The organism is Streptomyces sp. NPDC020958, from assembly GCF_055562175.1.
This window is the reverse complement of record NZ_JBVHFU010000005.1, coordinates 430,256-486,609: the sequence shown is the minus strand read 5'-3', so window position 1 is coordinate 486,609 and position 56,354 is coordinate 430,256. Positions and strand designations below refer to the sequence as shown.

45 protein-coding genes, 9 tRNA genes, 1 pseudogene and 1 riboswitch (2 of these 56 running past the window's edge) are annotated in these 56,354 nt (G+C 71.6%); of the genes and pseudogenes, 29 read left to right on the top strand and 26 right to left on the bottom strand.

What is annotated here, in order from left to right; genetic code table 11:
* On the top strand, window positions 1–1,347 hold the 3' portion of the coding sequence (locus ACZ3KP_RS19205; protein ID WP_467500934.1) for a sigma-70 family RNA polymerase sigma factor. Its footprint begins 543 nt before the window's first position; only the last 1,347 of its 1,890 coding nucleotides appear in the window; the start codon falls outside the window, past its left edge; the stop codon is at window positions 1,345–1,347.
* On the opposite strand, the gene ACZ3KP_RS19200 is transcribed toward ACZ3KP_RS19205, so the two are convergent.
* The gene (locus ACZ3KP_RS19200; protein WP_467500932.1) at window positions 1,334–4,651 is read right to left on the bottom strand and encodes an AfsR/SARP family transcriptional regulator; all 3,318 of its coding nucleotides are present in this window, start codon (window positions 4,649–4,651) and stop codon (window positions 1,334–1,336) included. The genes ACZ3KP_RS19205 and ACZ3KP_RS19200 overlap by 14 nt on opposite strands.
* Window positions 4,652–5,042: 391 nt before the next feature.
* A complete protein-coding gene (locus tag ACZ3KP_RS19195) occupies window positions 5,043–7,121 on the bottom strand; it encodes an asparagine synthase-related protein (RefSeq protein ID WP_467500930.1) in 2,079 nt (692 codons plus the stop codon).
* A 726-nt stretch (window positions 7,122–7,847) separates the two neighbouring features.
* Between ACZ3KP_RS19195 and ACZ3KP_RS19190 the strand changes: the two genes are divergently transcribed.
* The 4 genes from ACZ3KP_RS19190 (at window position 7,848) to ACZ3KP_RS19175 (ending at window position 12,945) form a co-directional block, all read left to right on the top strand.
* Window positions 7,848–9,272: an MFS transporter gene (locus ACZ3KP_RS19190; RefSeq protein ID WP_467500928.1), complete on the top strand. Its 1,425-nt coding sequence runs from the start codon at window positions 7,848–7,850 to the stop codon at window positions 9,270–9,272.
* Between the two features lie 181 nt (window positions 9,273–9,453).
* Window positions 9,454–10,674, top strand: a complete 1,221-nt coding sequence (gene lhgO / locus ACZ3KP_RS19185; protein ID WP_467500925.1) for an L-2-hydroxyglutarate oxidase — start codon at window positions 9,454–9,456, stop codon at window positions 10,672–10,674.
* Window positions 10,675–10,727: 53 nt separating this feature from the next.
* On the top strand, window positions 10,728–11,609 hold the full coding sequence (gene trmB, locus ACZ3KP_RS19180; RefSeq protein ID WP_358985863.1) for a tRNA (guanosine(46)-N7)-methyltransferase TrmB: 882 nt from the start codon (window positions 10,728–10,730) through the stop codon (window positions 11,607–11,609).
* A gap of 10 nt (window positions 11,610–11,619) precedes the next feature.
* Window positions 11,620–12,945 carry a PrsW family intramembrane metalloprotease gene (locus ACZ3KP_RS19175; protein ID WP_467500923.1) on the top strand — a complete coding sequence of 442 codons (1,326 nt, stop codon included), beginning with the start codon at window positions 11,620–11,622 and terminating at the stop codon, window positions 12,943–12,945.
* A 155-nt stretch (window positions 12,946–13,100) separates the two neighbouring features.
* On the opposite strand, the gene ACZ3KP_RS19170 is transcribed toward ACZ3KP_RS19175, so the two are convergent.
* The 4 genes from ACZ3KP_RS19170 to ACZ3KP_RS19155 form a co-directional block, all read right to left on the bottom strand.
* Window positions 13,101–14,063, bottom strand: coding sequence for an aldo/keto reductase (locus ACZ3KP_RS19170; RefSeq protein ID WP_467500921.1), 963 nt, complete (start codon window positions 14,061–14,063; stop codon window positions 13,101–13,103).
* A 93-nt stretch (window positions 14,064–14,156) separates the two neighbouring features.
* Window positions 14,157–15,188, bottom strand: a complete 1,032-nt coding sequence (locus tag ACZ3KP_RS19165) for a M23 family metallopeptidase (RefSeq protein ID WP_467500919.1) — start codon at window positions 15,186–15,188, stop codon at window positions 14,157–14,159.
* A gap of 9 nt (window positions 15,189–15,197) precedes the next feature.
* Window positions 15,198–15,357, bottom strand: a riboswitch (cyclic di-AMP (ydaO/yuaA leader).
* A gap of 227 nt (window positions 15,358–15,584) precedes the next feature.
* Window positions 15,585–15,658, bottom strand: a tRNA-Met gene (locus ACZ3KP_RS19160).
* A 70-nt stretch (window positions 15,659–15,728) separates the two neighbouring features.
* A complete protein-coding gene (locus ACZ3KP_RS19155; protein WP_467500917.1) occupies window positions 15,729–16,868 on the bottom strand; it encodes a dihydrofolate reductase family protein in 1,140 nt (379 codons plus the stop codon).
* Between the two features lie 124 nt (window positions 16,869–16,992).
* Here ACZ3KP_RS19155 and ACZ3KP_RS19150 point away from each other — a divergent pair, with 124 nt between their 5' ends.
* Both ACZ3KP_RS19150 and ACZ3KP_RS19145 read left to right on the top strand, forming a co-directional pair.
* The gene (locus ACZ3KP_RS19150) at window positions 16,993–17,517 is read left to right on the top strand and encodes a MarR family winged helix-turn-helix transcriptional regulator (protein ID WP_358985878.1); all 525 of its coding nucleotides are present in this window, start codon (window positions 16,993–16,995) and stop codon (window positions 17,515–17,517) included.
* A 148-nt stretch (window positions 17,518–17,665) separates the two neighbouring features.
* Window positions 17,666–18,307 (top strand): GTP cyclohydrolase II, encoded by a 642-nt coding sequence (locus ACZ3KP_RS19145; RefSeq protein ID WP_467500915.1) that lies wholly within the window; start codon window positions 17,666–17,668, stop codon window positions 18,305–18,307.
* 39 nt (window positions 18,308–18,346) lie between these two features.
* Here the strand turns inward: ACZ3KP_RS19145 and ACZ3KP_RS19140 are convergent, their stop codons facing one another.
* Window positions 18,347–21,490, bottom strand: a complete 3,144-nt coding sequence (locus ACZ3KP_RS19140) for a caspase, EACC1-associated type (protein ID WP_467500913.1) — start codon at window positions 21,488–21,490, stop codon at window positions 18,347–18,349.
* Window positions 21,477–21,905 carry an effector-associated constant component EACC1 gene (locus ACZ3KP_RS19135; RefSeq protein WP_467500911.1) on the bottom strand — a complete coding sequence of 143 codons (429 nt, stop codon included), beginning with the start codon at window positions 21,903–21,905 and terminating at the stop codon, window positions 21,477–21,479. Before ACZ3KP_RS19135 ends, ACZ3KP_RS19140 begins: the two co-directional genes overlap by 14 nt.
* Before the next feature lie 125 nt (window positions 21,906–22,030).
* On the opposite strand from ACZ3KP_RS19135, the pseudogene ACZ3KP_RS19130 reads away from it, so the two are divergent.
* Window positions 22,031–22,329, top strand: a pseudogene (locus tag ACZ3KP_RS19130) (site-specific integrase); the annotation flags it as partial.
* 35 nt (window positions 22,330–22,364) lie between these two features.
* Here the strand turns inward: ACZ3KP_RS19130 and ACZ3KP_RS19125 are convergent.
* Both ACZ3KP_RS19125 and ACZ3KP_RS19120 read right to left on the bottom strand, forming a co-directional pair.
* On the bottom strand, window positions 22,365–22,796 hold the full coding sequence (locus ACZ3KP_RS19125; protein ID WP_467500972.1) for an arsenate reductase ArsC: 432 nt from the start codon (window positions 22,794–22,796) through the stop codon (window positions 22,365–22,367).
* Between the two features lie 35 nt (window positions 22,797–22,831).
* Complete coding sequence (locus ACZ3KP_RS19120; protein WP_467500909.1) at window positions 22,832–23,203, bottom strand: ArsR/SmtB family transcription factor; 372 nt, start codon at window positions 23,201–23,203, stop codon at window positions 22,832–22,834.
* 106 nt (window positions 23,204–23,309) lie between these two features.
* Between ACZ3KP_RS19120 and ACZ3KP_RS19115 the strand changes: the two genes are divergently transcribed.
* A complete protein-coding gene (locus ACZ3KP_RS19115; protein ID WP_467500907.1) occupies window positions 23,310–23,633 on the top strand; it encodes a hypothetical protein in 324 nt (107 codons plus the stop codon).
* Window positions 23,634–23,984: 351 nt separating this feature from the next.
* On the opposite strand, the gene ACZ3KP_RS19110 is transcribed toward ACZ3KP_RS19115, so the two are convergent.
* The 4 genes from ACZ3KP_RS19110 to ACZ3KP_RS19095 form a co-directional block, all read right to left on the bottom strand.
* A tRNA-Lys gene (locus tag ACZ3KP_RS19110) sits at window positions 23,985–24,057 on the bottom strand.
* A gap of 98 nt (window positions 24,058–24,155) precedes the next feature.
* Entirely contained in the window at window positions 24,156–25,682 is a 1,527-nt protein-coding gene (locus tag ACZ3KP_RS19105) for an amino acid permease (RefSeq protein WP_467500905.1), read from the bottom strand.
* A gap of 204 nt (window positions 25,683–25,886) precedes the next feature.
* The gene (locus ACZ3KP_RS19100) at window positions 25,887–28,112 is read right to left on the bottom strand and encodes a DEAD/DEAH box helicase (protein ID WP_467500903.1); all 2,226 of its coding nucleotides are present in this window, start codon (window positions 28,110–28,112) and stop codon (window positions 25,887–25,889) included.
* Between the two features lie 290 nt (window positions 28,113–28,402).
* Window positions 28,403–28,921 (bottom strand): hypothetical protein, encoded by a 519-nt coding sequence (locus ACZ3KP_RS19095; protein WP_467500901.1) that lies wholly within the window; start codon window positions 28,919–28,921, stop codon window positions 28,403–28,405.
* Between the two features lie 218 nt (window positions 28,922–29,139).
* On the opposite strand from ACZ3KP_RS19095, the gene ACZ3KP_RS19090 reads away from it, so the two are divergent.
* The 5 genes from ACZ3KP_RS19090 (at window position 29,140) to ACZ3KP_RS19070 (ending at window position 31,514) form a co-directional block, all read left to right on the top strand.
* The gene (locus ACZ3KP_RS19090) at window positions 29,140–29,490 is read left to right on the top strand and encodes a metallopeptidase family protein (protein ID WP_358971237.1); all 351 of its coding nucleotides are present in this window, start codon (window positions 29,140–29,142) and stop codon (window positions 29,488–29,490) included.
* Between the two features lie 69 nt (window positions 29,491–29,559).
* A complete protein-coding gene (locus tag ACZ3KP_RS19085) occupies window positions 29,560–31,020 on the top strand; it encodes a metallophosphoesterase family protein (RefSeq protein WP_467500898.1) in 1,461 nt (486 codons plus the stop codon).
* A 207-nt stretch (window positions 31,021–31,227) separates the two neighbouring features.
* A tRNA-Glu gene (locus ACZ3KP_RS19080) sits at window positions 31,228–31,300 on the top strand.
* 38 nt (window positions 31,301–31,338) lie between these two features.
* Window positions 31,339–31,413 (top strand) — tRNA-Asp (locus ACZ3KP_RS19075).
* A 24-nt stretch (window positions 31,414–31,437) separates the two neighbouring features.
* Window positions 31,438–31,514 (top strand) — tRNA-Phe (locus ACZ3KP_RS19070).
* A gap of 35 nt (window positions 31,515–31,549) precedes the next feature.
* Here ACZ3KP_RS19070 and ACZ3KP_RS19065 read toward each other — a convergent pair.
* Window positions 31,550–32,032 carry a PH domain-containing protein gene (locus ACZ3KP_RS19065; RefSeq protein WP_467500896.1) on the bottom strand — a complete coding sequence of 161 codons (483 nt, stop codon included), beginning with the start codon at window positions 32,030–32,032 and terminating at the stop codon, window positions 31,550–31,552.
* A 144-nt stretch (window positions 32,033–32,176) separates the two neighbouring features.
* Between ACZ3KP_RS19065 and ACZ3KP_RS19060 the strand changes: the two genes are divergently transcribed.
* The 4 genes from ACZ3KP_RS19060 to ACZ3KP_RS19045 all read left to right on the top strand — a co-directional run bounded on the left by ACZ3KP_RS19060 (window position 32,177) and on the right by ACZ3KP_RS19045 (window position 37,084).
* Window positions 32,177–32,536 carry a hypothetical protein gene (locus ACZ3KP_RS19060; RefSeq protein ID WP_467500894.1) on the top strand — a complete coding sequence of 120 codons (360 nt, stop codon included), beginning with the start codon at window positions 32,177–32,179 and terminating at the stop codon, window positions 32,534–32,536.
* 77 nt (window positions 32,537–32,613) lie between these two features.
* Window positions 32,614–36,582, top strand: a complete 3,969-nt coding sequence (gene hrpA, locus ACZ3KP_RS19055; RefSeq protein WP_467500892.1) for an ATP-dependent RNA helicase HrpA — start codon at window positions 32,614–32,616, stop codon at window positions 36,580–36,582.
* 93 nt (window positions 36,583–36,675) lie between these two features.
* Window positions 36,676–36,750 (top strand) — tRNA-Asp (locus ACZ3KP_RS19050).
* A gap of 130 nt (window positions 36,751–36,880) precedes the next feature.
* Window positions 36,881–37,084, top strand: a complete 204-nt coding sequence (locus tag ACZ3KP_RS19045; protein WP_467500890.1) for a DUF6274 family protein — start codon at window positions 36,881–36,883, stop codon at window positions 37,082–37,084.
* A gap of 437 nt (window positions 37,085–37,521) precedes the next feature.
* Here ACZ3KP_RS19045 and bldC read toward each other — a convergent pair whose 3' ends face one another.
* Window positions 37,522–37,728, bottom strand: coding sequence for a developmental transcriptional regulator BldC (gene bldC, locus ACZ3KP_RS19040; protein WP_003949541.1), 207 nt, complete (start codon window positions 37,726–37,728; stop codon window positions 37,522–37,524).
* Between the two features lie 579 nt (window positions 37,729–38,307).
* Window positions 38,308–39,150: a DUF8083 family protein gene (locus tag ACZ3KP_RS19035; RefSeq protein WP_360567754.1), complete on the bottom strand. Its 843-nt coding sequence runs from the start codon at window positions 39,148–39,150 to the stop codon at window positions 38,308–38,310.
* Window positions 39,151–39,350: 200 nt separating this feature from the next.
* Here ACZ3KP_RS19035 and ACZ3KP_RS19030 point away from each other — a divergent pair, with 200 nt between their 5' ends.
* Window positions 39,351–40,442, top strand: coding sequence for a Leu/Phe/Val dehydrogenase (locus ACZ3KP_RS19030; protein ID WP_467500888.1), 1,092 nt, complete (start codon window positions 39,351–39,353; stop codon window positions 40,440–40,442).
* A gap of 300 nt (window positions 40,443–40,742) precedes the next feature.
* Window positions 40,743–41,003, top strand: coding sequence for a DUF3073 domain-containing protein (locus tag ACZ3KP_RS19025; protein WP_132888208.1), 261 nt, complete (start codon window positions 40,743–40,745; stop codon window positions 41,001–41,003).
* 140 nt (window positions 41,004–41,143) lie between these two features.
* Here the strand turns inward: ACZ3KP_RS19025 and purM are convergent, their stop codons facing one another.
* The 4 genes from purM to ACZ3KP_RS19005 all read right to left on the bottom strand — a co-directional run bounded on the left by purM (window position 41,144) and on the right by ACZ3KP_RS19005 (window position 45,309).
* Entirely contained in the window at window positions 41,144–42,241 is a 1,098-nt protein-coding gene (purM, locus tag ACZ3KP_RS19020) for a phosphoribosylformylglycinamidine cyclo-ligase (RefSeq protein ID WP_467500886.1), read from the bottom strand.
* Between the two features lie 31 nt (window positions 42,242–42,272).
* Window positions 42,273–43,802, bottom strand: coding sequence for an amidophosphoribosyltransferase (gene purF / locus ACZ3KP_RS19015; RefSeq protein WP_132888210.1), 1,530 nt, complete (start codon window positions 43,800–43,802; stop codon window positions 42,273–42,275).
* Between the two features lie 220 nt (window positions 43,803–44,022).
* Window positions 44,023–44,433 carry an META domain-containing protein gene (locus ACZ3KP_RS19010; RefSeq protein ID WP_467500883.1) on the bottom strand — a complete coding sequence of 137 codons (411 nt, stop codon included), beginning with the start codon at window positions 44,431–44,433 and terminating at the stop codon, window positions 44,023–44,025.
* Window positions 44,434–44,511: 78 nt separating this feature from the next.
* Entirely contained in the window at window positions 44,512–45,309 is a 798-nt protein-coding gene (locus ACZ3KP_RS19005) for a maleylpyruvate isomerase family mycothiol-dependent enzyme (RefSeq protein ID WP_467500881.1), read from the bottom strand.
* Between the two features lie 127 nt (window positions 45,310–45,436).
* Between ACZ3KP_RS19005 and ACZ3KP_RS19000 the strand changes: the two genes are divergently transcribed.
* The gene (locus ACZ3KP_RS19000) at window positions 45,437–46,021 is read left to right on the top strand and encodes a Uma2 family endonuclease (protein WP_467500879.1); all 585 of its coding nucleotides are present in this window, start codon (window positions 45,437–45,439) and stop codon (window positions 46,019–46,021) included.
* A gap of 60 nt (window positions 46,022–46,081) precedes the next feature.
* Here ACZ3KP_RS19000 and purL read toward each other — a convergent pair whose 3' ends face one another.
* From purL to purS, 3 genes are read right to left on the bottom strand one after another with little or no spacing between them, the layout of a single operon-like run.
* Window positions 46,082–48,340: a phosphoribosylformylglycinamidine synthase subunit PurL gene (gene purL / locus ACZ3KP_RS18995; RefSeq protein WP_467500877.1), complete on the bottom strand. Its 2,259-nt coding sequence runs from the start codon at window positions 48,338–48,340 to the stop codon at window positions 46,082–46,084.
* Window positions 48,337–49,017, bottom strand: a complete 681-nt coding sequence (gene purQ / locus ACZ3KP_RS18990) for a phosphoribosylformylglycinamidine synthase subunit PurQ (RefSeq protein ID WP_358971277.1) — start codon at window positions 49,015–49,017, stop codon at window positions 48,337–48,339. The genes purL and purQ overlap by 4 nt, the downstream gene beginning before the upstream one ends.
* Window positions 49,014–49,277, bottom strand: coding sequence for a phosphoribosylformylglycinamidine synthase subunit PurS (purS, locus tag ACZ3KP_RS18985; RefSeq protein WP_007383088.1), 264 nt, complete (start codon window positions 49,275–49,277; stop codon window positions 49,014–49,016). Before purS ends, purQ begins: the two co-directional genes overlap by 4 nt.
* Before the next feature lie 328 nt (window positions 49,278–49,605).
* Here purS and ACZ3KP_RS18980 point away from each other — a divergent pair, with 328 nt between their 5' ends.
* From ACZ3KP_RS18980 to ACZ3KP_RS18945, 8 genes are all read left to right on the top strand, one after another.
* Window positions 49,606–49,923, top strand: a complete 318-nt coding sequence (locus tag ACZ3KP_RS18980) for a histone-like nucleoid-structuring protein Lsr2 (RefSeq protein WP_132888214.1) — start codon at window positions 49,606–49,608, stop codon at window positions 49,921–49,923.
* Window positions 49,924–50,058: 135 nt separating this feature from the next.
* Window positions 50,059–50,130, top strand: a tRNA-Gly gene (locus tag ACZ3KP_RS18975).
* A gap of 80 nt (window positions 50,131–50,210) precedes the next feature.
* Window positions 50,211–50,286: transfer RNA gene (locus tag ACZ3KP_RS18970), tRNA-Gly, on the top strand.
* Between the two features lie 137 nt (window positions 50,287–50,423).
* Window positions 50,424–51,362 (top strand): ABC transporter ATP-binding protein, encoded by a 939-nt coding sequence (locus tag ACZ3KP_RS18965; RefSeq protein ID WP_467500874.1) that lies wholly within the window; start codon window positions 50,424–50,426, stop codon window positions 51,360–51,362.
* Window positions 51,359–52,180: an ABC transporter permease gene (locus ACZ3KP_RS18960; RefSeq protein ID WP_467500872.1), complete on the top strand. Its 822-nt coding sequence runs from the start codon at window positions 51,359–51,361 to the stop codon at window positions 52,178–52,180. The genes ACZ3KP_RS18965 and ACZ3KP_RS18960 overlap by 4 nt, the downstream gene beginning before the upstream one ends.
* 17 nt (window positions 52,181–52,197) lie before the next feature.
* Entirely contained in the window at window positions 52,198–53,694 is a 1,497-nt protein-coding gene (locus ACZ3KP_RS18955) for a histidine kinase (protein WP_467500970.1), read from the top strand.
* Entirely contained in the window at window positions 53,691–54,305 is a 615-nt protein-coding gene (locus ACZ3KP_RS18950; protein ID WP_360567768.1) for a response regulator transcription factor, read from the top strand. The genes ACZ3KP_RS18955 and ACZ3KP_RS18950 overlap by 4 nt, the downstream gene beginning before the upstream one ends.
* Window positions 54,306–54,327: 22 nt before the next feature.
* Window positions 54,328–54,400, top strand: a tRNA-Gly gene (locus ACZ3KP_RS18945).
* Between the two features lie 65 nt (window positions 54,401–54,465).
* Here ACZ3KP_RS18945 and ACZ3KP_RS18940 read toward each other — a convergent pair.
* Both ACZ3KP_RS18940 and ACZ3KP_RS18935 read right to left on the bottom strand, forming a co-directional pair.
* Window positions 54,466–55,365 (bottom strand): phosphoribosylaminoimidazolesuccinocarboxamide synthase, encoded by a 900-nt coding sequence (locus ACZ3KP_RS18940; RefSeq protein WP_361333049.1) that lies wholly within the window; start codon window positions 55,363–55,365, stop codon window positions 54,466–54,468.
* A gap of 91 nt (window positions 55,366–55,456) precedes the next feature.
* A protein-coding gene (locus ACZ3KP_RS18935) for a N,N-dimethylformamidase beta subunit family domain-containing protein (protein ID WP_467500870.1) crosses the window boundary here: on the bottom strand, window positions 55,457–56,354 show its 3' portion. Its footprint extends 593 nt past the window's final position; 898 of the gene's 1,491 nt are visible here — the last part of the coding sequence; its start codon lies beyond the right edge, outside the window; the stop codon is at window positions 55,457–55,459.

Genomic DNA, 56,354 nt, shown 5'->3' with positions numbered 1-56,354 from the left:
GCCGAGCAGTCGATGGCCATGCAGGCCTTCCTTTCGCTGCCCGAGCGCTGGCAGGCCGTGCTGTGGCACACCGAGGTCGAGGACGAGTCGCCGAGCGAGGTGGCCACCCTCTTCGGACTCGACGCCAACGGCACCCGGGTGCTCGCCAGCCGGGCCCGCGAAGGGCTGAAGCAGGCCTACCTCCAGGCCCATGTCAGCGCCGCCCTAACCGACGACGAGGAGTGCGCCCGCTACGCCGACCAACTCGGCGGCTACGCCCGTGGAAAGCTGCGCATCCGCGCGGAGCGGGGGCTGCGCAAGCATCTGGAGGAGTGCGCCCGGTGCCGGCTGGCCGCCGTCCAGATCGAGGAGGTGGCCGCCGGTATCCCGGCTGTCGTGCCGGTCGCGGTCATCGGCTGGTTCGGGGCCGCCGGGTACGCCAAGGCGCTCGGGATCGTCGCCGGTGGCGCCGGAGCCGGGGCCGCTGGTGCGGCCGCCGCGGCGAGCGGCTCGTCCGGCGGCGGAGCGGGCGGCGGGGCCGCGGCCTCGGAGGGCCTGGGGGCGCCGGTGAAGGCCGGTGTCGCCGCCGGCGTGGTCGCCGCGGCGATCGCCGCGGTCGCCCTCGCCCTGACGAACGACGGCCACCCCGTGAAGGAGGTCGCCCGGCCCACCCCGTCCGCACCGGTCGTCCGGCCCGCTTCCCCGGCCCCCGCCCGGCCCAAGCAGAAGCCCTCCCCCGAGCCCGTGGTCCTCGCCCCCGAGCCGACTCCCATCTCCACCCCCACCTCGGCTCCCACACCGATCCCGCGCCCGAGCCCGAAGCCGAAACCGGCCCCCACGCCGACCCCCACCCCGACCCCCACCCCGGCGCCCACGCCCAGCCCGCGACCCACCCCCACGCCCACCCAGGCGCCCACGCCGCCGCCCGCCCCGGTCGTCTACCAGTGGAGCGAGTTGCGCTTCGACGTCACCGGCGACGGCACCCGGCCCGAGATGCGGCTCGGCGAGAGCAGCTGGGTGTGGCAGCGCCACGGCCTGACGGTCGCCGGCAAGGAGTACACGCACGGCGTCACCGTGCACGGCTCCTCCTCCGTCACCATCGACCTGAACCGGCAGTGCACCGCCTACGACGCGATGGCCGGCGTCGACGACCTGACCCTCGGCCTCGGCAAGGTCGTCTTCACCGTCTACGGCGACGGGGTGCGGCTGTGGCGGTCCGGAACGGTCGAGGGCGGCCGGCCGGCCGTCCCCGTCCACGTGAACCTCACGGGGCGCCGCACCGTGCGCCTGGTGGTGGAGCCGCGGAACGGCGCCTTCGACTCGCTCACGCTCGCCGACTGGGCCGAGTCGACGTTCAGCTGCCGCTAGGGGCTGCCGGGATCCCGTCCAGCTCGCGCAGGACGTCCTCCTCGGTCAGGGACGCGCCGCGTGAGCGCTCGGCCGCGTAGCGCTGCGGGGTCAGCGCCGTGCGGGCCGCCGCGTCGACCTCCTCGGCGCGGCTGCGCTCCGGTTCCGGCCGGGGGCCTCCGTCGCGCCACTGGTCGGCCGCCGCGAACAGCCGTACCGCGCGCGCCAGATCGCCGAGCCGGGCCAGCAGGTCGGCGGCGATGTCGGCGAGGGCGGCCGTGATGACCTCGGCGCACCGCTGTGCCGTCGCCTCGCGCAGCGCGTCGGCCACGATCGGCAGGCCCCGGGCCGGGCCGTGCTCCAGCGCCACGAGCAGGGCCTCCACCGCTCGGAACGCCGCTGCGAACTGCGGGGGCGGGGTGCCCTGCGCGGTGGCCGTGCGGGCGACCGCGTAGTGCTCGAGTGCCGTGGGCAGGTCCCCGTCGTGGTGAGCGAGCTGCGCCCGCAGCAGCGCCACGTACGCCTTCGTCTCCGCCACCCCGTACCGTTCGCAGGCCTCGGCCGCCCGGTCCAGGGCGGTGTGGGCACCGGCCAGGTCACCGGCCCGGAAGGCGATCTCGGCGAGCCGCGCCAGCAGAAACGGCGTCTCCGCGTACGCGCCCACCTCGTGGGCGAGCCGCAGCGCCTCCTCGTACTCGCCCGCCGCCTGGCCGAACCGGCCGCGCGCCATGTCGGCCTCGCCCGCCGCGCTGCACACCTGCGCCCGCATCCAGCGGTCCCCGACCCGCCGGCTGAGGATGCGCAACTCGGCCAGGTCCTCGTCGATGCCCCGCAGATTCCCCGGTGAGTCGACCCGGACATGGGCGCGGTACATCAGCATGACGCCGACCTCCCAGTCCCCGCCGTGGACCCGGCAGTTGGCGACGACGGCGGCCATGTCGGGGCCGACGTCCACCGGGCCGCCCAGGTACCAGGCCGTCAGCGGCCAGATGAGGCCGGGCAGCCGCGCGGCTGGGGGCCCGCCGCGCTCGTAGGCGGCCCGTACCCGGGCGAGGTACGGCCGCAGGCGCTTGTCCCTCGGGAAGTCCCTGGAATCGGACTCGGACATCAGGAAGAGGTGGAACAGCCGCAGGTCCATGCGCAGCTCGCGCAGCGGATGTCGGGACTCGGCGTCCTCGGTGGTGGCCAACAGGGCGCCGATCGGGTCGGCCGTGTCGGCGAACACCCGCAGTTCGTCCGGTCCCGCGTCCTTCGGCAGGGCGTCCCGGGCGACGCCGAGGCACAGCACCGCACGCACCGAGGCCACCGCCTCCTGACGGTAGTTGCACAGCCACCAGAACCAGCAGACGGCCAGGACGATCGCGCCCGCCTGCGCCTCGTCGCCCGCGCGCACCGCGCGGGCGAGTGCGGCACGGATGTTGTCCAGGTCGGTCTCCAGACGGCGGATCCACGGGAGTTGCTCCGCGGAGCGCAGTTTCGGCTCCGCCTCCGCCACCAGCGCGCGCACCCACGCCCGGTGCCGCCGCTCCGCCGCGGCGCGCAGTCCGGGCCTCTCCGCGGCCCGTTCGACGGCGTACTCGTGGATGGTCTCCAGCATGCGGTACCGCATGCCTCCGGGGGCGCTGCCGTCGACGGTGCCGTCGAGCACCCCCGGTACGTCCGGGGTGGCGACGATCAGGGACTTGTCGACGAGAGCCCCGATCAGGTCCGCCGCGGGGCCGGTGCACACGGCCTCCGCCGCCGCGAGGTCCCAGCCGCCCGCGAAGACGGACACCTCGCACAGGACCGTCCGCTCCCGTTCGTCGAGCAGGTCCCAGGACCAGTCGACGACCGCGCGCAGTGTCTGCTGGCGGGGCAGGACCGTGCGGCTGCCGGAGGTGAGCAGCCGGAAGCGGTCGTCGAGGCGGTCCGCTATCTGCCGGGGCGTCAGCAGCCGCAGCCGGGCCGCCGCCAGCTCGATGGCGAGCGGCAGTCCGTCCAGACGCCTGCAGATCTCGCCGACCGCCGCCGCGTACCCCGGCTCGGCGCCGGTGCCGGGGCGGACGGTGGCGGCGCGCTCCTCGAAGAGGCGGTGCGCCTGCTCGGGGGCGAGGGGCTCGACCGGGCGCACCCACTCACCCGGGACGCCCAGGGGTTCCCGGCTGGTGGCGAGGATCGTGAGCCCCGGGCAGTGGGTGAGCAGGGTCTCGGCGAGGGAGGCCGCCGCTTCGATGACATGTTCGCAGTTGTCAAGGATCAGGAGTTGGCTGCGCCGGGCGCAGTGCTCGACGAGCAGGGCTGTGGGGTCGGCCCCCGGGCTCGCCAGTTCGTTGGTCATGAGCACGGTCTCGCGCAGACCGAGCGCGCTGACCACCGCGCCTGGCACCGCCTCCGGCCGGTCGAGCGGGGCGAGCTCGACCAGCCAGGCCTGCGGGAGCCGGACGGCGGCCTCCTCGGCGAGACGGGTCTTTCCGGAGCCGCCCGGTCCGGTGAGGGTGACGAGACGGGCCCTGTGCAATTCGGAACGTATGGCTTCCAGCTCGGGTTCCCGGCCCACGAACGAGGTAAGGCGCGGACGGAGGTTGCCGGTGCGGGGCGGGGGCGCGGGCAGCAGGGTGGGCTCCTGTGTCAGCAACGACGCGTGCAGGTCCCGGAGTTCCTGTCCCGGGTCGGTGCCGAGGCCGTCGGCGAGGGTGCGGCGGGCGGTCTCGTAGGCGGCGAGGGCGTCCGCCGGGCGGCCGGTGTCGCGCAGCGCACGGATGAGGAGGGCGTGCAGCGGTTCGTCGTACGGGTGGGCCGCGGTCAGCTCCGTCAGCTCCGGTACGACGTCGAGGGCGCGTCCGAGGGCGAGGGCGGCGTCGGCGCGGGCCCTGGTGGCTTCCAGGCGGAGCGCCTCGGGCCGGGCGGCGGCCGTGGCACGGTCGGGGAGGTCGGCGAGGGCGGGCCCGTGCCACAGGGCGAGGGCCTCGGTGAGAACGCGGTGGGCCGTCGCGGGGTCGCCCGTGGCCAGGGCTTCCGTGCCTTCGCGTACCCGCCGCTCGAAGACGTGCAGGTCGATGTCGTCCTCGGTGGCGGCCAGCCGGTAGCCGCCGGGGGTGGATGCGACGCTGTCCCTGCCCAGCGCCCTGCGCAGGCGTCCGACGAGGGCCTGGAGGGCGGCGGGGGCGTCCTGGGGCGGGGTGTCGTCAGCCGCCCAGATCTCCCCGATGAGCGCTTCCGGGGTGAGGCTGCGGCCGGGATGCAGGGCGAGGGCGGTGAGCAGGGCCCGGACCCGGGGGCCGCCGACGGGTACGGGCTCCCCCTGGTCGTCGCTGGCTCGGGCCACGCCCAGGATTCGGTACCGCACCGGGTCATTGTCACCGGGGCGGGAAGCCGGGGCACGGGGTTTCGAACGCGGGGTGTCGAGAGGATCACCCGGGGGTGGGGGCGGGCGGGGGCGGGACGCTCGCCGGCGCCGACGGGGTGCCGTCGCGCCCACCCGCGCCGCCTGGGGACGCCTCCCAGGCCCTTTCGGCACTCGGGGCTTCGGGGCTTCGGGGCTTCGGGGCTTCGGGGCTTCGGGGCTTCGGGGAGGCACGACTGCCCGCGGCTCGACGGGACACGGCCGGACAGCGCCCCGTCGGGGCGCGGGGCCTATCCGACACACGGCAACCGCCGCGCGGTCGAGATCGCCCCCCACCGGCTCGCGGCCGGACAACCTCCATCCCCCCGCACCCCGCACCCCGCACCCCGCAGGGTCACGCCCCCGAGGCCAGTGCCCCCCGCATCGGCCGGATCCCCGCGGGCACCGCACGCGCGCGTGCCGGGGTGCCGGTCCAGCAGGTGCCCCGGCGGGAGAGGAGCCGGCGCAGCCACAGCTCCAGGGAGACCAGGTCGGCCAGCCCGTCCAGCGGCAGCGGCTCGCCCGCCGCCGCGGCGCGCAGCGCCTTGCGGACCACCCGTGCCTCCACCAGCCCGGCCTGCGCCAGCAACGGCGTGGAGAAGAGGGCGATCAGCTCGTCGGCCGCCACGCGCAGCCCGGTACGGGTGGCCGCCGCGGAGGACGCGTGCGAGGGTGCGCCCCAGCCCGGCGGGAGGTCGGTGACGCCGGCGCCCTCCAGGACCGTGCGGAGGATGGCCGCGCGGGCGCCCGGCTGGACGCGCAGCGCTTCGGGCAGGGCCCGGCAGGCGCGGACCACCTGGTTGTCGAGGAAGGGCGCGTGCAGTCGCTGGGAGCGGATCTCGGCGGCCTGTTCCAGCACCCGGATGTCGGCCGCGTGACGGGCCAGCACCGCCCGCGCGCGGTAGTCTCCGGGGCGTTGCCCGGGGCCGACGCCGGAGCGGTTCGCCGAGCCCTGGAGCAGAACCGATACTTCTGCCAGGGCCTCACCCGTCAGCCAGCGCGCCGCGGGGCCGGGTCTCGCCCAGGTGAGCGCCGCCAGGGACGCCCCGACGGCGCCCCCGGGGTCGTCGAAGCGGCGTCTGAGCAGGCGCTCGGCGAGGGACTCGACGCCCGCGCGGTACGGCGTGCGGGCGAGTTTGCGCGCCGCTCCGTACACGCGCGCGGGGACCATCACCGAGCCGTCGGCCTTGGCGAGCGCGGCCACCGGGCGGACCAGGTGGCGCCGCTTGCGGTCCATCAGCAGGTCGGCGAGGCGGGCGGGGTGCGCGTCCAGGACCTGGCGGGCGCCGTAGCCGGTGAAGTGGTCGGCGCTGCCCGCGGCGAGCCGGGCGCGGTGCCGGGCCGCGGAGACCAGGGACGGCCCGGGCTCGTCGGTCAGGGGGCCCTCCAGGTCGGCGTACGGGAGGATCTCCTCGCCGCCGGTCACCACCACGTGGTGCAGACGCGGGTTGGCCGCCAGGGTTCCGGCCCGTTCGACTTCCGACTCGCGGCCGACCACGGCGAGGTCGTTGAAGGTGACGGCGAGGAGGCGTTCGCCGGCGCCCGTGCCGTGGCCGAGAACGGTGCCGGGCATGCCGGGCAGCCCGGCGGCGAGCAGTGCGAGGGTTCCGGACGCCGGGCCGCCGGACAGGTCCGCGCCGATGCCGGGCACCGGCATCCCGCGGGCCGCCCGCCGCTCGGCGGGGCCCATTCCGGGGACCGGACCAGGGTCGATGTCCGGGACGTGCCGGGGCGCCGACAGCCGCGCGCGTACGGCTTCTACGAGCGCGTCCCGTACCGCGTCCACCGCGCTGTCGGGGTCGGCGGAGGGTGCCGCGACGGCCAGCGAGGTGACCTGCTCGTACCCCGCGACCTCGCGCGCCCCGGCGCGCAGGATCAGCGCATGCCCCGGCGGAATGCGCCGTACGCCCTCGTAGGGCGTGGAGTCGTGCAGCGCGGCCGGTACGTCGGGGGCGGCGAGCAGCGCGGCGAGGTGGCCGTAGTCGAGGTTGGCCTCGATGAGGTCGGCGAGCGGCAGCGCGGCCGTGGCGTAGGCCGTACCACCGGCCCAGGAGCTGTGGAAGACCGGGCGGGCGCCCGCGAGGTCGCCGCAGACGGTGATCCGGCGGCCGACCTGGACGACGGCCGTGTAGCTGCCGGGCCAGGCGGTCAGATGCCGGAGTGCGCCCCCGCGCGCCGTGAAGAGGCCGAGACGCAGCTCCTCGTCGGTGGCGCCGCAGGTGCCGAGGACGGCGATGCGGTTCGGCCCGTCGGCCTTGATCACCCGAACCTCGTCGGGGCGCCAGTCGCCGACCGCCCAGAGCGGGTCGGGGTCGCCCCACAGCAGCATGGAGCCGACCGGGTGGACGGTCTCGCCGTCGTATCCCAGGGCGCCGGCGGAGCCGATCGTGGCGGCACCGGAGGCGGTGCTGCTCCATCCCACCAACCACCGCATCGACGCCTCCACAGGCTGTGGACAACCATGCACGGTACGAACCGGGTCCCCATGCTGCCATGAACGGCGCGCTCCGTAGGGACGGCGGGGGCGCCTTTGATCCCCGGCGGGCGTCGCGGAGTTGTCGCAGGAGAGGGCGCACTCGGATGCCGCGGAAGAAGCGAACCGCCGTGGGGCGCAGGGAAACTGCGACGTGAATGCGCCCCCTGTACGCTCCCCCAGAACGCCCTTCGCGCCCTCAATTCCCATGGTAGGAGCGTTGATCACCCACGAAGGGCAGGGTCGATTTTCGGCCAAATCGACGAAGGCCGCGTGGGCTTGCGCACGCTCCGTACATGCTTTGCGCATCGCACGCTCGCGTGTCGGGACACGCACAGTCCGGGAGGCGGGCATCGCCTCCCGGACCGGTCCGCCACCCGCGGGGATGAAGGTGGCGGTGTCCCCCAGCCCGCTGGATCCAGTACAGCGGGCCGACCCACGCGGAAACCATGGAACCGCTCCCCCCATGGCCGGAGAAGAGCGCACGGGCGGGCGCACGGCCACACGGCGGGGGCACGGCGCGACAGGCCGTGCACGGTGCGTATACGGGCCGCACTCGCGTACGGACCACAATCCCGCCATCCGGAACAATGCCCCTTAACGCTTGGGATGCGGCGAACTACGCTGGGTTTACGAATGCCGCGTGGTTATGCCAGCGCGGCAGCCGTCTGTGTCGAGGGGTGGCGCATGTCCAGGGAGCAACGCGGGCCGAACGAAAAGCTCGGCGCCGTTCTCGCCCTCGCGGGAATCAGCAACGCAGGACTCGCACGACGCGTCAACGACCTTGGCGCGCAACGCGGGTTGACTCTTCGCTACGACAAGACGTCGGTGGCGCGCTGGGTGTCGAAGGGCATGGTGCCGCAGGGCGCCGCGCCGCACCTCATCGCCGCCGCGATCGGCCAGAAGCTCGGCCGCCCGGTGCCGCTCCACGAGATCGGCCTGGCGGACGCGGATCCCGCGCCCGAAGTGGGCCTCGCCTTCCCCAGGGACGTCGGACAGGCGGTGCGGTCCGCGACGGACCTGTACCGTCTCGACCTGGCCGGCCGCCGGGCCGGTGCCGGTGGCATCTGGCAGTCGCTCGCCGGATCGTTCGCAGTGAGCGCATACGCAACGCCCGCCTCGCGCTGGCTGATAACCCCCGCCGACAGTTCGGTCGCGCGCGAGGCGATCGGCGCCGAGGGTGCGGGCGCACCGCTCAAAGTCGGCCACAGCGATGTGCAGAAACTGCGGGAGGCCGCCGAGGACGCCAGGCGCTGGGACTCCAAGTACGGCGGCGGTGACTGGCGTTCCTCGATGGTGCCGGAGTGTTTACGGGTGGAGGCGGCACCGCTGCTGCTCGGCGCGTACTCCGACGAGGTCGGGCGGGCGTTGTTCGGGGCGAGTGCCGAGCTGACACGGCTGGCCGGGTGGATGGCGTTCGACACCGGTCAGCAGGAGGCCGCGCAGCGGTACTACATCCAGGCCCTGCGGCTCGCCCGCGCGGCCGCGGACGTACCGCTCGGCGGGTACGTGCTGGCATCGATGTCGTTGCAGGCGACGTACCGCGGGTTCGGCGACGAGGGCGTGGACCTCGCGCAGGCCGCCGTCGAACGCAACCGGGGACTGGCGACCGCGCGGACCATGAGCTTCTTCCGGCTGGTCGAGGCGCGGGCCCACGCGCGCGCGGGCGACGCCCTGGCCGCGGGGGCCGCGCTGAAGGCCGCGGAAGGCTGGCTGGAACGGGCGCGTGAGGGGGACAACGATCCCTCCTGGCTCGGTTTCTACGGCTACGACCGGTTCGCCGCCGACGCCGCCGAGTGCTACCGGGACCTGAAGGCGCCGCGCCAGGTGCGCAGGTTCACGGAGCAGGCGCTGTCGAAGCCGACGGAGGAGTTCGTGCGGTCGCACGGGCTGCGGCTGGTCGTGTCCGCCGTGGCCGAACTGGAGTCCGGGAACCTCGACGCCGCGTGCGAGCAGGGGGTGCGGGCCGTGGAGGTGGCGGGGCGGATCTCGTCGGCGCGGACCACCGAGTACGTGAAGGACCTGCTGCACCGGCTGGAACCGTACGGGGACGAGCCACGGGTGGTGGAGCTGCGTGAGCGGGCGCGGCCGTTGTTGATGGCGCCGGCGTGAGGGGCGCCTCGACTTCTGCCGGGTTCATTTGATCGGGCGGGTGCGGGTGCATCGTGGTTGCTCGCGCAGTTCCTCCCCCAGCCTTCGGCCGGGGGCACCCCCAGCGCCCCTGAAGGGGCGCGCTCCACGCACCGGCGTTTGAAGTGACTGTCAGTGGCGCAGTGCACTATCGATGTGGGAGGTGGTGCAGGTGCGCGCCGGGATTGCTTACGACTGTGACGTGCTCGTCGTCGGTGGGGGGATCGTCGGGCTGTCCACCGCGTACGCGATCACCCGGGCCGCGCCCGGGACCCGGGTCACCGTGCTGGAGAAGGAGGCCGGGGCCGCCCGGCACCAGACCGGGCGGAACAGCGGGGTCATCCACAGCGGGATCTACTACCGGCCCGGGTCACTGAAGGCCCGGTACGCGGTCGAGGGCGCCGCCGAGATGGTCAAGTTCTGCGCGGAGTACGGCATCGCCCACGCCGTCACCGGCAAGCTGATCGTCGCCACCGAGCGGGCCGAGCTGCCCCGGCTGCACGCGCTCGTCCAGCGCGGCCGGGAGAACGGCATACCGGTGCGCGAACTGGGGGCCGCCCAGATCGGCGAGTACGAGCCCGAGGTGCGGGGGCTGGCCGCCATACACGTGGGGACCACCGGGGTGTGCGACTTCGTGGGCGTCGCGCGGCAGCTCGGCGCGGCTTCGGGGGCCGACATCCGGTACGGCGCCCGGGTCGTCCGGGTGGACCGGCGCCCGGAGCGGGGCGTGGCCGTGCTCACCTCGCGCGGCGACGTCGTACGCGCGCGCGTGCTGGTGAACTGCGCCGGGCTGTACTGCGACGAGCTCGCGCGGCTGACCGGCGACGAGCCGGGCATGCGGATCGTGCCGTTCCGCGGCGAGTACTACGAGCTGGCACGGCCGGAGCTGGTGCGGGGGCTGGTGTACCCGGTGCCGGACCCGGCGTTCCCGTTCCTCGGGGTGCACCTCACGCGCGGGATCGACGGCGGTGTCCACATCGGGCCCAACGCGGTGCCGGCACTGGCCCGCGAGGGGTACGGCTGGGGCGTGGTCCGGCCCCGGGAGGTCGCCGGGACGCTGGCCTGGCCGGGTTCGTGGACGCTGGCGCGCCGGCACTGGCGGTACGGGGGCGGGGAACTGCGCCGGTCGGTGTCGAAGAAGGCGTTCACCAAGGCCGTACGGCGGCTGCTGCCCGCCGTGGACGAAGGTGACCTGGTGCCGGCGGCGGCCGGGGTGCGGGCGCAGGCCGTGCTGCGGGACGGGACGCTCGTCGACGACTTCCTGATCAAGGAGGGGCCGCGCGCGGTGCACGTGCTGAACGCGCCCTCGCCCGCGGCGACGGCCTCGCTGCCGATCGGGCGGGAGGTGGCACGGCGGGCGCTGGAGATGCTGGGTCCGGTGTGACTCCCGCACGGGGCCCGTCCACGGCGGGTACGGGCCGTAAAATCGGAGGCACTGTGTCTGACTCGCTCAATGCCCCCGAAGCCCCTCAGCCCGCCGGGACCGTCCCCGGCGCCGGCTCCCACCACACCCCCGGGGTGCCCGTCCGGCACACCCGGGCCAAGGGGGAGCCGCGGTTCCCGGACGGACCCAGGGCCGATCCCGCCGGGTCGCACTTCGAGCGGCGGATCCGCAGCTTCCAGCCGCGCCGCAGCAGAGTGACCTCCGGGCAGGCCGACGCGCTGCAGCGGCTGTGGCCCAAGTGGGGGCTGGACATCGACGGACAGCGGGTCATCGACCTCGACGAGCTGTTCGGCAACGGCAACCCGGTGGTGCTGGAGATCGGGTTCGGGATGGGCGAGGCCACCGCGCAGATGGCCGCCGAGGACCAGGGCGTCAACATCCTCGCCGTGGACGTGCACACGCCGGGGCAGGGCAACCTGCTCAACCTCGCCGACCAGCAGGGGCTGTCCAACGTCCGGGTCGGCAACGGCGACGCGATCATCCTGCTCCGGGAGATGCTCCGGCCCGACTCGCTCGACGGGCTGCGCGTCTACTTCCCCGACCCCTGGCCGAAGAAGCGGCACCACAAGCGGCGGCTGATCCAGCCCGAGTTCCTCGACCTCGTCGCGACCCGGCTGAAGCCGGGGGCGACCGTGCACTGCGCGACGGACTGGGAGCCGTACGCCGAGCAGATGCTCGACGTGCTCGAAGCGCACCCCGACTTCGAGAACACACAGGCCGACGGCGGTTTCGCGCCACGTCCGCCGTACCGGCCGCTGACCCGTTTCGAGGGTCAGGGGCTGGACAAGGGACATGTGGTGAACGATCTGCTCTTCCGTCGCGTACAGCATCGGGTGCGGCCGAGCGAGCAGCACCGACTGGAGTCACCTCGTTAGGGTCGATGCCGTGGCCACCTCTCCGCCGCAGTACCCGCCGTACCCGCCCTACCCGCCGCATCCCGCCGCCGAAGGGCTGCGGCATCCTCGCTGGTGGCAGCGGCGTTGGGTGCGGTACGGGGCGCTGGGCACGCTGCTGGCCGTCTCCGGGCTCGTCATCCTCGCGCTGGTGCGGGAACAGACGGGGACCGAGGGGTTCCTCGTCGGGCTCGGGCTCGCCGTGCTGCCCGTGCCGCTGCTGGTGAGCGCCTTCCGGTGGCTCGACCGCGTGCAGCCGGGCCCCTGGCGGAACGTGCTGTTCGCCTTCGCCTGGGGCGCCTGCGCGGCCGCGCTGATAGCCATCGTCGCCAACAGCTTCGCCACCCACTGGATAGCGACGGCGACCGCGGATCCGAGTGACGCGGACACGCTCGGGGCGACCGTGATAGCGCCCATCGTCGAGGAGTCCGCGAAGGCCGCGGCCGTGCTGCTGGTCTTCCTCTTCCGCAGACGGGACTTCACCGGGATCGTCGACGGGGTGGTGGTGGCCGGGGTCACCGCCACGGGGTTCGCGTTCACCGAGAACATCCTCTACCTCGGTACGGCCTTCGGGACCGACCAGCTGACCGGTGACCGCGGGATCGCCTCCGTCACCGCCGCCACCTTCTTCGTGCGCATCGTCATGTCGCCCTTCGCGCACCCCCTGTTCACCGTCCTCACCGGGATCGGCTTCGGCGTCGCCGCGCTCTCCGGGGAACGGCAGCGGGCGCGGCGCGTGCTGGCGCCGGTGTGCGGGCTGCTGCTCGCGATGAGCATGCACGCGCTCTGGAACGGGTCCTCGACCTTCGGGCAGTTCGGGTTCTTCGCCGTGTACGGCATGTTCATGGTGCCGTTGTTCGGGCTGCTGACCTGGCTGGCGGTGTGGACGCGGCAGCGGGAGCTGCGGACGGTGCGGGAGGAGTTGCCGGCGTACGTGTACGCGGGGTGGCTGGGGGCGGCCGAGCCGTTCGTCCTCGGGTCGATGCGGGCCCGGCAGATCGCCCGGGAGTACGCCGCGTACCACTTCGGGAAGCCCGCCGGGCGGGCGGTCACCGAGTACGAGGAGTACGCGACGGCACTCGCGCTGCTGCGGCGCCGGGGGCAGCGGGGGCGGGCCGGGGCCGACTTCGTCGTACGGGAACGGGAACTGCTGACCGAACTGTGGAGCCGCCGCGAACTCGCCCGCCCCGCCCTGGAGTACGCGTCCCGCACGGCGGGCACGGGCTACGGCTGTCCGGTCGCACCGGTCCCCGGAGCCCCGGCGTGGTACGGCGCGACACCCCTGCCGTCCACGCCCTGCAACCCGTACCGGTCGTAGGGGCCCGGGGGGGCAGGGCCCGGGGGGGGCAGGGCCCGGGGGGGAGGGCCCGGGGGGGGCGGGGGTGCGGAGAGCAGCCGGGTCACCGCTCCGTCCCCGCCCCCGCCGTCCCTGCCGCCCCCACCCCCGCGGTCCCCGCCCTCGTCGCCGCGCCGTCAGGCCGAAGCCCGTGTCAGCCTCAGCAGTTCCTCGTCCGTCAGAGTCAGGTCCGCCACTGCGAGGAGCGCCGGGAGCTGCTCCACCGTGCGGGCCGAGGCGATGGGGGCCGTGACGGTGGGCTGGGCCGCCAGCCAGGCCAGGGCGACCGTCGGGACGGGCGCCGCGTGGGCCTCGGCGATCTCGTCCAGGGCCACCAGGACCCGCTGGCCGCGCTCGGACTCCAGGTACTTGGCGGCCCCGCCCGCCCGGACGCTGTCGACCGTCGTGCCGGGGCGGTACTTGCCGGTGAGGAAACCGGAGGCGAGGGCGAAGTACGGGACCGCGGCGAGGCCGGTGCGGGAGGCGAGGTCCTGGAGGGAGCCCTCGTAGGTGTCGCGGGAGACCAGGTTGTAGTGCGGCTGGAGGGCGACGTACCGGGCCAGGCCCTCGCGGTCGGAGAAGTCCAGGGACTCCTGGAGCCGCTCGGCGCTGATGTTGGACGCGGCGATGTGCCGGACCTTGCCGGCCCGCACCAGCTCGTCCAGCGCCCCGATGATCTCCTCGACCGGCACCTCGGGCTTGTCGAAGTGGGTGTAGTAGAGGTCGATGTGGTCGGTGCCGAGGCGGCGCAGGGAGGCGTCGGCGGCGGCCTTGATGTTGGCGGCCGACAGGCCCGCGTACTCGGGGTGCTGGCTGACCTTCGTCGCGACGACCACGTCGTCGCGGTTGCCGCGCGCCTTGAGCCACTTGCCGATGATCGTCTCGGACTCACCGCCCTGGTTGCCCTCGACCCAGGCGCTGTAGGAGTCGGCGGTGTCGACGAAGTTGCCGCCCGCGGCGGCGTAGGCGTCGAGGACGGCGAAGGAGGTGGCCTCGTCGGCGGTCCAGCCGAAGACGTTGCCGCCGAGGGCGAGCGGGAAGACCTCCAGGTCGGAGGCGCCGAGCTTACGGAGGACCGGGGATGCGGAAGAAGCAGTCATGCTCCATTCCAACGCGGCGCGGCAGGCGGGCCATCCCACGCAATACGAAGTTCTCGTAAAAGCGGAAGGCCCGCCGGGGCCGGTGGAGGTGCGTCAGGGGTTGAGGCCCTTGCCGCGCAGCCAGGTCATCGGGTCGATGCCGGTGGGCTGGCCGCCGGGGTGGACCTCGAGGTGGAGGTGCGGGCCGGTGACGTTGCCGGTGGCGCCCACGCGGCCGATGACGTCGCCGGTGGCGACCTTCTGGCCGACCTTGACGCCGATCGACGACTGGTGGCAGAACCACAGCTCGGTGCCGTCGTCCAGGGTGAGGATCGTGCGGTAGCCGTAGGAGCCGGCCCAGCCCGCCTCGGTGATCGTGCCGCCGTGGACGGCCTTGATCAGCGTGCCGGTCGGGGCGGCGAAGTCGAGGCCGGTGTGGTAGCCGGAGGACCACATGGAGCCGGCCTGGCCGAAGGTGCCGGTGATCGTGTACGACACGACGGGCAGCGTGTACTGCTTGGCCAGCGCCGCGATCCGGGCCTGCTCGGCCTTCTGCGCGGCGGCGGCCACCGCCTTCTCCTTGGCGGCGCCGGCCTTGGCGGCCGCGGCCTGTTCCGCCTTGGCCTCCGCGGCGGCGACCACCTTGTCGGCGGCGGCCACGGCCTTGGCGCTCGCCTTGGTGTCCAACTGGTTCTGCTGCCGCTCGGCCTGGGCGATGATGCGGCTGCGCAGCGCCTCACCGGCGTCGGACGAGGAGTCCCCGTCCGTGGCGGCCGTCGTGGTGACGCTGCTCAGCGCCGTCTGCGTGGCCTGGTGGCCGCCCCCGTCGCCCAGCAGGGAGTCGACGGACGGCAGGTCCGGCAGGGAGATGGAGACCGGCGGGTGGCCGGTGTTGGCGGTGGCCATGCCGCCCGCGCCGACGGCGGCGATGACGCCGACGCCGAGGACCGTGGAGCTGCGGGCGAGTCCGCCGCCGCGCTGCTTGGCGATCCGGTGCCGGCCGCGCTCGGGGGCGAGGGACTCCTCGGTGGGGTTCCACTCCTCCCAGGGGCCCTCGTCGGTGCGGTAGGTGCCGTAACCGAAGGTGTCGGGCTGCCGCTGGCTGGGTACGAACGGGGCTGTCGGAGCAGGCCGGTTGGACGCCACGCGGGCGTACTCCTTTCCTTCCGCCGCCTACCGGGTTAGCTGACGGGTTCGGAGCGGGAAGGTCTCCTACGCGCGTATACCGGCCGATTCGTACTCGGCGGCAGCCGTGCGATTCACCCCAAGGTGGTGGTTCCCCGGTTCCCTTGACGGGATTCGGCGCGTGCGCACGGAGCCATCTCGGGTGACGGCTGGGACGACCGCGCTGCGTTATCGAACGTTAATAGACCCGGCGGTAAGATTCCAAGCCATTCGCCTTGATCATTAAGCTTCCACGCGATGGACTTACCTGCCACGACCGGCCAAAAACGGTCGAGTTGACCACGCCTCCAAGAAACGCGCGCCCGGACACGCCTCAGGGCCGGAATCCGTGATCCGGATTCCGGCCCTGAGTTTCAGTAGCGGGGACAGGATTTGAACCTGCGACCTCTGGGTTATGAGCCCAGCGAGCTACCGAGCTGCTCCACCCCGCGTCGGTGACACCAGCATACGCCATCCGAAGAGTGCGAGTCACACGGGTTACGAGCGCCCCCGCGCGGAGACCTAGCCGCGGGGCGTTTCCAGGTGTGCGTTCGGCGCCTTGGCCAGGGCCTCGTACTCGGCCAGGACCACCACCGACACCCCCCGCTCCCGCAGCATCCCCGTCCCGTCCGCCGCCCGCACGAAGGTGTCCGGTTCGTGCCAGGCCGTGACCACCCGGCGCGCCCCCGCGCCGAGGATCAGCTCCGCGCAGGGGTGGGGACGGGAGGCGCGGCGGGTGCAGGGCTCCAGGCTGGTGTAGACGGTGGCCGTGGCCAGCCGGGGGTCGGCCGGGGCGATCTTGGCGAGGGCCGCCTCCTCCGCGTGGACCGCCGGGTCGCCCGCCTCCCGGGAGTGGCCGCGGGCCAGTTCCGTGCCGTCGGCGGCGACCACCACCGCGCCGACACTGAACGCCGTCGCCGAGGGTGGGCACTGGGCCGCCAGCTCGCAGGCGAGCCGCAGCCAGTGGCGGTCGGCGGCGGACACCGAGCCGCCCGCGCCGGGGGCGGTGGGCTCGTAGCGCATCAGGACGACGTCCTCGATACGGCGGGTCTCCACCAGGCGCAGCCGTCCGGCCTGGTAGCCGCCGGGGCCGAACAGGCGCGGCGCCTCGGGCTCGCCCACGAAGACCGGGGCGAGGACCAGCTGGAGCTCGTCGGCCAGGCCCTCCTGGAGCAGCTGGGTGTGGACGGTGCCGCCGCCCTCCACCATCAGGCGGTCCACACCGCGGACGTCGTGGAGGTGGGTCAGCAGCGCGGGCCAGTCGAGCTCGGGTCCCAGCGGGACGATGTCGGCGGCGATGCCCAGGGCGGCCGCCCGCTCCGCGCCCGAGTCGGTCGTGCAGACGAGCTTGTCGCCGCCCGTGTGCCAGAACTTCGCGGCCGGATCGAGGTCGCCGGTCGCGGTGACGGTGACCTTGAGGGGGTACTCGGGCCGGCCGGCGGCGATCCGGGCTGCGCGGCGGGCCTCGGAGTACACCAGGAGCCGCGGGTTGTCCGCGCGGATCGTGCCGGCGCCGATCAGGATGGCGTCGGAGCCGGCCCTCACCTCGTCGACCCGGTCGAAGTCGGCCGGCGAGGAGAGCAGCAGCCGTTCGGGGCCGGTGTCGTCGAGGTAGCCGTCCAGGGAGACGGCGGCGGACAGCAGGACGTGGGGGTACGGCATCGGACGCGCTCACTCTCGGCGGCGGGCGGGACCACTCGCGGCGGTCGACTGGACCACTCTCGACGGTCGGCGGGGTGTGAACCGGACGCTTGGTTAAAGTTTGAAACAAACTTACACTGGTCCCATGACGACTCGCTGGCTCACGTCGAAGGAGCAGCGCGCCTGGCGCGCGTTCATGGCGGCGACCAACCTCCTGGAGGACGCGATCGACCGCCAGCTCCAGCAGGACGCCGGCATGCCGCACCTCTACTACGGCATTCTGGCCAACCTCTCCGAGGAACCGGAGCGCAAGCTGCGGATGACCGATCTCGCCGCCAGGTCCAAGATCACCCGGAGCCGGCTGACCTACGCCGTGACCCGGCTGGAGAAGGACGGGCTGATCCGGCGCGAGGACTGCCAGTGGGACAAGCGGAGCAGCTTCGCGATCCTGACGGACAAGGGCATGGCGGCCCTGGAGCGCACGGCGCCCGGACATGTGGAGACGGTGCGCGCGGCGGTGTTCGACCACCTCTCCGAGGAGCAGGTCACGCAGTTGGAGGAGATCAGCTCCGTGATCGCGCGGGCGCTGGAGGGCGACGAGAAGCCGCGGCCGACCTCCGACGAGGTGCCGTGGCGGCGGCGCTCGTCGTCGCCGTGTTCCGGTTCGTGAACCCCGATTCCGCGGAACGACCGGAAACTTGTTGCTTCAAATTTAAAGCATGGGGTATGGTTCCAGCCGTAGATCTGCTTCAAATCTGAAGCAGAGACACGCGTCCCGCACGGGACAGCCGTCCTGCACCCGGACACTGGAGACCCCGATGACCGACTTCCCCGCCGCCACCCAGCGCGCCCGTGTCCGGGTCCCGCTGCGCTTCACCGACGGCTACAGCGTCAACGCCGAACTCGTCACCTTCCACGGCCTGACCGACGGTCAGGAACACGTCGCCGTCGTCCTGGGCGAGCCCGCACCGGGCACCCTCCCGCTGGTCCGCCTGCACTCCGAGTGCCTCACCGGAGACGTCTTCGGCTCGGCCCGCTGCGACTGCGGACCCCAGCTGCGCGAGGCCGTCGAACGCATCGCCGAGCGCGGCGGCGTCCTGCTCTACCTGCGCCAGGAGGGCCGCGGCATCGGCCTCTACAACAAGCTCGACGCGTACGCCCTGCAGGACCAGGGCCTCGACACCTACGAGGCGAACGCCGCCCTCGGCCTGCCCGAGGACGCCCGCGACTACACCGCCGCCGCCCAGATGCTCCGGGCCCTCGGCCACGGCGAGCTGGACCTGCTCTCCAACAACCCCGACAAGGCCGAGCAGTTGCGCACCCTCGGCATCACCGTCCGCGACCGCGTACCGACCGGCGTCTTCAGCACCGCCCACAACGTCCGCTACCTGCGCGCCAAGGTCCTGCACACCCAGCACACCCTGCCGCTGGCGGAACTGACGGAGCTCAACGCGGGCTGAACGGTCCACCGCAGACCGCGGCGCCCGGGCCGGCGAGGGTCACATGCGCAGCCAACGCCTCATCCGATTCCCCCGGCTCGCGTCGTCCAGCTGGTCCGCGTACTCGTCCATGCCGTCCTCCCGCAGGATGGCCGCGGTGCCCCGCACCTCCCAGGCCTTCGAGCGGCGGACCACCGCCTGGATCAGCAGGCGGGCCACCTCGTCGAGACGGGCACCGCCCAGCTCGGCGAGCACATCGGGCAACCAGTCCTCCAACGGGACGCGTTCCACGGCCGAGGTGACGACCCAGGCGACATCGGCCTCCTTCTCCTGGAGATGCAGGGCGCCGAGCAGCTCCGCCAGTTGGTACGGCTCCAGAGCCCGAGCCGCCTGCCACAGCACCCTTCTGGCCCGGTCCACGTCCGCCACGTCGAAGGGTCTCGCCAGCCCTTCCTCAAGGACTCGCGCGACCGCCGGATCGTGCACCTCGGTATGGCGCCGCGCCGACGAGCGCTGCACCCTTACCGCGTCCCCACGCGGCAGTCCCGCCCTGCGCAGCCTGGTGAGTACGGTCGGCAGATCGGCCCGCAGGCCGAGGCCTGCGAGCACCGACACGTCACGGGGCATCCCCGACTCCGCCATGGCACGGTAGATCGCCACGACCCGGTCCGCCGAAGCGAGCTCCATCAACGTCCGCAGTTCGAGCGGGAGCCAGGCGACGGGACGCTCGCTCTGCCAGAGTTCCAGGAGCACTCGGGGCGCGTCGTCGCGCCCGGCCAGCGCTACACCCAGCGCCCACACTTCCGCGCGGCCGCCGTCCTCCACGGAGAGGCGACGGAGCGCCGCGATCAAGGACAGCAACGCGGGGCGAGGCAGCCGGGCAAGGCTTTCGGCGACGACGCCGCTCAGCGGGCTCCCGTCGCTCTCGTTCTCCCCCGGTTCCGTGGCCACCCGCGCGGTGATACGCACGACCGCCGGGAGGCTGAGCCGGGTCATCGAGGCCGCGAGCTGCCGGTACTCGTCGGGCGAGCAGAGGACGGGGAGCTCCGCGAGGGTCTCCTCCAGGAGCGGACCGGGACGCTCGGCGAGCAGGTCGACGAGGCGGTCCGCGTCCGCGAACCGTCCGTCGCGCCAGTAGCGCCGGAGAACCCGCGCCACGTCCCCGCCCTCGGCGGAGCCCGCGATGTGCGCGTGGAGCGTCTCGACGTCGACTTCGGCGGCGAGGACGGGCAGCGCCCCGACCAGCTCCTCGTCCGGGCCGTCCAGGACGTCGGCGAGCATCCGGTCCGCGTCGACCCGCGCACCGTGCGCACGCATCGCCGTGAGCAGGACGACACGCTGTGCGGCGGGGAGGTCTGCGGCGCGTTCCAGAAGTCTGTCCGCCGCCTCGTGCCCGAGGTCGCGCAGGGCCGCGACGAGGGCGGCGGCCTGCTCGGGTCCGGAGTCGGCCACGTCGGTGAGCAGCCGCATGGCGTCCAGGGGCCGGCCGAACCGGCGCAGCGCCGTCATGAAGGCGACGGTGTCGGCGGCTCCGCGAGGGCCCGACGTCGCCCACCGCACCACCGTGACGAGGGCGTCGGGGCGGGTCCTGCGGATCTTTTCCATGATCCGCAGGACTTCCTCGGCGGAGGCCCGGCACAACAGGTCGCGGGCCGCCTCGTCGCCCCAGGCAAGGCCCACCGTGTGCAGGGCGAGCGCCCAGCCGACCCGCTCCTGCGGCTCGGCGGCGAGCAGGGCGCGGAGGAGTTCCTCCGCCTGCGGCTGTGCCCCGTGCTCCTTCATGGAGAACAGCAGCCGGGCGGTCTCTTCCCGCGACCGGGAGGCGGCGAGCGCCGCGGGCAGTGCCAGGTACAGCGCGTACGCGGATTCGGCCGAGCCCCGTTCCAGCAGGGCATCGGCGACACGCACGTACTCCGGGTCGGGCTCGTGGGCCACCAGCATGCGCAGCCCGGTCATGGCCTCCTCGCCGAGCCCCTGCTGGTGGAGGGCCACCACCAGGTCGGCCGAGCCGTCGGGACCACCCATGGCGAGGGCGGGCCGCACCAGACGCTCCGTGACTGTCAGACCCAGGTCGCGCAGGCTGCGGGCGGCCGCCGCGACGGCGGTCGGACCGGTGCGTGCCAGCGCCTCGAACATCATGTCGGCCACCTGGCCGTCACCGAGCTGTTCGAGCACATGCAGGCACTCCGTGACCTCGGTGGCGGGCCGCGCGACGACGGCCTCGCAGGCGAGCTTCGTCAACCGGCCGAGTCCGGCCGAGCGCAGCTCGCCGAGGAGCGCCGCGGCCTCCTGTTCGGGCCAGCGGGTGGCCACGGCCGTGAGCACGGCGTCCGCCTCGGCGCCGTGCCCCGACTTCGTCAGCCCGGCCAGCCGCTCGATCAGCCCCGGCACGGTCTCGTTCAGCAGTGCCTCGTAGCCGGCTGGTACGGCGGTGTCGCGCGCCGCCGGGATCCGGGGACCGCGGCGCTCGCCCAGGCGGGCCCGGTTGCGGACGAACGTGATGCGCGCACCCGCGTTACGGGCTCGCTGCTGTGGAACGGGACCTCCGCCGGCCCGCAGGGCGCGGTCCACCGAGCGGTAGATGGTGTCCATGTCCAGGAGGTCGTCGGTATCGGGGTGCCCCTGGTCCAGCACCCTGACGAGCTCACCGGTGAACAGGGTGTACTCGGCGCCCACCGGCGCCATCGATGTCCGGTTCTCCGCCGACGAGGTCATCAGGAACGTGCCGTCCACCTCGGCGAAGTCTGCGACGCCCACGTCCGGACCCATCACGCCCTTGAGAGCCCGGCCGCTGAAGCAGGTGTCGAGGATGACCACTTTGTGCAGCGCCGAGCAGTACCGGAGGATGACCGACCGGACCCGGTCGTACGACAGGGCCCGGAACAGGTGCTCGCTGCTGGTGTCCGGCAGCGCCAGTTGGAGTCCGTCGGGCTGCTCGGGCAGACCGTGTCCCGCGAAGTACAGCAGGAATCCGTCCTGTGCCTGTGAGGCCGCCTCGTGCACCGCTTCGAGGACCTCACGGTCGGACGTCGGGTCCAGCAGGACCGTGCAGTTCTCCTCGGGTAGCCCCCACAGGTCCGGGTCGCGCAGGAGTTCGGCAATGCGCCGCACGTTGTTGGCGACGGCCGGGAGCGGATCCAGGTGCTGGTAGCCCTGGACGCCGACGATGACCGCCCGGGATGTCGAGGGATCAGGCTGCGCCATCGCCATGTGCCTCCGCCCCTGCTCTCCCGGCACCGTCGGCGCTCCGCGCACCCGGGGTTCCGGCGGACGGGCCCGGTATCGGTTCCCGGAGAGCCGCCAGAATCCGCTCCAACGCCTCCGGGCTGTCGTCCGTCACGGTCAGTGTGCCGCCGGGCAGGGTCACGCTGACGCGGGGCGGTGCCGGGCGGGTCGAGCGCCAGGAGGCGTACGCCAGCGCGAGGTTGGCGGCGGCGATGCCCTGTCCAAGCACCACCTCGATGACGTCCAGCGCCCCCATCGTCCCGGCCGACTCGCGGGTTACCCGGTGTATCTGCGTCGATCGGCGCAGCTCAGCGTCCCCGACGAGCCAGTCGTGGAGCTCGCTGACGATCAGATGCCCGTCCTCGTGATCAGGGCCGGTGATCGTGGCACGCATATGTTCCCCCATAACGCCCTCATGACCCTCTGCAACGATTCGCAGCCGAGAGTGTAGGGCGATGCTTTCCCCCGGACACCGCGAATGCCCCAATCACTGCCTGCCGGGGCGGACAATGACGCACTCTGTACGCGATCTTCCACCTCATGGGCACCCCGGCGAAGGCGATCGTGGTGGACGGCTGGGACCCCTACGAGTCGGAGCCGAAGACGGACGGCAGCGCGCCCACGATCGCGCTCGACAGCATGAACATCGCCGTGCTGCGCGACCGCAGGACCCGCCAAGCGAAGGAGCGCACCAAGTGGGGCAGCGCCTGGCAGGACATCGGGAAGGTGTTCACCAAGGAGGACGGCTCCTGACTCCACCCCGGGACTGTCTCCGAGACCTTCCGCCGCATCCTCGCCCGACCGACCTGCCGCCCATCGGCCGAACAGCTACCGCGCCGGCGCCTCTCCTGGCTCAGGCTGATACCGCCGGAACGCCGAGCTCCGCCAACAGGCCGCGGACCCGCCGCTCGATCTCGTCCCGGATCGGCCGTACGGCGTCCACACCCTGGCCGGCCGGATCGTCCAGCTGCCAGTCCAGGTACCGCTTGCCCGGGAAGACGGGGCAGGTGTCCCCGCAGCCCATGGTGATCACGACATCCGAGGACTGCACGGCCTCGGTGGTCAGGATCTTCGGGGTCTCGGCGGAGATGTCGATCCCCAGCTCCGCCATGGCCTCGACCACCGCCGAGTTGACCGCGTCGGCGGGGGCGGAGCCCGCCGAGCGGACCTCGATCCGGTCACCGGCGAGGTGGGTGAGGAAGGCGGCGCCCATCTGGGAGCGGCCGGCGTTGTGGACGCAGACGAACAGCACGGAGGGACGCGGGGCAGCCGATCCGGTTCCCACCGTCTCGGCGGCGACACGGCGGCCGAGGGGGACTGTCACGCTGTCGTCCTGACGGACTGCGGCGTCGTCAGAAACCCTGCGAGCTTGTCCAGGGCGCCGGGCGACACCCAGTAGTAGACCCACGTCCCACGGCGCTCGCAGTCGACCAGGCCGGCCTGCCGCAGCAGCTTGAGGTGATGGGAGATCGTCGGCTGGGACAGATCGAAGGCGGGCGTCATCTCGCACACGCAGACCTCGCCGCCCTCACGTGCGGCGATCATCGACAACAGGCGCAGCCGCACCGGGTCACCCAGCGCCTTGAAGACCTTCGCCAGCTCCGTGGCGCGTTCGTCATCCAGTGGCGCGGCAGCCAGGCCGGGGCAGCACACGGCGTCCTGGTCGATCAGCTCCAGCTCTTGTTTCGACACACCTCTATGTTGACGTTCTTCGATCCAAGGTGCAAGGTTGCATCCAAGAACTTCAATACAGACCGTTCCAGGGCACCGCCATGCCCCGTCACCCAGGAGTGGAGTGATGAGCGAGCAGTCCGCCGACTTGCGCGATACCGTCCGCCGCCGGTACGCCGCCGCAGCCGTGAAGGTCGCCGAGGGCAGCACCGCCTGTTGCGGCCCCGAACCGGTCGAGGCCGACGAGAACTTCGGCTCGACCCTCTACGCCACCGACGAGCGCGCCACCCTGCCCGCCGAAGCGGTCGCCGCCTCCCCCGGCTGCGGCAACCCCACCGGCAAGGCGTACGGCCTGGACATGACCGAGGAGATGCTCACCCTGGCCGTGGCCAACGCGAGGAAGGCCGACGCCTCGCGGGCACGATCGACGTGGTCATCTCCAACTGCGTGATCAATCTGTCCGTCGACAAGCCCGCCGTCTTCGCCGGGGCCTTCGGCCTCGAAGCCGTCGGCTTCACCGGCATCGACATCACACCGACGCGGACGGCATGCGCTCCGCGATCATCCGCGCCACCAAACCCGCCGCCTCCGATGACTCCGATGTGCCCTCCGAAGCGCGTGGTTCGGACGGCGCCTGCTGTGGCGTGAACGCGTGCTGCACTCCGTCCGAAACCGCGGCCGAGCGCACCCGCTCACGCATCGCTCACGCACGAGCCCGAAAACGAGTCAGCGCCCGAGCCAGCCGAAGCCGACCCGGACGCTGCCTAGCAGGTCAGAGGCCATATCCCCCGACCACCACCCGTAGGCCGTGTGGGACTCGAACCCACAACCAATGGATTAAAAGTCCACTGCTCTGCCAATTGAGCTAACGGCCCAGGCGATGTTGCCTCCCCGAGCATAGCCGGACGGAGCCGTGTCGCCGATCGGGTATCGGGGTCACGGCCGCGTCGGGTGGCGGAAGTGGGCCGGAGCGTCAGAGATCGACCAGTTTGGCGGTGTCCTCCTCGCGTGCTCCGTCCGGGCTGAGGAACCAGTGGCGGGCCGAGACCTGCCACCAGATCGCGGCGAAGCCGAGGACCGCGAGGACGGCGACCGGGGCGTAGTTGAAGGTCTCCCAGGTGACGGGAGAGACCTGCGGGAGCATGAAGAGGACGGTGATGACGACGACCCACGTCACCGAGATCACGCCGATCACCAGCGACCAGCGGCCCAGATGCCAGGGCCCTCGCTCGAACGCGTCCCCCTTGCGCACCCGCAGCAGCGTCGGGATCACGTACGCCACGTACAGGCCGATCACCGCGATCGACGTCACGGCGGCGTAGGCCGTGTAGTTGATCAGGTACGGGAGGCCCAGCGCGAGGGCGGCGAGGGCCGCCAGCCAGACCGCCGCCACGGGGGTGCGGGTGCGGGGGCTGACCGTGTGCCAGACGCGGGAGTAGGGCAGCGCCCCGTCGCGCGAGAAGGCATAGATCATGCGGCTGTTGGCCGTCACCGACGCCATCCCGCAGAAGAGCTGGGCGCCGATCACGACCAGGAGGAGGAGTTTGCCGGTCGTCGCGCCGAGCGCGTCCAGGAGGATCTGCGCCGGGGGCGCGCCCGTCGGCGACTTCAGCTCCTTGTCGTACGACTGGATCGCGAACGTGAAGCCGAGCAGGAGGACGAAGCCGGCGATCCAGGACGTCCAGATGGAGCGGACGATGCCCTTGGGGCCCGCCGTCGCCGCGTCGTGGGTCTCCTCGGTCATGTGCGCCGAGGCGTCGTAACCGGTGAAGGTGTACTGCGCCATCAGCAGGCCGAGGAGGACGACGTACGGGCCGCTGCTCCAGCCCGTCTCGTTCACGAACTTCGTGAAGACGAAGGACGCCGACTGGTGGTGGTCGGGTACGAAGGTCAGCGCGCCGACGATCACCAGGACGCCGACCACGTGCCACCACACGCTCACGCTGTTCAGGAGCGCGACGATACGGACGCCGAAGGTGTTGAGGAGGCCGTGCAGGACCAGGATCGCCGCGAAGAGGAGGATCGTGCGGCCGGGGGTGACGGTGAAGTCGAACTGGAGGTTCAGGTAGGCGCCCAGGAAGGACGCGGCGCCGAAGTCGATGCCCGCCGTCACCGCCACCTGGCCGAGCACGTTGAACCAGCCCGTGAACCACGCCCAGGCCGCGGCCGAGCGGGGCGGGGCCAGCCGGTGGGCCCAGAAGTACAGGCCCGCCGAGGTGGGGTAGGCGGAGCAGATCTCGGCCATCGACAGGCCCACGAAGAGGGTCATCAGGCCCACGGCCACCCAGCCCCAGGTGATCACCGCGGGCCCGCCGGTGATCATGCCGAAGAGGTAGAGGGTGAGACAGCCGGAGAGAACCGAGATGATCGTGAACGAAACGGCGTAGTTCGAGAACGCCGACATGCGCCGGGCCAGCACCTGGGTGTAGCCGAGCTGGGCCAGCCGCTCCTCGTCGGAGAGGCCCCCGGAAGGCGATGTGCCTATCGCGTCTTCTGTCATGCCCCCAGCGATTCCCCTGCCGCGGTCGTGACATGCGTCACAGCTTGGCCGAAAAGAACCCGGAACGGGGCCGAAACAGGGTCGCCTGGTCACCTCCCGGGCGGAGCCCCGGAACTCCCTGCCGCGCCCGGAAACGGCTGAGCGCCGCGCCCCGGTGCGGGCGCGGCGCTCAGCCGTTCGTCACTCGACGTCCGTCACAGGACGTCAGCCGTTGCGCTTCCAGCGCGGCTTGTCGTCGCGGCGCCCGAAGGAGCCGGAGGACGAACCACGGTGGTCGTCACGACGGCCGTACGGGCGGTCGTGGCCGGGGCGGTCGTGGCCGCCGCTGCGGAAGCCGGGGCGGTCGTCGCGACGGTCGCGGTTGAACGGACGGTCGCTGCCACGGTGGCCCCCGCGCTCGTCCCGGCGGAAGCCGCCACGGTCGTCACGGCGCTCGAACGAACGGCCACCACGGTCGTCACGGTCGCGGTCGAAGGAACGGCCACCGCGGTCGCCGCCCCGGTCGTCGCGGCGCTCGAAGGAGCGGCCCCCACGGTCGTCACGGCGGTCGTCGCGGCGCTCGAAGGAACGGCCCCCACGGTCGCCGCCCCGGTCGTCACGGCGGTCACGGCTGAACGGACGGTCGGTGCGGTCGCGGTCCCGGTCGAAGGAGCGGCCGCCGCGGTCGTCACGGCGGTCGTCACGCCGCTCGAAACCGCGCTCGCGGTTTTCGCGGCGCTCGAAGGGGCGGCCACCACGGTCGTCACGGCGGTCGTCCCGACGCTCGAAGCCACGGTCGCGGTCACGGTTGAACGGACGGTCGCCGCGGTCGAAGGAACGGCCGCCACGGTCGTCACGGCGGTCGCGGTCGAAGCCGCGGTCCCGGGCGTCGCGCGCCGCCGGAACCTCCGGCTGCGTCTCCACCACGGTCTCCTCGGCCACCGCGGCCACCGCGGTCACCGCGGTCACCACGGCCTCGGCCTGCGCCTCGGCGACCGCGCTCTCCGGGTCGTCGCCGCGCTCGCGCGCGGCCCGGGCGACCAGGCGGTCGGCCTCCTCGCGCAGCTCGGCGGCCCGGCGCTGCGCCCGCTCCAGCTCCTTGGTGAGCTGGGCGACCTCACGCTCGGCCTGCTGCGCCGCGTTGCCCGCGGACTCGGCCTGGACCTCGGTCATCGAACGGGCGCCGGTGATCTCGGCGACCTCGGGCTCGAAGGCCGTACCGGAGTTGATGATGTGACGCCCGGCGTCGACGCCCGCGTCCTCCATCAGGCGGAAGATCTGGCGCCGCTGGTGCGGGAGGGAGAGCGACACGACGGTGCCGGTGCGGCCGGCGCGGGCGGTGCGGCCCGCGCGGTGCAGGTAGTCCTTGTGGTCACCGGCCGGGTCGACGTTGAGGACCAGGTCGATGCCGTCGACGTGGATACCGCGGGCGGCGACGTCGGTGGCGACGAGGACGTTGACGTACCCGTCCTTGAAGTCGGCGAGGGTGCGGGTCCGGGCGCCCTGGGTCATGCCGCCGTGCAGCGCGTCGGCCTTCACGCCGGAGTCGCGCAGCTGCTCGGCGACGCGGTCGGCGCCCAGCTGGGTGCGGACGAAGATGATCGTGCGGCCCTTGCGGGAGGCGATCGCGGCGGTGACCGGCGCCTTGTCCTTGGGCTTCACGATCAGGATGTGGTGGGACATCGTCGTGACCGCGCCCTGGGCCGCGTCCACCTCGTGGTGGACCGGGTTGTCGAGGTACCGGTCGACGAGGGTCTTGATCTCGTTCTCCATGGTCGCGGAGAAGAGCATGCGCTGGCCGCCGGCCGGGACCTGGTCGAGCAGCTCGGTGACCTCGGGCAGGAAGCCCAGGTCGGACATCTGGTCGGCCTCGTCGAGGACGGCGATCTGGACGTCCTCCAGGGAGCAGGCGCCGCGGTTGATGATGTCGCGGAGGCGACCCGGGGTGGCGACGAGGATGTCGACGCCGCGCTCCAGGGCGTAGATCTGGTTGCCCATGGACGTACCGCCGCAGACGACCTTCATCTTCAGGCCGAGGACGTCGCCGTAGGGCTGGAGCGCGTCGGCGACCTGCATCGCCAGCTCGCGCGTGGGGGTGAGGATGACGGCACGCGGCCGCTTCTTCTCGGTGCGGCCGCCGGCCAGCGTGGCCAGGGTGGGCAGACCGAAGGAGAGGGTCTTGCCGGAACCGGTGCGGCCGCGGCCGAGGATGTCCTTGCCGGCCAGGGCGTCCGGGATGGTCGCGGCCTGGATCGGGAAGGGGGTGGTCACGCCGTTCTGCGCGAGCTTGCGCACGACGCCCTCGGGGAGGCCGAGGTCGGCGAAGGTGGTCTGGGGGGTGGTGTCGGTGGTGTCAGCGGCCTCTTCGGAGGCCTTGGTCACCAGGTCGTCGTTCTCGAACTCGTTCTCGTTCTCGGACACGACGAACTGATCAGTACTGGACACGGACATGCGAATGCGAAACCTTCCGGAGTCTCTTCGGCACGCGCCCGTCAACTCCGTGATTCGCTCACGACCGCCTCAATGCGGTCCGCCACGGCAAGGGAGAGTACGCGCCACACGGCGCGCTCTGCGGTGGCGCCGGGCAAATGGGATCAAACGATCTACCACCATACGCACCCACCACCCCTGAAGGCAAACCGGGCCTCGATATCGCAGTTCAGAGCAGTACAGCCACACGGATCAGACGCGCAGGACGACAGAGACCTGAACACCCGGACCCGCCCCTTTCTTCCCGCCCGCTACGCCGGGGCCCCCGCCGTCGGCGCCGGTTCCCGTTGGACGAGTTGGGGCCCGGTCTCCTCGTGTGCCGACGAGGACGGCTCGGCCGACGGCGGGTCGCTCACCGGGGGTGGCGGCGGGGGCGGGGTGGGGGTGACCGCCGGGGGTGTGGGGGACGCCGGGTCGCCCGTCGGCGGCCCCGCGGGCACCCCCGGCGCCACGCTCCCGCCCGGCTGCGCCGGCGCGTCGGGCCCCGAGCTGTCGCCGCCCCGCGCGGGCCGCCCGGACGCCGACGCCGACTCCCCCGGCTTCGGCTTCCCCGCGTGCCCCCGCTTCCCGTCGGCCACCGCCCCGCCGTACCCCGCGCCGCCTTCACCGGACACCCCGGAGCCCCCGGCGACCGCGTCACCGCCCCGGTGCCCCGCGGAGTGCGACGGCTTGGCCTTCCCTGCGTCGTCGCCCACGTTCACACAACCGGCGGCGGCCGCGACGGCCATCACCGCGACGGCCAGACGGACGGGTACGTTCAAGGGGCGCACGGCGGCCACCTCCGGGGGGAAGTAAGAAGTCGACCTGCCCAACTCCCGCCGCCCGCAAGAGGACACGCTGACCGCGCACCGGGGACAAACGACCGAAGCATCGCCCCGCCACGCGGCCCGCGCCGCCCGGCGCGGCGGTACCCGAGGCGGGACCACCGGACCCGAATCCGGTACCCCGGCCCCCACCGCCCGCGCGTTCCGTCCCCGACAATGGCCGTGTGCTGGAGATGACACGCGAAGCGTTCGAGGAACTCGTGAGCGAGGCCCTGGACCGGATCCCACCGGAACTGACCCGGGTGATGGACAACGTCGCCGTGTTCGTCGAGGACGAGCCCCCGGCCGACGACCCCGAGTTGCTGGGCCTGTACGAGGGGACCCCGCTCACCGACCGCGGTGAGTGGTACGCCGGCGTGCTCCCCGACCGCGTCTCGATCTACATGGGCCCCACGCTGCGCTCCTGCGAGACCCCGCAGGACGTGGTGCACGAGGTCGCCGTGACCGTGATCCACGAGATCGCCCACCACTTCGGCATCAACGACGAACGCCTTCACGAACTGGGCTGGGGCTGAGCCCGGCCCCGTGACAGGAGGGCCGCGAACCGTCGCATATCAACCCCTGAGCCTGGGCATACGGCCCCAATGGCCCGCGTCCGCACCCGAGCCCAAGCCCGTCCGCCCGTCCTGGAACTCGACCCGCACGCTCACGAACCGCCCGCCTGGAGCCGCGTCCTCGGCCTGGCGGCCGTCGTCCTCCTGGGCGCCTGGCTGGGCCTCCTGATCGTCGGGAACGTCCGCACCCAGGTCGGCCCGATGGACACCACGATGACCCTGCGCCCCTCCCTCGACGGGGGCACGAAGATCAACGTCTCCCCGCTGGGCGCCCTCTATCTGGACACCCACGCCGGACCGGTCCGTCTCGACGTCAACGTCGACCAGCTGGACCCGTTCCGCTCCCAGGCCCTCGTCGACCACCCCGAGCGTCTCGCCGGACTCCAGGACGAGGTCGCCCACGACGTCGAACACGGCACCCTCGACCTGGCCGAACGCTCCTGCGTCGCCGTGGTCGCCGGCGCCACCGCCCTCGACCTCGCCGTCTACCGCCGCCCGCGCCGCGCCCTGGCCGCCGGCGGCCTCGCCCTGGGCCTGCTCGCCGCGTCCGGCGCGACCGCGTACGCCACCTGGAACCCCGAGTCGGTCCTGGAACCGAGGTTCTCCGGCCTGCTCTCCTCCGCCCCTGCCGTGGTCGGCAACGCGCGCAGCATCGTCACCGAGTTCGACGTCTACCAGAAGGAGCTGGCCCGCCTGGTGACGAACGTGACGAAGCTGTACGACGTCACGTCCACGCTCCCCGCCTACTCGCCCGACCCGGCCACCCTGCGGGTCCTGCACGTCTCCGACATCCACCTCAACCCGGCGAGCTGGAAGATCATCGCGTCGCTGGTGGAGCAGTACAAGGTGAACGTGATCGTGGACTCCGGGGACACCATGGACCACGGCACGGCGGCCGAGAACGGCTTCCTGGACCCGGTCAAGGACCTCGGGGTGCCCTACGTCTGGGTCCGCGGGAACCACGACTCCCACGTCACCCAGCGCTACCTGTCCCGCATGAAGAACGTGCACGTCCTGGACGACGGCCGGGCCGAGACGATCGGCGGTCTGCGCTTCGCCGGTGTCGGCGATCCCCAGTTCACCCCGGACCGTTCGACCGTGCCCGGCGGTGACGCGGCCGAGGAGCGGGCCGGGGACGGCCTGGCCACGGCCCTGCGGGAGCAGCGGGCGGCCGGCACCCCGGTGGACGTGGCGATCGCGCACGAGCCGGTAGCGGCCCGGATGACGGACGGCGAGGTACCCCTGGTGCTGGCGGGGCACATCCACCACGAGCAGACGGAGCTGCTGCCGCACGGCACCCGGCTGCGGGTGGAGGGCTCCACGGGCGGCAGCGGGCTGCGCGCCGTCGAGGGCAAGTACCCGGACCCGATCGAGGCCTCGATCCTCTACTTCGACCGGGACACCCGCCGCCTCCAGGCCTGGGACGCGATCAGGCTGGGCGGCCTGGGCCAGACGACCGCCGAGGTCAGTCGCCACCTCCCGACCAGGTGACCGACCACCTCCCGGTCACATGACCGACCGGCTGCTCGGCCACGCGACCGGGCAGCGACTCCGCCGCGGGCCGGTCCGGCGCCGGGCCGTCGCCGGTCCGGCGCCCCCATCGTCCTCGTCGCCGTAAACCGTTTTGGCGATACCCCCCGCCATCCCATATGCTTCTCACGTCCCCGACGCGCTGAGAAGCGCCCAGGCGGGCCGATAGCCCTCATCGTCTAGCGGCCTAGGACGCCGCCCTTTCAAGGCGGTAGCACGGGTTCGAATCCCGTTGGGGGCACGCAAGATCGTGTGCGACACTGTTGCACACAACAGCTTGGTCCTGTGGAGCAGTTTGGAGTGCTCGCCACCCTGTCAAGGTGGAGGCCGCGGGTTCAAATCCCGTCAGGACCGCTGAGGTTTCACGTGAAACCTCGTGGCTGGGTAGCTCAGTTGGTACGAGCGATCGCCTGAAAAGCGATAGGTCGCCGGTTCGACCCCGGCCCCAGCCACCACAGACAGCCCCTCCGGGATCTCGGAGGGGCTGTTCTCATTCCGCGTCCGCCCCCCTGTGCTTCTTCCACTCCCGTTGCATCAGCTCCAGCTTCTCGGAGAAGGCGGGGTTCTCGGCGATCGTCCCCGATGTGAAGGGAATCGGCAGCAGGAACGACCCCCCATCGGTCCGGGTGACTCCGATCTGGGTGATGGACCCATTGCGCCCACGGCCCGAGAGCGCATGGATGCTCTCGATGTCCCGCCAGCCCACGCGCCGACGTCCGGTCATCCCACGAGTGCGCAGGCCCTCCGCGTCGATGCGCGTCCAGCCTGTCGGCATCCCCGCCATGGGCACGAACAGCGCGGTCGGTATCAGCCCGAACATGAGCCACAGGCCCACGGCGGAGCCGGTCTGACCGTCGGCCAGGTACCTGGCCGCACGCACACTCACCGCCCCGGCCCACCCCGCCATCCCCAACGCGAACGCCCACATCACCAAGCGCTGCCTGCGCGTGTACCGAAAGATCGTCTCGCCCATCCGTGCAGTCTGACAGCGGTCCGCCGACGGGCTCCGTTTTTCTGGCGGGCTGACCGCTTGGCGGGACGGACGGGTGACGCTACTTTCTGCGTCGGAACGGGCCAGAGGGCCAGCAGTGACCTGAGGGACAAGAGGGCGGGGACGATGAGCGGGGACCAGGACAGAGTCGGCCAGGACGTCGAGCTGGAGAAGACCCGGGCGCGCTACGGGCTGCTCGCCGTCGTCGTTAGCAATCTCGCCATCGCCGCGGTCGCGGTCTTCGGGGTCTGGCAGCTGGACGGCGACACCTCGGTGATCATCGGCGTGCTCACCGCCGCGTTCACCGCGGTGAGCAGCATGACCACGGCCTACCTGGGGATCAAGGCGGTGTCCAACACGGCCAGGTCGATCGTCTCCTCGGCCGCGGCCGCCACCCACACCGCCACCCCCCACCCGGCCCCCACCGCAGCACCCACCACCCCGGACCCGGCCACCCCGGCCCCACCCACCCAACGCGGCGCATGACCCCCTTGCCCCGGCCGAACCGCCGGAGGCAAAAGCGTTCGCCATGGATTTCCCCGAGGTGAGATCCTGGACCGCGTATGTCTACGCACCCCGCCCCCGCCCTCGGCGCCCTCGCCCCCCGCCTGACCGAGCTCTCGCTGCGCGACGCGCACCGGCTCGGGCGCAGGCTGGAAGGCGCGCGCAAGATCCGTAAGCCGGAGGCCCGCGCCGCCGTCCTCGCCGAGATCGAGGCAGAGGTGGCCAGGGCCGAGGAACGGATGGCCGGCCGGCGCGCCCTCGTGCCCGCCGTGTCGTATCCCGAGCAACTGCCCGTCAGCCAGAAGAAGGACGAGATCGCCGCCGCGATCCGCGACCACCAGGTCGTGATCGTGGCCGGTGAGACCGGCTCCGGCAAGACCACCCAGATCCCGAAGATCTGTCTGGAACTGGGCCGGGGGGTGCGCGGCATGATCGGGCACACCCAGCCCCGCCGGATCGCCGCCCGTACCGTCGCCGAGCGCGTCGCGGAGGAACTGCGCACGCCCCTCGGGGAGTCCGTCGGCTGGAAGGTCCGCTTCACCGACCAGGTGAACCCGGACGCCACCTTCATCAAGCTGATGACGGACGGCATCCTGCTCGCCGAGATCCAGACCGACCGCGAGCTGCGCGCCTACGACACGATCATCATCGACGAGGCCCACGAGCGGTCCCTCAACATCGACTTCCTGCTGGGCTACCTGGCCCAGCTGCTGCCGAAGCGCCCGGACCTGAAGGTGGTCATCACCTCCGCCACCATCGACCCGGAACGCTTCTCCCGGCACTTCGGCGACGCCCCGATCGTCGAGGTGAGCGGGCGGACGTACCCCGTGGAGGTCCGCTACCGGCCGCTCCTCGAAGCGGATTCCGAGGACGCCGACCGGGACCAGATCACCGCCATCTGCGACGCCGTGGAGGAGCTCCAGGGCGAGGGCCAGGGCGACATCCTCGTCTTCCTCTCGGGCGAGCGGGAGATCCGGGACACCGCCGACGCGCTCACCAGGAAGAACTATCGGTTCACCGAGGTCCTCCCGCTCTACGCCCGGCTCTCGCACGCCGAGCAGCACCGGGTCTTCCAGCCGCACACCGGCCGCAGGATCGTGCTGGCCACCAACGTGGCCGAGACCTCGCTCACCGTCCCCGGCATCAAGTACGTCATCGACCCCGGCTTCGCCCGGATCAGCCGCTACAGCCACCGCACGAAGGTGCAGCGGCTCCCCATCGAGCCGATCAGCCAGGCCAGCGCCAACCAGCGCAAGGGCCGCTGCGGCCGTACGTCCGACGGCATCTGCATCCGGCTGTACGACGAGGAGGACTTCCTCGCCCGGCCGGAGTTCACCGACGCCGAGATCCTGCGCACGAACCTCGCCTCCGTCATCCTCCAGATGACCGCGGCCGGCCTCGGCGACATCGAGAAGTTCCCCTTCATCGACCCGCCGGACCACCGCAACATCCGCGACGGCGTGCAGCTGCTCCAGGAGCTGGGCGCGCTGAACCCGGACGAGAAGGACGTCCGCAAGCGGCTCACCGACAGCGGACGCAAGCTGGCCCAGCTGCCGGTCGACCCGCGGCTCGCCCGCATGGTCCTGGAGGCCGACAAGAACGGCTGTGTCCGCGAGGTCATGGTCATCGCCGCCGCCCTCTCCATCCAGGACCCGCGCGAGCGCCCGGCCGACAAGCAGACCCAGGCCGACCAGCAGCACGCCCGCTTCCGGGACGAGACCAGCGACTTCCTCGCCTTCCTCAACCTGTGGAAGTACATCAGGGAGCAGCAGAAGGAGCGCGGTTCCAGCTCCTTCCGGCGGATGTGCAAGCAGGAGTACCTCAACTTCCTGCGCATCCGCGAATGGCAGGACATCTACAGCCAGCTGCGCACGGTCGCCAAGCAGATGGGCATCCACCTCAACGAGGAGGACGCCCCCGGCGACCGCGTGCACGTCTCCCTCCTCGCCGGGCTGCTGTCCCACATCGGCATGAAGGACGTGAAGAACGCCGGGGCGGAGGGCGGGAAGAACACAGCCAAGAACGAGTACCTGGGCGCGCGGAACGCCAAGTTCGCGATCTTCCCGGGGTCGGCGCTGTTCAAGAAGCCCCCTCGGTTCCTGATGTCGGCCGAGCTGGTGGAGACCTCTCGGCTCTGGGCCCGGGTCAACGCGAAGATCGAGCCGGAGTGGGTCGAGCCGCTCGCCGGGCACCTCCTGAAGCGGACGTACAGCGAACCGCACTGGGAGAAGGACCAGGCGGCCGTGATGGCGTTCGAGAAGGTGACGCTGTACGGCGTGCCGATCGTCGCCGACCGGAAGGTGAACTACGGCCGGATCGACCCCGAGGTCAGCCGCGAGCTTTTCATTCGCAACGCTCTGGTGGAGGGCGACTGGCGCACCCACCACAAGTTCTTCGCGGACAACCGCAGGCTGCTGAGCGAGGTCGAGGAGCTCGAACACCGCGCCCGGCGCCGGGACATCGTCGTCGACGACGACACCCTGTTCGACTTCTACGACCAGCGGGTGCCCGACCACGTCGTCTCCGGCGCCCACTTCGACTCCTGGTGGAAGCACAAGCGCCACGAGCATCCGGAGTACCTGGACTTCGAACGGGAGATGCTGATCCGGGAGTCGGCGGAGGCGGTCACCAAGGCCGACTATCCGGACTCCTGGCGGCAGGGGCAGCTCAAGTTCCGGGTGACGTACCAGTTCGAGCCGGGCGCGGACGCGGACGGTGTGACGGTCCACATCCCGCTCCAGGTGCTCAACCAGGTCACGGACGAGGGCTTCGACTGGCAGATCCCCGGCCTCAGGGAAGAGGTGGTCACGGAACTGATCCGCACCCTCCCCAAGCCGATCCGCCGCAACTACGTGCCCGCGCCGAACTTCGCGAAGCGCTTCCTGGACACGGCGGTCCCGCTCCAGGAACCGCTCACCGTGACCATGGCCCGCGAGCTCAAGCGGATGGTCGGCGTCCCCTTCGAGGCCGAGGACTTCGACTGGGCGAAGGTCCCGGACCACCTGAAGATCACGTTCCGGATCGTCGACGAACGGCGCCGGAAACTGGCCGAGGACAAGGACCTGGAAGCGCTGCGGCTCCGGCTGAAGCCCGAGGCGCGCCAGGCCCTCTCGCAGGCGGCGGCCGCCACCGCGTCCCGTGCGGGCGGCGAGTCCCTGGAACGCAAGGGGCTCACCGACTGGACGATCGGCTCGCTCACCCGCGTCTTCGAGACGCGCCGGGCCGGGCAGCCGGTGAAGGCGTACCCGGCCCTCGTGGACGACGGCGACACGGTCTCCGTACGCCTCTTCGACACCGAGGAGGAGCAGGCCGAGGCGATGTGGAAGGGCACGCGCCGGCTCATCCTCCGCAACATCCCGGTGAACCCGGCCAAGTTCGCGTCGGACAAGCTGACGAACGCGCAGAAGCTGGCACTGTCGGCGAACCCGCACGGCACGATCCAGGCCCTGTTCGACGACTGTGCGACGGCCGCGGCGGACAAGCTGATCGCCGACTTCGGCGGGCCGGTGTGGGACGAGGAGTCGTACCGGAAGCTGTACGACAAGGTGCGCGCCGACATCGTCGACACGACGGTCCGGACGGTGGGCCAGGTGCAGCAGGTGCTCGCCGCCTGGCAGGCCTGTGAGCGGCGGCTGAAGGGCGTCCGGAGCCCCGCGCTGCTCGCGAACCTCACGGACGTCCGCAAGCAGCTGGACGCCCTCGTGAAGCCGGGCTTCGTGACGTGGGCCGGGATACGACGCCTGCCCGACCTGATGCGCTATCTGGTCGCGGCGGACCGCCGTCTCCAGCAGATGCCGACGAACGTCCAGCGGGACACCACCCGCATGGAGAAGGTCCACGAGATGCAGGACGAGTACGCCTGGCTCCTGGAGCAGCTCCCGCGCGGGCGGCCGGTCCCGCAGCAGGTCCTGGACATCCGCTGGATGCTGGAGGAACTCCGGGTCAGCTACTTCGCGCACGCGCTGGGCACGGCGTACCCGATCTCCGACAAGCGGATCGTGAAGGCGATCGACACGGCAGCCCCGTAACAGACCGCTCACGCAGGGTGAGTTCGACCAGCACCCGCTCACTCCTGTACAGTCCTTCTCGCAGCACAGCGCAGAGAAAGTGCCGCGAAACCTGGTCCTGTGGAGCAGTTTGGAGTGCTCGCCACCCTGTCAAGGTGGAGGCCGCGGGTTCAAATCCCGTCAGGACCGCAACAGACTGAGGCCCGCATCCCCGCAAAGGGTGCGGGCCTCAGTCGTCTCCGTGCCATTGACGGGGTCACATTCCGTCGGTACCCAGGGAGCAGGGCCCGGTTTCCTCGGCCCCCTCGGGAGGTGGCGTATGGCGGCTTCGGTGCGGCACGAGACGCGGGCGCTCCTGAGGGCCCATCTGGCCGCCGCCTCGTCGTACCGGCACCTGACCCGCCACTGTCCCGTCTGCCACCAGCTGCTGCGGCTGGCGATGGACTCGGCCCCGTGTCCGTCGGAAGCCTCGGAGGACGCCACGGAGGACGCCACGGAGGACGAGCGGCCGGCCGGGGTCTGAGCCGGGCCGGACCCAACACCCGTACGGCCGTGGGGCGATGGCGCCCCCGCCCCATTAGCGCACCCGGGGCGACACAAACAACCCGTGCGGTATGTGACGGGAGTCACCGCATGAGTTCAGGAAACAGCGGTACTTACCCCCCTCCTACAACCGGTCAATTTAATATGTGCAATTGCACCACCCTGTCGGCTCACTCCAACAGCTCTCCCCAGACTCCGCCAAGCCCGCTCACAGGGGCGCCACGGGCGCACAAAAAAGATCGCGCTGGACCCGGCGGAGTCCAGCGCGATCTACGACGCACCCTGTGTGGCTTGCCTGAGAAGTTCTTGTCGGCCTGGGCGTGGGCCCTGTTGGGGCAGGTCCCGCGTCGCTTGTAGCTAGGGTTCGGGGCACCTCGACCAGTGGGGGACCGGTCGGTTTGCCCGCTATTCAGTTGGTCAGGCCTCGCTGCGCTGCTGCGGAATACCCGCGAGCAGGGCGCGGACCTCAGCCTCGCGGTAACGGCGGTGTCCGCCGAGCGTGCGAATCGACGTGAGCTTGCCGGCCTTCGCCCACCGCGTGACCGTCTTGGGGTCGACACGGAACATGGTGGCGACCTCAGCCGGGGTCAGCAGCGGCTCGGCATCAGGGGTGCGAGCGGTCATGAGCGGCCTCCTCGGGAGAACCGAACCTTCTCGGTTCTTTCCTCTAAATTCTGCACCTTGACCCGCGTTGCCCGAAATGGCGGACGCGAGTCGAGTCGGTTATAGGACGAACGGCTTGTCCTCGGCACTACAACTACACCATCTGTCCAGCCGCGTCGGCCAAACCGATGGAATTGCCCTCCCAGGTAGTCATCAGCCGCGGAAGCCGATGGACCATGCCATAGCGGACAGTCACGCCACTGTGACGATCAGTCACAGGGGCGATCAGGAGTCACCAGACCCCCCAAAGCACGTAATGCGGAGAATCCGCCCACAGTGCACCACAGTTGGACGGAAGGAGACTTCCCCGGACTCCTTGTCCTATTTTGGCACGAGGAGTAGCAAGGGACGCAAGGGCCGCGTAGGTGTGATCCATCACCCTTGCCACAAAAGCCCGGATCGGGCCCAACGTCCGTGAGTTCACTGAAGTGCCGTCAAGGTACGTTGTTTCACGGCATCTGGACCGTGACGTACGTCACTCTGCGTGTACCAACTCGTCAGTCAGTACGGATCACCGGGCACGGCTGCTCACTCCGGCGGTCAGTTCGCCGACCGGCGGTCCCGCACCGACCGCCACCGCTCCACCAGCCGCCCGTAAGCCTCCCCGGCCGCGGCCCCGTCGCCCTGCCGCAGCGCCGCCACGCCGGCCGCCACGTCCGCCGCCGAATGGTCGTCCTCCAGATCACCGGCGGGCAGCGCGTGCACCAGCCCGCCGTAGTCCAGTTCGACCAGCGAGCGCGGGTGGAACTCCTCCAGCCAGCGGCCGACGTCCACCAGACCGTCGATCAGCGGCCCTTCCTCCACCGTGTCCTTGAGCGTGCGCAACGCCCGGGCCACCCGCCGCCGGGCCTGCACCATCGGCGTGCGGTAGCGCAGCATGGGCGGGATCTCCCCGGTGCCCTTCTCGTACCGGCGCTCCTCGTCGGAGACCAGCACGAACCAGTTCAGCGGCACCTGCCAGGTCGCCGTGCGGATCCAGGGCCGGGAGTCGGGGTTGCGCGCCAGCCAGCGCTCGTAGTCCACCGCGGCCTGGCGCCGGACCACCGGGGGCAGCATCGCGTCCAGGACCGGCTTCGGCAGCTCCTCGGGCAGCTCCTGGAGGGCCTGCCAGCCGCGCAGCCGGGTCCGCCAGGGGCAGACGCAGACGACGCCGTCCACCTCCAGCACGAACGCGTCGGCGCTCTCCTGCACCGGCACCGGGATCGGCGGGGTGGGCAGCAGGTCGGCCAGCGAGCGGCGCAGTTCGTCCTGGTACGAGGGCCGGTCGGAGCGGCGGGCGTACCGCGCCCAGTGGGCGCGCTCGGGCTCCGGGAAGGCGGCCAGCGGCTCGTACACACGCAGGTACGTCGCGTAGGGCACGACCACCGAGGACACCTTGGGCACGCCTGCTCCCTCCCCATCGGGCCGGTCTCGAAACCAGTGTCGGATCGTCCCACGCTCATACGTGCACACGCGGCACGGCAGAGTGATCCTTGACACTGCGCGGATGGTGGGCGGGCAATAGCTCTACGCTCATGCCAAGCCCCCGCCACCCTTACGGGAGCCCAGCTTCCACCCGCCGAACACAACCGGGAGTCACCACAGTGACCGACGTTTCCACCGGCGTCCTGCACACCCTGTTCCACTCGGACCAGGGCGGTCACGAGCAGGTCGTGCTCTGCCAGGACCGCAGGAGCGGCCTGAAGGCCGTCATCGCCATCCACTCCACCGCGCTGGGCCCCGCCCTCGGCGGCACCCGCTTCTACCCGTACGCGAACGAGGAGGAGGCCGTCGCCGACGCCCTCAACCTCGCGCGCGGGATGTCGTACAAGAACGCCATGGCCGGGCTCGACCACGGCGGCGGCAAGGCCGTGATCATCGGTGATCCGGACCGGGACAAGACCGAGGAGCTGCTGCTCGCCTACGGGCGGTTCGTGGCCTCGCTCGGCGGCCGGTACGTGACCGCCTGCGACGTCGGCACCTATGTCGCCGACATGGACGTGGTGGCCCGCGAGTGCCGCTGGACCACCGGCCGCTCCCCGGAGCACGGCGGCGCCGGGGACTCCTCCGTCCTCACGGCCTACGGCGTCTACCAGGGCATGCGGGCCAGCGCCCAGCACCTGTGGGGTGACCCGTCGCTGCGCGGCCGCACCGTCGGCATCGCGGGCGTCGGCAAGGTCGGCCACCACCTGGTGGAGCACCTCCTGGCGGAGGGCGCCGAGGTCGTGATCACGGACGTACGGCAGGAAGCCGTGCGGCGCGTCGCCGACCGGCACCCGGCCGTGGGTGTCGCCGCCGACACCGAGGCGCTGATCCAGGTCGAGGGGCTCGACATCTACGCCCCCTGCGCGCTCGGCGGCGCCCTGAGCGACGAGTCCGTCCCGGTGCTGACCGCGAAGGTGGTGTGCGGCGCGGCCAACAACCAGCTCGCCCACCCGGGCGTCGAGAAGGACCTCGCGGACCGCGGGATCCTCTACGCGCCGGACTACGTGGTGAACGCGGGCGGGGTCATCCAGGTCGCCGACGAACTGCACGGCTTCGACTTCGAACGGTGCAAGGCGAAGGCGGCGAAGATCTTCGACACCACGCTGGCCATCTTCGCTCGTGCGAAGGAGGACGGGATCCCGCCGGCCGCGGCGGCCGACCGGATCGCCGAACAGCGGATGCACGACGCGAGAACGGCCGGCGGCCGCTGACCGAACGCCGGGTTCCCGGACACGATTTCGGTGCCCGCCGGCGGACGGTTGGAGAGAACTCTCACGTTCGTCGGCGGGTCGCTCGCCACGAAGTGGTTAAAATCGTCCTTGACCAGCGGGGACGGGGCACTCCGCGGGTCATGGAGTCAGGCGCGTGGTGCGGGCGACGTACCGTATGGGCGCGGGCTCAGGTACCGTGGAAGCCCTACGGACCGGTCTCTCCGAGGAGAGCCCGTTCCGGATCATGAACGCGTGTCAGACTCTGGGGCCGTCGAGCCCCGTCACCGAGGGGGTCGAGCCATGGGGCGCGGCCGGGCCAAGGCCAAGCAGACGAAGGTCGCCCGCCAGCTGAAGTACAACAGCGGTGGGACTGACCTGTCACGTCTGGCCAGCGAGCTGGGCGCATCGACTTCGAGCCAGCCGCCGAACGGCGAGCCGTTCGAGGACGACGACGAGGACGACGACCCGTACGCCCAGTACGCGGATCTCTATAACGATGATGACGACGAGGACGAGGACGACCAGTCCAGTCCCCAGTCGCAACATCGTCGTGGTGCTTGACGTACCACTCTCAGCAGTTCTCGTAGCAACTGCACTTCACCCGGTCCGGGGCCTCGACACCGGACCGGGTTTCGTGCTGTCGCGTTCGTTCACCGACCGGCGCGGCCGGCCGTCGGGCACCGGCCGACCGGCACCCGCCGTCAGGCGTAGTCGCCGACCAGTTCCGCACCGGTGGTGCGCTCGCCGCGCTCGGTGATCTCGCCGGCCACCCAGGCCTCGACCCCGCGGTCGGCCAGTGTGGTGAGCGCCACGTCCACGGACTCCTGCGGGACGATCGCGATCATGCCGACACCCATGTTGAGCGTCTTCTCCAGTTCGAGGCGCTCGACGTCACCGGTGCGGCCGACCAGCTCGAAGATCGGGCCCGGCGTCCAGGTGGCGCGGTCGACGATCGCGTGCAGGTGGTCGGGGATCACCCGGGCCAGGTTCGCGGCCAGACCGCCACCGGTGACGTGGCTGAAGGCGTGCACCTCAGCCGTCCGCATCAGCGCCAGGCAGTCCAGCGAGTAGATCTTGGTCGGCTCCAGGAGTTCCTCGCCGAGGGTGCGGCCCAGGTCCTCGATGTGGGCGTCGAGAGCGAGACCGGCCTGGTTCAGCAGCACGTGCCGGACCAGCGAGTACCCGTTCGAGTGAAGCCCGGAGGACGCCATCGCGATCACCGCGTCACCCGTACGGATACGATCCGCGCCGAGCAGCCGGTCGGCCTCCACCACGCCCGTACCGGCACCGGCGACGTCGAAGTCGTCGGCGCCGAGCAGGCCCGGGTGCTCGGCCGTCTCGCCGCCCACCAGGGCGCAGCCGGCCAGCACACAGCCCTCCGCGATGCCCTTGACGATCGCGGCGACCCGCTCGGGGTGGACCTTGCCGACGCAGATGTAGTCGGTCATGAACAGCGGCTCCGCGCCGCACACCACGATGTCGTCCATGACCATGGCAACGAGGTCGTGACCGATGGTGTCGTAGACGCCCAGCTGCCGGGCGATGTCCACCTTCGTGCCCACGCCGTCGGTCGCCGAGGCGAGCAGCGGGCGCTCGTAGTTCTTGAGCGCGGAGGCGTCGAAGAGGCCGGCGAAACCGCCGAGGCCGCCGAGGACCTCGGGGCGCCGCGTCTTCTTCACCCACTCCTTCATGAGCTCCACCGCGCGGTCGCCCGCCTCGATGTCGACACCGGCGGCCGCGTAGGAGGCGCCGGAGGGGGTGCCCGTCACCGGAGACGACTGGTTAGACACAGCAGACATTGCCTGGGATCTTTCGGGTTGATGACAGGGCTTACGGGCGACGGATCGCGTCGGCCGCGGCCGTGGCTGCCGGACCGGCCGCCAGCTCGGTCTCCAGGAGCTGCTTGCCGAGCAGCTCGGGATCCGGGAGCTCCATCGGGTACTCGCCGTCGAAGCAGGCGCGGCACAGGTTCGGCTTGGCGATGGTGGTCGCCTCGATCATGCCGTCGATGGAGATGTACGCCAGCGAGTCGGCGCCGAGCGAGGTGCCGATCTCCTCGATGGTCATGCCGTTGGCGATCAGCTCGGCGCGGGTGGCGAAGTCGATGCCGAAGAAGCACGGCCACTTGACCGGCGGCGAGGAGATCCGGATGTGGACCTCGGCGGCGCCCGCCTCCCGGAGCATCCGCACCAGCGCGCGCTGCGTGTTGCCGCGCACGATCGAGTCGTCGACGACGACCAGGCGCTTGCCCTTGATGACTTCCTTCAGCGGGTTCAGCTTCAGGCGGATGCCCAGCTGCCGGATGGTCTGCGAGGGCTGGATGAAGGTCCGGCCGACGTAGGCGTTCTTGACCAGGCCGTTGCCGAAGGGGATGCCCGAGGCCTCCGCGTAGCCGACGGCGGCGGGGGTGCCGGACTCCGGGGTCGCTATCACCAGGTCGGCGTCGACCGGGGCTTCCTTGGCGAGCATCCGGCCCATCTCCACACGGGAGAGGTAGACGTTCCGCCCGGCGATGTCGGTGTCGGGGCGGGCCAGGTACACGTACTCGAAGACGCAGCCCTTGGGCTTCGCGTCCGCGAAGCGGGAGGTGCGCAGGCCGTTCTCGTCGATGGCGACGAACTCGCCGGGCTCGATCTCGCGGACGAAGCTGGCGCCGCAGATGTCGAGCGCGGCGGACTCCGAGGCGACCACCCAGCCGCGCTCGAGGCGGCCGAGGACCAGCGGGCGGATGCCCTGCGGGTCACGGGCGGCGTAGAGGGTGTGCTCGTCCATGAAGACGAGGGAGAAGGCGCCCCGCACCTGCGGGAGGACCACGTGCGCGGCCTCCTCGATGGTCAGCGGCTTGCCGTTCTCGTCGACCTGGGCCGCGAGCAGCGCGGTGAGCAGGTCGGTGTCGTTGGTGGCCGCGACCCGGGTGGAGCGGCCGTTGTGGTCCTTGGGGAGTTCGGCGACCATCTCGGCGAGCTGCGCCGTGTTGACCAGGTTGCCGTTGTGGCCGAGCGCGATCGAACCGTGCGCGGTGGCACGGAACGTCGGCTGGGCGTTCTCCCACACGGAGGCACCGGTGGTCGAGTAACGGGCGTGACCGACCGCGATATGCCCCTGCAGGGAACCGAGCGAAGTCTCGTCGAAGACCTGGGAGACGAGGCCCATGTCCTTGAAGACGAGGATCTGGGAGCCGTTGCTGACCGCGATACCCGCGGACTCCTGGCCCCGATGCTGGAGGGCGTACAGCCCGAAGTACGTGAGCTTGGCGACCTCTTCACCGGGAGCCCAGACACCGAAGACGCCGCAAGCGTCCTGGGGGCCCTTCTCACCGGGGAGCAGATCGTGATTGAGGAGACCGTCACCACGTGGCACGACACCGAGTGTAGGCGAGGTCGACCACTGGTCCGAATTGGGGATTCCCGGCCGTAATGGATCTACGATCGCGACCACGGTCGTAGCTTTCTCCATTTTCGCTGGTCAGCGCGGTGGGATGATTCTCCAGACGGGCCCTGTTCGTGCGGACCGCGGTCGGCGCAACCCCCTCGTACCGTATCTCTGAGTGAGGTGTCGCACATGATTCGGGCGGCCCGGTTCACTTCCTGGACAGCTGGACCAGGTCTCCGCCGGGGGTGGTGAGGGTGAGGTTCCGGCCCTCGGTCCGCGTGGTGAGCGGGCCCGCGGCGAGGGTGCGGGCGAGGGCGCGTTCGAAGGTCATGCGGGCTTCGTCGCAGGCCATCCGGGTGGAGCGGGCGTGGCTGAGCCGGATCAGGTCGCCAGTGACCTCGGCGGTGGCGCTGAACCGGTTGCAGCCGTAGCTGCCGGCGGCCCTGCCGTCCTCGATCTTCACATGGGCGGGCGCCGGCGCGCGGTGGGTGGTGCCGTCGACGGTCACGCTGTCGACGGTCCACTCGATGCCGGTCACCGGTTGCCGGTCGCTCATGGAGCCATCCTTCCCGCCCGCGCAGGCCAGCGCGAGCGTGACGAGCACGGCGACCGCCGTCATGGCCGGGGTCCTGGGCCGCGTGCGCTGCTTGTACCCGTACATACCGATTCGACGGAACGCACGGGGTGATCGGTTCCGTCAGCCCATCAGGGGGAGGTACGCCCCGAGGTCCGCCCGCTCCCCGCTCGCGTCGACCTTCGCGTCCGCCACCGCCTCCGTCCACCCCAGCCGCCCGGTGGCCAGCCGCATCCAGGTCAGCGGGTCGGTCTCGACCACGTTCGGCGGGGTGCCCCGGGTGTGCCGGGGCCCCTCGACGCACTGCACCACGGCGTACGGCGGCACGCGCACCTCGGTGGAGCCGCCGGGCGCCTTCACGGCGAGCGCGTCGGCGAGCAGCCGGGTGCAGGCGGCCAGCGCCTGCCGGTCGTACGCCACCTGGAGCCCCGGCACGGCGGCGTCGAGGTCGTCGGTGTGGACGACCAGCTCGACGGCACGGGTGACCAGGTAGTCGTCCAGGGACATCGCGCCGGCACTGGTGGCGAGCAGCCGGGTGCCGGGGTGCTCGGCGAGCAGGGCGCGGAAGCTCGCGTCGACGTCCGTGAGGTAGGCGTCGAGGTCGGGGTGCTCGGCGGCGACCCGCCGGGTGAAGTCGGCGATGGCCGCGGAGTTGGCGGCGGTCCGGAACGGCCAGTCCAGCGGGGTCGCGTCCGCCCGCGCGGGCTCGGGCTCGGCCAGGGCCCGGTGCACGGCGGTGACCGCCATCCCGAGGTGGGCGACGAGGTCCCGCACGCTCCACTCACCGAGCCGGGTGGGGAGGGCGAGCTGCTCGGGGGTGAGGCCGCGGACGGCGTCCCGCACGTTCGAGAACTGGTCGAGGACCGCCGTACGGGTTCTGACGGGGTCGTACGTCCTGGCGCGTTTCCTGACGGTAGGCATGACGGCGAGCGTATGCCGTGGGTCTGACAGTCGGGCGCGATCACCCGCGCGAGTGATCAACGGCGAAACCGGCCCGCGCCCCGCCGGAACCGGGCGACGCTGGCCTTCGCCTGGAAGGGGGTGCAACATGACGGTTATGGCCGAGCGCACGTCTCAGATGTCGGTGGAGGAGTTCGAAACGATCGCCTCCGCCGCTCCCGAGACCGTCACGTTGGAGTTCATCGACGGACGGATCGGAGTCAAGAAGGTGACGGACGGGGACCACGACACCATCGTGTCCTGGCTGACCAAACGCTGTATTCAAGCCCGACCCGACCTGGACGTGTACCACGGTCGCGGCCTACGGGTCGCCGCGTACCGGCAGGGCAGGGCGAAGCCCGACGCCGTGCTCGCGCCCGAGGCCGGCTTCGCGGGGTACGGCGAATGGGCGGACCCGGACGGGGCGCTCATGGTCGTTGAAGTCACCTCGTACGACTCGGACACGGACCGGCGGGACCGGCATGAGAAGCCTGCGGCGTACGGCCAGGCGGACATCCCTCTTTACCTCTTGATCGACCGCGACTCCTGCACGGTCACGGTGCACACTTCGCCGGACCGGAAGGTCGGTGGCTACCGCGTCGTCCGTACCGCGAAGTTCGGTGAGAAGGTGCTCCTTCCCGAACCGATCGGCATCGAACTGGACACGGAGATCCTCAAGAACTACGTCCGCTGAGCCGGGAAGGCCCCGCCCGGAAGAGCATCCGGGCGGGGTCTTCGTGCGTTCTGCGGCCGGTTACGCCAGCAGCGCCTCGATCGTGCCCTCGTGGGCCTCGCGCAGTTCGGCCAGCGACAGCTCGAACTCGCCCTGGATCTCCACCGCGTCCCCGTCCACCACACCGATGCGGGCGACCGGCAGGCCCCGGGCGCCGCACATGTCGTTGAAGCGGACCTCCTCCGAGCGCGGCACCGCGACGACCGCGCGGCCCGCCGACTCGGAGAACAGGAAGGTGAACGCGTCGAGCCCGTCCGGTACGACCAGCCGCGCGCCCTTGCCGCCGAGCAGCGCGGACTCGACCACGGCCTGGATCAGACCGCCGTCCGACAGGTCGTGCGCGGAGTCGATCATGCCGTCGCGGGAGGCGGAGATCAGGATCTCGGCGAGCAGCCGCTCCCGCTCCAGGTCCACCTTCGGGGGCAGGCCGCCCAGGTGGTCGTGGACGACCTGGGACCAGGCCGAGCCCCCGAACTCCTCACGGGTGTCGCCGAGGAGGTAGAGCAGCTGCCCCTCCTCCTGGAAGGCGACCGGCGTGCGGCGGGCGACGTCGTCGATGACGCCGAGGACCGCGACCACCGGGGTGGGGTGGATGGCCGCCTCGCCCGTCTGGTTGTAGAGGGAGACGTTGCCGCCGGTCACCGGGGTGCCCAGCTGCTGGCAGGCGTCGGCGAGACCACGGATGGCCTCGGCGAACTGCCACATCACCGCCGGGTCCTCGGGCGAGCCGAAGTTCAGGCAGTCGGAGACGGCCAGCGGCTTGGCGCCCGTGGTCGCCACGTTCCGGTAGGCCTCGGAGAGGGCCAGCTGGGCGCCCGCGTACGGGTCCAGCTTGGCGTACCGGCCGTTGCCGTCGGTGGCGATGGCCACGCCGAGGCCGGTCTCCTCGTCGATGCGGATCATGCCCGAGTCCTCGGGCTGGGCCAGCACCGTGTTGCCCTGCACGAAGTGGTCGTACTGCGAGGTGATCCACTTCTTGGAGGCCTGGTTCGGGGAGCCGACCAGCTTGAGAACCTGGTCCTTCAGCTCCGCCGCCGTCGCGGGCCGCGGCAGCTTGTTCGCGTCGTCCGCCTGGAGCTCGTCCTGCCAGGACGGGCGGGCGTACGGGCGCTCGTAGACCGGGCCGTCGTGCGCGACCGTGCGCGGGTCGACGTCCACGATCTTCTCGCCGTGCCAGAAGATCTCCAGCCGGTCGCCGTCGGTCACCTCACCGATGACGGTGGCGATGACGTCCCACTTCTCGCAGATCTCCAGGAAGCGGGCGACCTTCGCCGGCTCGACCACCGCGCACATGCGCTCCTGCGACTCGCTCATGAGGATCTCCTCGGGCGAGAGCGTGGAGTCGCGCAGCGGTACGTCGTCCAGGGTGACGCGCATGCCGCCGGAGCCGTTGGAGGCGAGCTCGGAGGTGGCGCAGGACAGGCCGGCCGCGCCGAGGTCCTGGATGCCGACGACCAGCTTCTCCCGGAACGCCTCCAGGGTGCACTCGATGAGGAGCTTCTCCTGGAAGGGGTCGCCGACCTGGACCGCGGGGCGCTTGGAGGGCTTGGCGTCGTCGAAGGTCTCGGAGGCCAGGATCGACGCGCCGCCGATGCCGTCGCCGCCGGTCCGCGCGCCGTACAGGATGACCTGGTTGCCCGCGCCGGAGGCCTTGGCGAGGTGGATGTCCTCGTGCCGCATGACGCCGATGGCACCGGCGTTGACCAGCGGGTTGCCCTGGTAGCAGGCGTCGAAGACGACCTCGCCGCCGATGTTCGGCAGGCCCAGGCAGTTGCCGTAGCCGCCGATGCCGGCGACGACACCGGGCAGGACGCGCTTGGTGTCGGGGTGGTCGGCCGCGCCGAAGCGCAGCGGGTCGACCACGGCCACCGGCCGGGCGCCCATCGCGATGATGTCGCGGACGATGCCGCCGACGCCGGTCGCGGCGCCCTGGTAGGGCTCGACGTACGACGGGTGGTTGTGCGACTCGACCTTGAAGGTGACCGCGTAGCCCTGGCCGACGTCGACCACACCGGCGTTCTCGCCGATGCCGACGAGCAGCGCGTCGGACTGGGGGGCCTTCTCGCCGAACTGGCGGAGGTGGACCTTGGAGGACTTGTACGAGCAGTGCTCGGACCACATGACCGAGTACATGGCGAGCTCGGCGCCGGTCGGGCGGCGGCCGAGGATCTCCACCACCCGCTCGTACTCGTCCTTCTTCAGACCGAGTTCGGCCCAGGGCAGCTCGACGTCGGGGGTCGCGGCCGCGTGCTCGACCGTGTCCAGAGGCGTCCGGCTCATGCGCCCACCAGCTTCTTGAGGATCGAGGTGAAGAACGGGAGACCGTCGGTGCGGCCGGAGCCGATGAGCGGCTCGACGGCGTGCTCCGGGTGCGGCATCAGGCCGACGACGTTCCCGGCCTCGTTGGTGATGCCGGCGATGTCGCGCAGCGAGCCGTTCGGGTTGAAGTCGACGTACCGGAACGCGACCCGGCCCTCCGCCTCCAGCTTGTCGAGCGTGTACTCGTCGGCGACGTACCGGCCGTCCATGTTCTTCAGCGGGATGTGGATCTCCTGGCCCGCGGAGTAGTCCGTCGTCCAGGCCGTGTCCGCGTTCTCCACCCGCAGCTTCTGGTCGCGGCAGATGAAGTGCAGGTGGTCGTTGCCGAGCATCCCGCCCGGGAGCAGGTGGGCCTCGGTGAGGATCTGGAAGCCGTTGCAGATGCCGAGGACCGGGAGGCCGGCCTTCGCCTGCTCGATGACGGTCTCCATCACCGGCGAGAAGCGGGAGATGGCGCCCGCGCGCAGATAGTCGCCGTAGGAGAAACCACCGGGAAGGACCACCGCGTCGACCTGGTGGAGGTCCTTGTCCTTGTGCCAGAGGGCGACCGGTTCCGCACCCGCGAGCCGGATGGCGCGCTGGGTGTCGCGGTCGTCGAGGCTGCCCGGGAAAGTGACGACGCCAATACGAGCGGTCACTTCGCCGCCTCCGCGACTTCCTCCACCTTGACGGTGAAGTCCTCGATCACGGTGTTGGCGAGGAAGGATTCCGCAAGATCGTGGATGCGGGCGAGCGCGGCCTCGTCGACCGGCCCGTCCACTTCCAGTTCGAATCGCTTTCCCTGACGTACGTCGGAGATGCCGTCGAAACCCAGGCGCGGCAGCGCACGCTGGACCGCCTGGCCCTGGGGGTCGAGGATCTCCGGCTTGAGCATGACGTCGACTACGACGCGTGCCACTGGCACTCCCGGTGTTGGTGCTGAGCTGGTGCCTTCAGACTACCCGGTCCCAATTTCTACGCGGGTAGAGTTGTAGGAAACTACGTGAGCCGCGTCACGATCGGGTGACGGTGGAGGATCCACACGAAAAGTTCTGGGAAAGTTCCCCGTGTTCGCCCGCACCGTCTATTGCGCGCGGGACACGCGGCGGATTTAGTCGAGCTTCACTTTGTATTGCCAGGCACTGTACAAATGAATTGGCAATAGCCGATACTCGGCATGTCATCGCCGCATCACCGTTGAGCTGTGATGAGCTGGATAGACGTGCCACACGAAGGGACCGATATTCGTGGCGCAGAAGGTCGTGGTCACTCTCTTTGACGACATCGACGGCTCGGAAGCGGCGGAAACGATCGCCTTCGGACTCGACGGCAAGTCGTACGAGATCGATCTGAATCAAGCCAACGCCGAGAAACTGCGGACCGCCCTGGAGCCGTTCGTGGTCGCCGGCCGCAAGCGGTCGAAGTCGGGCAAGGCGTACAAGCAGACGGAGGTCGCCCCCGACCCGGCGGCCGTCCGCGCCTGGGCGCAGGCGAACAAGATGGACGTCCCGGCGCGCGGACGCATTCCGAAGAAGGTCTACGAGGCGTTCAGCGCCGCCCAGTGACAGGGCGGCCGGCTGCCCCCAGGGTGCGTCAGCCGCCCCTGGGGACAGCCGACTTGCGCTACCCCCCTGCTGATCAGCTAATGTCTGGAGCACGCCGAGGGGCGAGGCCGAAAGGCCGAAGCCCACGGAGTACATGCGGGTGTAGTTCAGTAGCAGAACATCCCCCTTCCAGGGGGAAGGCGCAGTGTGCAATTCCTGTCACCCGCTCTGCACCGCCGGTCCTGAGCAGCTTGTGGATCAGGTAGGCTGGTGCTCGCACCGATCGGTGGGAGCCGGTCGGGAGCAGTGCGGACGTAGCTCAGTTGGTAGAGCGCAACCTTGCCAAGGTTGAGGTCGCGAGTTCGAGCCTCGTCGTCCGCTCCAGGCTCCACGAGAAACCCCAGTCGTCGACTGGGGTTTTTTCGTGCCCTCGGCCGCTTTCGGCTGCCGCTGACATTTGTCATGCCGACTGATGACACCACGCACTGCTTCCGCGCCCCGACCGCCGGGACGCTTGAGCCATGGAACACAGCGAACACGAACACGTGATTGAGGTCACAGATCTCCGACGTGTCTACGGGGGCGGGTTCGAGGCGGTCCGCGGAATCGACTTCTCCGTGGCCCGCGGTGAGATCTACGCACTGCTGGGCACCAACGGCGCCGGAAAGACCTCCACGGTCGAACTCCTGGAAGGTCTCGTGCCACCGGACGGCGGCCGGGTGCGGGTCCTGGGCCACGACCCCTACCGCGAGCGGGCCGCCGTACGTCCGCGCACCGGCGTCATGCTCCAGGAGGGCGGCTTCCCCGCCGAACTGACCGTCGGCGAGACGGTACGGATGTGGGCCGGCTGTACGACCGGAGCCCGGCCGCCGGCCGAGGTGCTCGGCCTGGTCGGGCTCGGCGGCAGGACGGACGTGCGTGTCAAGCAGCTCTCCGGCGGCGAGCGGCGCCGTCTCGACCTCGCGCTGGCCCTGCTCGGCCGGCCCGAGGTGCTGTTCCTGGACGAGCCGACCACCGGCCTCGACGCCGAGGGACGCCGGGACACCTGGGAGTTGGTCCGCGCACTGCGCGACACCGGCACGACCGTGCTGCTCACCACGCACTACCTGGAGGAGGCCGAGGACCTCGCCGACCGGCTCGCGATCCTGCACGCGGGGCGCATCGCGGTGACCGGGACCCCGGCGGAGGTGACCGCCGCGCAGCCCGCCCGGATCTCCTTCCGGCTGCCCACCGGCTACTTCCTGGGCGACCTGCCACCGCTCGGCCCGCTGGGGGTGAGCGGACACGAGCTGGACGGGGACGTAGTACGCCTGCGGACACCGGAGTTGCAGCGCACCGCCACCGGACTGCTGTCCTGGGCCGAGAGGTCACGGGTGGAACTGCACTCCCTCGACATGCGCTCGGCCTCCCTGGAGGAGGCTTTCCTGGGCATCGCACGGGAGACGGGGGCGGCGGCATGAGCTTCCCGGACGAGTCGACGGCCACGCCGGACCGGGCCGGGTTCAGCCGGTCCACCGGATCCGGGAGCCGGTCACGGCGGCGGGTCAGGGCGTTGGCACGGGCGGAGTTCGCGCTGCTCGCGCGGAACCGGAGCGCCGTGGTCACCGCGCTGCTGGTGCCCCTCGCGCTGCCGCTCACCGCGCGGCCCGCGATCGACCGGGGCGATCTCAAGGGGAACCTCGGCGCCGTGATGCTCACCGCCGCCATCGGCTTCTCCTTCCTCTTCGCCGTGTACACCTCCCTGGTGAGCGCGTACGTGGCCCGCCGCGAGGAACTCGTCCTCAAGCGGCTGCGCACGGGGGAGCCGACCGACCTGGAGATCCTCGGCGGCACCGCGCTGCCCGCCGTCTGCCTCGGCCTGGCGCAGGCGCTGGTCCTGGCCGCCGGCTGCACGGTCCTGCTCGACGCGGGTGCGCCGAAGGCGCCGTACCTCACCGTGCTGGGACTGCTCACCGGCCTGTCGCTCAGTGCCGCGCTCGCCGCACTGACCTCGGCCGTCACCCGCACCACCGAGAGCGCCCAGGTCACCGCGCTGCCGCTGGTCTTCGTCTCGATGCTGGGCTCGGGCATCGTCCTGCCCACCGACCTCCTGCCCGACCCGGTCACCGCGGTCTCCGAGTTCCTCCCGCTCTCCCCGGCCGTCCGGCTGGTCCGGGCCGGCTGGACCGGCGAACTGACCGCGTACGACGCCTTCGGCACCGTGCTCGTCGCGCTGGCCTGGACGGTGGTGGCGGTGTTTGCTGTACGGCGGTGGTTCCGCTGGGAACCTCGGCGCTGACGGAGGACGGGACCGGGATGGGCGGGGCAGGCGGCTGGTGGCGGGGCAAGACCACCCCCGCCAAGGTCGAGACGTACACACGGTGGTCGTTCCACTTCTTCGCGCTGATCGAGGTCACGACGATCGGGCTGCCGGCGTTCGGGAAGGCCGGACCGGCGCCCTGGGGCTGGCTGACCGCGCTGGTCGTCGCGCATGCGGCGCTCTGCGCGCTGACCGCCTCCCGGGCCCTGGACTGGACGCGGGGACTTCGGGAGCGGCCGGTGCGGCTGCTGTGGCTGCTCGGCGCGGCCAGCTACGCGGTCGCCGTCACGGCCCTCGTGCTGCGCGAGCACGGCGGCCGCTACCAGGTCCACGGGGCGGCTGCCTCCGTCTTCGTGGGGGTGCTGGCCTTCGGCGCCGGCACCCTGGCGCTCGGCGCCCGCGACCGGCGGCGGGTGGCGGCCATCGTCGCGGGCTTCGCCTGCGGGGCCGGAGCGGTCTCCGTCCCGCTGGGCATGCCCGGACTCGCCGCGCTGGTCATGGGATGCGTGGTGCTTCTGTCCGGCGGGTTCCTCGCCGCCGCCTCGATCTTCTCCGTTTGGCTGCTGAACGCCGTCTACGAACTCGACGAGGCCCGTGAGACCCGGGCCCGGCTCGCCGTGGCCGAGGAACGGCTGCGGTTCGGGCGCGACCTGCACGACGTCCTCGGCCGGAACCTGGCCGTCATCGCCCTCAAGAGCGAACTGGCCGTGCAGCTGGCCCGGCGCGAACGGCCCGAGGCCGTCGAGCAGATGGTCGAGGTGCAGCGGATCGCGCAGGAGTCGCAACGGGAGGTACGGGCCGTCGTCCGGGGGTACCGGGACGCCGATCTGGGCGCCGAACTCACCGGAGCACAAGGGGTGTTGTCCGCCGCCGGGATCTCCTGCGAGGTGACCGGGGACACCACCGGACTGCCCGCCGAGGTGCAGTCGGCGCTCGGGTGGGTGGTGCGGGAGGCCACCACGAACGTACTGCGGCACGGGGACGCGGGACGGTGTGCGGTCGGGGTGCGGATACGGGAGGGAGCTGTGGTGCTGACGGTGGAGAACGACGGGGCCGCGCCCGCACGTGCGGGAGGAGGCGGGAACGCGGCGGTGAGCGGGTCGGGGGTTGCCGGAGCCACCGGGTCCCCGGACCGGACAGGGGCTGCCGGGACTGTGGTGCGTGAAGCCGGCCTGCCGGCCGGTCCAGGGGTCGGCTCCGCCGTCCCGGTCGGGGCCGCCACCGGCCCAGGGGCGAGTGCCGCGGAGGCAGCCGGCGGGCTCGTCAGCGGTTCCGGGGGCGGCGCTGCGGACGGCGCCGGAACCGTCGGCGGTTCCCGGGACGGGGGCGGTGAGGGAGCCGGGTCCGGGCTCGTCGGGTTGCGGGAGCGGCTCGCGGGGGTGGGCGGGACGTTGGAGGCCGGGCCGGTGGGAGCGGACGGGTTCCGGGTGGTGGCCTCGGTGCCGTTGTCCGGGCGCACGGCCGATCCGAGTGTGAGCGGAGTCACTTCATGACGCCTGTGGTGCGACTGTTGCTCGCCGACGACGAGCATCTGATCCGGGGCGCGCTGGCCGCCCTGCTGGGTCTGGAGGACGATCTGGTCGTGGTCGCGGAGGCGGCGAGCGGGCCGGAGGCGCTGGCCATGGCGCGCGCCCACCGGCCGGACGTGGTGGTGCTGGACCTCCAGATGCCCGGGGCGGACGGTGTGAAGGTGGCCACATCGCTGCGGACCGAACTGCCCGGTTGCCGGGTGCTGATCGTGACCGGCCACGGACGGCCCGGGCATCTGAAACGGGCCCTCGCGGCGGGTGTCCGGGGGTTCGTCCCGAAGACGGTCAGCGCCCAGCGGCTCGCCGAGATCATCCGCACCGTGCACGCGGGAAACCGTTACGTCGACCCGGAGTTGGCCGCGGACGCCATCTCCGCCGGGGACTCGCCGCTGACCAGCCGGGAGGCCGAGGTGCTGGAACTGGCGGCCGACGGGGCGCCGGTCACCGAGATCGCCGAGCGGGCCGCGCTGTCCCCGGGGACCGTGCGCAACTACCTCTCCTCCGCCGTCACCAAACTCGGTGCGGAGAACCGTCATGCGGCAGTGCGTCTCGCACGGGAGCGAGGTTGGGTATAGTTGCTCTCGCGCCACGGCGCATGCGGACGTAGCTCAGTTGGTAGAGCGCAACCTTGCCAAGGTTGAGGTCGCGAGTTCGAGCCTCGTCGTCCGCTCGGGATGAGACCCCGGTCCACCGGACCGGGGTCTTCTTCGTGTCCGGCGTCTGCCGTGACAGTCCCTAGGCCCAGCTCTGGCCCGTCAGGCGCTCGTACGCCTCGATGTACTTCGCCCGGGTCGCCTCGACCACCCGCTCCGGCAGCGCCGGCGGAGGCTGCTCGCCGCGGCGGTCCCAGCCGGACTCGGCCGAGGTCAGCCAGTCGCGCACGTACTGCTTGTCGAACGACGGCTGGGCGCGGCCCGGCTGCCACTCGTCGGCCGGCCAGAACCGGGAGGAGTCCGGGGTGAGGACCTCGTCGGCGAGGACCAGGGTGTCGTTGTCGTAGCCGAACTCGAACTTCGTGTCGGCCAGGATGATCCCCCGGTCCCGGGCGATGTCCCGGGCGCGGCCGTACACCGCGAGGGTGGTCTGGCGCAGCTGGGCGGCCGTCTCGGCGCCGACCTGCCGGGCGACCTCCTCGTACGACACGTTCTCGTCGTGCTCGCCGACCTCGGCCTTGGTGGCCGGCGTGAAGATCGGGCCGGGCAGCTCGGAGCCGTCGACCAGGCCCTCGGGCAGCGCGAGCCCGCAGACCGTACGGGACTCCTGGTACTCGGCGAGGCCCGAGCCGGTGAGGTAGCCGCGGGCCACGCACTCGACCGGGAGCATCTTCAGGGACGTGCAGACCAGGGTGCGGCCCGCCCAGTCGGCGGGGGCGCCCTCGGGCAGCTCGGTGCTGATCACGTGGTTCGGGACGAGGTCGGCGAGCTTGTCGAACCACCACAGGGAGAGCTGGGTGAGCACCCGGCCCTTGTCGGGGATCTCGGTCGGCAGCACCCAGTCGTACGCCGACAGACGGTCACTGGCCACCATCACGAGGTCGCCCGCCTCGTTCTGGTACAGCTCGCGCACCTTGCCGGTGTGCAGATGCACCAGACCCGGGACCTCCACAGGCTCGGGCTTTTCGACGAATCCGGACACGGTTCCTCCCCGTGGTTCTGTACAGATGCCCTCGATTCTCCCGTATGCCGGGCCGACGGCGGACACGGGGGCCGCGTGGACCCGGCGCGGGTCAGTCGCGTTTGCAGATCCGGTCCAGGAGATTGGCGGTGGCGCGCTGGACGCGGGAGTCGATGTGGCCGGGGCGGTCCAGGGCCGGGGACCAGGCGAAGGTCCCGGAGGCGAAGACCAGCGCGCCGGAGGGGGCGCGGTAGAGCGAGGTCTCCTGATGGCGGAGGACGCCGTCGTTGTCCGTGTAGGGGGAGTGCGCGAGCAGGATGCGCTCCTCGTGCTCGGGCAGCGCGGTGCGCGGGAAGTAGCGGTCGGCCTCGCCCGCCACCAGGCCCGGGAGTTCGTCGCCGTCGTGGGCGCCGGTGGCGTCCCAGAGCCAGTGGTCCGCGTTGCGCACGATCAGGGGGGACGGCTCGGGCACCCGGCCCGCGTACTGGATCCCGACCGTCTGCTGTTCGGGCCGGTCGATCTCGCGCCAGAGCACGGGCTTCCCCGGACCCTTGCGTTTCCGGCAGGTCAGCAGGCGGTCCGCGACCCCGGACGGCGAGGGCCCCAACTCCACCTGCCAGTACATGGTGTTGGCGGAGAGGAAGACCAGGCTGGTGCCGCTGTCCCGGGCCAGCTCGACCGTACGGCGCATCTGCTGCGACCAGTACTCGTCGTGGCCCGGGAAGACCAGGCCCCGGTAACGGGTCGGGTCGACACGGCCGGCGTGCAGGTCGCGGGCGTCGGCGTAGGCGATGTCGTAGCCGTAGCGCTCGGCCCAGCGGATGAAGTCGTAGGCGTGCCCGACGTGCAGGGGCAGGCCCGCGCCCGCGTACGGCCGGTCGAAGGAGACGGTGGTCGCCGCGTCCGCCTCGCCGAGCAGCCGGCCCTGCTCGTCCCAGGCGTGGTAGAGGCTGGCGCCGGTACGGCCGTCCTCCGGGTAGAGGTTGTAGGCCTGCCAGGTGATGTCGGGC

What these genes read in the sequence shown, in the direction of transcription:
- ACZ3KP_RS19005 (WP_467500881.1), bottom strand. Translation starts at nt 45,309, where the DNA reads ATGCCTACCGTCAGGAAACGCGCCAGGACGTACGACCCCGTCAGAACC.
- hrpA (WP_467500892.1), top strand. Translation starts at nt 32,614, where the DNA reads ATGTCTACGCACCCCGCCCCCGCCCTCGGCGCCCTCGCCCCCCGCCTG.
- ACZ3KP_RS19135 (WP_467500911.1), bottom strand. Translation starts at nt 21,905, where the DNA reads ATGCGTGCCACGATCACCGGCCCTGATCACGAGGACGGGCATCTGATC.
- ACZ3KP_RS19140 (WP_467500913.1), bottom strand. Translation starts at nt 21,490, where the DNA reads ATGGCGCAGCCTGATCCCTCGACATCCCGGGCGGTCATCGTCGGCGTC.
- ACZ3KP_RS19085 (WP_467500898.1), top strand. Translation starts at nt 29,560, where the DNA reads ATGGCCCGCGTCCGCACCCGAGCCCAAGCCCGTCCGCCCGTCCTGGAA.
- ACZ3KP_RS19190 (WP_467500928.1), top strand. Translation starts at nt 7,848, where the DNA reads ATGTCCAGGGAGCAACGCGGGCCGAACGAAAAGCTCGGCGCCGTTCTC.
- ACZ3KP_RS19065 (WP_467500896.1), bottom strand. Translation starts at nt 32,032, where the DNA reads ATGGGCGAGACGATCTTTCGGTACACGCGCAGGCAGCGCTTGGTGATG.
- ACZ3KP_RS18960 (WP_467500872.1), top strand. Translation starts at nt 51,359, where the DNA reads ATGAGCTTCCCGGACGAGTCGACGGCCACGCCGGACCGGGCCGGGTTC.
- ACZ3KP_RS18965 (WP_467500874.1), top strand. Translation starts at nt 50,424, where the DNA reads ATGGAACACAGCGAACACGAACACGTGATTGAGGTCACAGATCTCCGA.
- purM (WP_467500886.1), bottom strand. Translation starts at nt 42,241, where the DNA reads ATGTCTGCTGTGTCTAACCAGTCGTCTCCGGTGACGGGCACCCCCTCC.
- ACZ3KP_RS19115 (WP_467500907.1), top strand. Translation starts at nt 23,310, where the DNA reads ATGAGCGAGCAGTCCGCCGACTTGCGCGATACCGTCCGCCGCCGGTAC.
- ACZ3KP_RS19025 (WP_132888208.1), top strand. Translation starts at nt 40,743, where the DNA reads ATGGGGCGCGGCCGGGCCAAGGCCAAGCAGACGAAGGTCGCCCGCCAG.
- ACZ3KP_RS19150 (WP_358985878.1), top strand. Translation starts at nt 16,993, where the DNA reads ATGACGACTCGCTGGCTCACGTCGAAGGAGCAGCGCGCCTGGCGCGCG.
- ACZ3KP_RS19045 (WP_467500890.1), top strand. Translation starts at nt 36,881, where the DNA reads ATGGCGGCTTCGGTGCGGCACGAGACGCGGGCGCTCCTGAGGGCCCAT.
- ACZ3KP_RS19145 (WP_467500915.1), top strand. Translation starts at nt 17,666, where the DNA reads ATGACCGACTTCCCCGCCGCCACCCAGCGCGCCCGTGTCCGGGTCCCG.
- ACZ3KP_RS19010 (WP_467500883.1), bottom strand. Translation starts at nt 44,433, where the DNA reads ATGACGGCGGTCGCCGTGCTCGTCACGCTCGCGCTGGCCTGCGCGGGC.
- ACZ3KP_RS19195 (WP_467500930.1), bottom strand. Translation starts at nt 7,121, where the DNA reads ATGCGGTGGTTGGTGGGATGGAGCAGCACCGCCTCCGGTGCCGCCACG.
- ACZ3KP_RS19155 (WP_467500917.1), bottom strand. Translation starts at nt 16,868, where the DNA reads ATGCCGTACCCCCACGTCCTGCTGTCCGCCGCCGTCTCCCTGGACGGC.
- ACZ3KP_RS19000 (WP_467500879.1), top strand. Translation starts at nt 45,437, where the DNA reads ATGACGGTTATGGCCGAGCGCACGTCTCAGATGTCGGTGGAGGAGTTC.
- ACZ3KP_RS18950 (WP_360567768.1), top strand. Translation starts at nt 53,691, where the DNA reads ATGACGCCTGTGGTGCGACTGTTGCTCGCCGACGACGAGCATCTGATC.
- ACZ3KP_RS19105 (WP_467500905.1), bottom strand. Translation starts at nt 25,682, where the DNA reads ATGACAGAAGACGCGATAGGCACATCGCCTTCCGGGGGCCTCTCCGAC.
- bldC (WP_003949541.1), bottom strand. Translation starts at nt 37,728, where the DNA reads ATGACCGCTCGCACCCCTGATGCCGAGCCGCTGCTGACCCCGGCTGAG.
- ACZ3KP_RS19100 (WP_467500903.1), bottom strand. Translation starts at nt 28,112, where the DNA reads ATGTCCGTGTCCAGTACTGATCAGTTCGTCGTGTCCGAGAACGAGAAC.
- ACZ3KP_RS19170 (WP_467500921.1), bottom strand. Translation starts at nt 14,063, where the DNA reads ATGACTGCTTCTTCCGCATCCCCGGTCCTCCGTAAGCTCGGCGCCTCC.
- ACZ3KP_RS18955 (WP_467500970.1), top strand. Translation starts at nt 52,198, where the DNA reads ATGGGCGGGGCAGGCGGCTGGTGGCGGGGCAAGACCACCCCCGCCAAG.
- ACZ3KP_RS19060 (WP_467500894.1), top strand. Translation starts at nt 32,177, where the DNA reads ATGAGCGGGGACCAGGACAGAGTCGGCCAGGACGTCGAGCTGGAGAAG.
- purL (WP_467500877.1), bottom strand. Translation starts at nt 48,340, where the DNA reads ATGAGCCGGACGCCTCTGGACACGGTCGAGCACGCGGCCGCGACCCCC.